Source organism: Crocosphaera watsonii WH 8501 (genome assembly GCF_000167195.1).
Lineage (GTDB): Bacteria > Cyanobacteriota > Cyanobacteriia > Cyanobacteriales > Microcystaceae > Crocosphaera > Crocosphaera watsonii.
In genome coordinates this window covers 57,672-107,500 of record NZ_AADV02000003.1, presented here as the reverse complement: position 1 = coordinate 107,500, position 49,829 = coordinate 57,672, and the positions used below count along the sequence as shown (strand labels likewise).

Sequence of the window (49,829 nt, the reverse complement as noted above, 5' to 3'; positions counted from 1 at the left end):
TGGTCTTTTTCTTGGACTTGATTGACTTATTTTTTCTGCAGTTTTCAAGGTACTGACTGGAATTTACATCCAGCATTCTGTCTCTTTTGATGAGACTCGGTGCTGAAATTATCCTCGCCTGGAATTAAACAGGTGGGCTATTCTGGACTTGAACCAGAGACCTCACCCTTATCAGGGGTGCGCTCTAACCAGCTGAGCTAATAGCCCCTCTTCCCAAACCTATCTCTAGTTTGAAAGCTGACACATTTCCCTTGCCACGACCTCGGGATTAATGAAAGTCGAAGTTATTTTTATTTAGTATTCCGCCAACTTCTGACTTCAAACTTCTGACTTCTGACTTCATTATGGTCTCCCTTTAAGGAGGTGATCCAGCCACACCTTCCGGTACGGCTACCTTGTTACGACTTCACCCCAGTCACTAGCCCTGCCTTAGGAGTCCCCCTCCCGAAAGTTAGGGTAACTACTTCGGGCGTGACCAGCTTCCATGGTGTGACGGGCGGTGTGTACAAGGCCCGGGAACGAATTCACCGCAGTATGCTGACCTGCGATTACTAGCGATTCCTCCTTCATGCTCTCGAGTTGCAGAGAGCAATCTGAACTGAGGCTGGGTTTGATGAGATTCGCTCTCCCTCGCGGGTTCGCTGCCCTTTGTCCCAACCATTGTAGTACGTGTGTAGCCCAGGGCGTAAGGGGCATGCTGACTTGACGTCATCCTCACCTTCCTCCGGTTTGTCACCGGCAGTCTCTCTAGAGTGCCCACCTTAATGCTGGCAACTAAAGACGAGGGTTGCGCTCGTTGCGGGACTTAACCCAACATCTCACGACACGAGCTGACGACAGCCATGCACCACCTGTGTTCCGGTTCCCGAAGGCACCTTCTCCTTTCAGAAAAGTTCCGGACATGTCAAGCCCTGGTAAGGTTCTTCGCGTTGCATCGAATTAAACCACATACTCCACCGCTTGTGCGGGCCCCCGTCAATTCCTTTGAGTTTCACACTTGCGTGCGTACTCCCCAGGCGGGAAACTTAACGCGTTGGCTACGGCACGGCTCGGGTCGATACAAGCCACACCTAGTTTCCATCGTTTACAGCTAGGACTACAGGGGTATCTAATCCCTTTCGCTACCCTAGCTTTCGTCCCTGAGTGTCAGTTTCGGTCCAGTAGCACGCCTTCGCCACCGATGTTCTTCCCAATATCTACGCATTTCACCGCTACACTGGGAATTCCCGCTACCCCTACCGAACTCTAGTCTCTCAGTTTCCACCGCCTGCCCAGAGTTAAGCTCTGGTCTTTGACAGCAGACTTGAAAGACCACCTGCGGACGCTTTACGCCCAATAATTCCGGATAACGCTTGCATCCTCCGTATTACCGCGGCTGCTGGCACGGAGTTAGCCGATGCTTATTCCTCAGGTACCGTCAGATCTTCTTCCCTGAGAAAAGAGGTTTACAACCCAAAGGCCTTCCTCCCTCACGCGGTATTGCTCCGTCAGGCTTTCGCCCATTGCGGAAAATTCCCCACTGCTGCCTCCCGTAGGAGTCTGGGCCGTGTCTCAGTCCCAGTGTGGCTGCTCATCCTCTCAGACCAGCTACTGATCGTTGCCTTGGTACGCTTTTACCCCACCAACTAGCTAATCAGACGCGAGCTCCTCTTGAGGCAAAAAATTTTCACCTTCCGGCACATCGGGTATTAGCAGTCGTTTCCAACTGTTGTCCCCATCCTCAAGGCAGATTCTCACGCGTTACTCACCCGTCCGCCACTAAGTCCGAAGACTTCGTTCGACTTGCATGTGTTAGGCATACCGCCAGCGTTCATCCTGAGCCAGGATCAAACTCTCCATGGTGTTGGTGTTTGATTTGACTCTTTGTCCTGCTTCCAACGAATCAAAAACAGAACGAGTAATTGACTTTTTTCTAAAGTTACCTAGACATCTAGGAACAAATAGAATATAATTGTTTCAACTAACAAGGGCTGTGTTTAATATCAGCTTTCAAACTATAGAATTTTCTTGGTTCGGTTCGCTTGGTGGAGCGTGTCGCTCTCAACCGCGCATCTACAAATATAACCAAACCACAAGGGAATGTCAACCCTTTTTTCAATTTTTTTTTGAACTTTTTCTACATCCCTCTCCCTACAAGGGTTCTAGCGATTAATTTTCTAGAGGATGTGGTCAGACAAAGTATAGTAGGCTTAGTGGTATTTACTCATTAAAGAAGTCCCCCAACCATAACGAGGTTATAGTTGGGGGACTTCTTTAATGAGTGTCGATGGATCTCAGAAAGACTAGCCTAAAATTTGTTGAACTAAGTCAATATACGGACTTTGGCAGAGGAGATAGGCAAAAAATGCCCCACCTGCACCACCAATAAAGAAACCATTGGCAAACTCACCCCAACCCTCAGAAGTTGCTAAAGCCTCGGGGGTATCAGGAGTGGTTAAAGTTTCTGTGGGTTTGGTAACACCCACGGAAGCGTACATAGATAGAGCGACGGTTAAAATAGCAACCAAACCTACCGCAGCTAATAAACCTGCTGTGCTGGCGTATTCTGTGTTACGCAGGGGTCCGAGAAGGGCAAATGGTCCATAGATAAAATAACCGTGAGCCATGCCAATCTCTAAACCTCGACGGTTGGGGGATAATCCTTGGCGGTAAGCAGGAAGATTTCTGATAAAAGCAAGAGAGAACCCTGAAGAGTTAACAGGAGTGGCTAAGTTGCCTACTTGAGGGTCTCCACCATGTTGAATTACGTCGATTGCCATTTTGGATTTCTTTGTAAATTATTAAACTGGGCTGATAAGCAGTATATTGACTTATCAGCCCTTTTTCTTACTTTTCTGAGAGAAATGTTAAGAATCTTTATATTTGTTAAATCTTGTCAAAGTTTCTAGTACGATTCATTATAGTTATTAGTTTAAATTGAAAAACAGGATTATAACAAATGACAGGTACATACGCTGCTGCCTACTTACCAGCCATTTTCGTCGCTTTACTCCCCGTCCTTGCTTTTACAGTGATGGGTCTTTTATTCGTTTACATCGAAACTGAAGCTTAAACCCTTCTTGTTTAATTAAAAAAGTCTCTCCAACTTCTGGGGGGGCTTTTTCAATGTTAAGTTAGTTTAAGTTGTTCAATTGGTGCGTTAGTTATGTCTGTTACTAAGGATACATCGAAGTCAATCAGCCCAACATTGTTAAGCGTTATTATTTTTCTAGCTGTGGTAGTGGTATGGATCGGAGTTCGTCTCATTTTTCCCGATGTTCCTACTTTTTTCGCAGGAACACAACCTGAAAATATTGGGGTCACTAATGAAAAATTACTCTCTTGCCCAAGTACCCCTAATTGTGTTAGTTCTCAAAGTGAAGATGCAGAACATTCTATTGAACCTTTAATTTATCAAGGAGAGGGTGAACAGGTTATCTCTGCTTTGAAAGATATTATTAATCAAGAAGAAAGAACTGAAATCGTTTCTGAAACTTCTGATTATCTTTATGCTCAATTTACCAGTCAATGGATGGGTTTTATCGATGATGTAGAGTTTTTTGTTAATAAAGATAAAGGTGTGATTGATGTTCGTTCCGCTTCCCGTTTGGGAGAATCTGATTTAGGTGTAAATCGTGAACGTATTGAAAGCATAAGACAGGCGTTGGAACAAAGTTAATTATTAATAGTGGACAAGGTGGGCAATGCCCACCCTACATTTTATAGATTTTTTTGTAATAGTATGCTAGAGATTATTATTGATTCTATAGAGACAAGTCCTAATAACTGCATTACTTTTGCTGATTACATGGACTTGGTTTTATACCATCCGCAGAAGGGTTATTATAGTTCTGCTCAGATTGATATCGGTTCTCAAGGTGATTTTTTTACATCATCTTCTTTGGGTTCTGATTTTGGCGAATTGTTGGCAGAACAGTTTAAGGAAATGTCGGCTGTTTTAAATAGTTCTGATTCATTTACTTTGGTTGAAGTTGGTGCAGGAACAGGTAGTTTAGCTGCTGATATTCTTCATTATTTTAAAATTCAATATCCTGATTTTTATCAGAATATTAAGTATATTATTGTTGAAGAATCTCAAGGGTTAATTGCAGAGCAAAAACATAAGTTACAGGAATTTGAGATAGTTACTTGGAAATCTTGGCAAGATATTACTGATAATTCAATTGTTGGTTGTATTTTTAGTAATGAATTAATTGACGCTTTCCCTGTTCATCAAATAGTTGTAGAGGATCAAACAGTCAAGGAAATTTATCTTACTTGGGAAAATAATCAAATCAAAGAGATTATTGATAATACATCAAGTCCTAGATTGTTAGAGTATTTTCAATTGGTTGATATAGATTTAACTAGAGATGATTATCCAGAAAATTATCGTACAGAAGTTAATTTAAAAGCATTGGATTGGTTACAAGTTGTTACTAATAAAATAAAAAAAGGTTATTTATTAACTATAGATTATGGTTATTCTGCCTCAAAATATTATCATCCTCAACGCTATCAAGGGACTTTAAACTGTTATTATCAACATCGTCATCATCATAACCCTTATGTTAATTTAGGAGAACAAGATATCACTACTCATGTCAATTTTACAGCTTTGGAGAAGCAAGGAAATTTGTTAGGATTAGAAACGGTGGGATTAACTCAACAAGGCTTATTTTTAATGGCTTTGGGACTTGGAGATCGCTTATCGGAGTTATCTAATGGTAATTATACTTTACCAGAAATTCTCAAGCGTAGGGATGCACTTCATCAATTAATTAATCCTACAGGTTTGGGGGGATTTAAAGTTTTAATTCAAGGTAAAGAAATAGATAAAAATAAACCCCTAAAAGGTTTAAGAGAAAATATTTAGTAACACAGTAACTCGGACTGTTACAAGCTAGAAGTTTGTGGTAGAATGTAATCAAGTATATTAATCAAAAGTAAATTTTTGCTAGCAAGAATTATGACTTATTCTGATGAAATAAAGACCTTGAAGTTTAGCAATGGTACAGAGATAAAAGTTGAAGCGATTGACTTGGTGGAGAAACTAGGGTGGGTGTTGATGATATTTTAGACTTTGATGATGTTACCAATGCTATAGAGGCGATCGCTACTTCAATAACAACTACTTTGGATAAGGTAAAACCTAAAAAAGCAAGTGTTGAATTTGGTGTTAAGGTAGGGGTAGAATCGGGTAAGTTAACAACATTATTAGTTAAAGGTTCAGGAGAAGCTAATTTAAAGATTACATTGGAATGGTAAGGTAGAAGCTACATATTTGCGTAGGGGTCAACGGCCGTTGACCCCTACAATATAAAATTATATAGTAAACAATTGTAGTGAAAAAATCAGTGAATCAAGCAATAAACCTGTTGAAAATCTGTACTGTACTTTTAAGTCATGAAGGGGGAAAGAATCATGATGGGACAGGTTTTTTTGTTGCTCATGGTTTAATTATAACTTGCTCTCATGTTTGTCAAAAATTCCAATCTTATAAAGCTTATGCTACCTGGAATAATAGAGATTACTGTGTTAAAGTTAGAAAATGTTCTGATGATTTAGAAAAGTATGATTTAGCATTATTAGAGTTAACAGATAAGGAAATAAAACATCCCTATTTACCTTTAGAAGAAAGGGTAAATGTTGGTGATGAGTTATATACCTTTGGTTATCCTGGGAATCAGATTAATGGAGATGTTGGCACTTATGAAGTTATTGGTTTTGATGGTAATAATTTATTAAAGTTTAAGGAAGGATTGGTAAAAAATGGTCAGAGTGGATCTGCTTTATTAAACTTAAGAACTAATAAAGTTTGTGGGTTAATTATTATTAGTTTAGATACAAGACAAGATATAGGAGGGAGAGGAGTACCTGTATCAGTAATATATGAGTATTTTCCTGAATTAAGGAAATTACAAGCTGTTAAAGAAAATCCTTTTATTCCTCTCACGGAACCCATAAAAATTTACCAGGATTTATTTGGTAGAGATGAAATTATAGAGGGAATATTTGATATATTGAATGCAGGAGGAAGTGTGGCTTTAGTGGGAGAGATAAAAACAGGAAAAACCTCTACTTTAAAAGCAGTTCAGGAATTAGCAATAGATAAATTAAGTAAGAAAAGAAAAGTGGTTTATTTAGACTTAGTTAATATATTTGAAGATAATAATTTTTACTTTGCCTTGTGCGATGAAGTGGAAATTAATGTAGAAAATGTTCAACCACCTACAGGCTATTTATTCTTTCGTGAAATTAGAAAATATCGAATTTTACTATTATTAGATGGCATTGAACAAATGACTTGGGTAGGGTTTACTGCCCCTTTAAGGAGTCAAATTAGAAGTTTAGCAAATGATAGTGATCCTCCTTTCCGTTTGGTTGTAGCAGCCAATAAACCATTAACACAACTTTTTGCAGATAGTGGACAAGATTCTCCCTTTGAAGGTATTTGTCAAGAACTTTTTTTAAACCCTTGGAATGCAACTATAATTGAAGATTTTATTACACTTCGCTTGTCTCAAACTAATATACAATTTAGCGAAGAAGAAGTTAAAATAATTATTAATGATAGTCAAGGAAATCCCCAAAAAGTTATGCAGTATTGTTATGAATTATATAAATCAAAATCTTGACAAATTAATTATTATTCTTATTCTTATACAAATTTCAAAAAGTCTGGCTAGACATTACCGTAGGGGTCAACGGCCGTTGACCCCTACAACATAAACTTATATAGTCTCAGTTAATGAAAATGGTATTACTTAGATTGCTTCGGGGTGTGTTCAGGAAAAGTTAAAATTTACTGTTTATACGGCCCCTCGCAATGACCACTTAACTCTCTAATTATGTCATTCTGAGGAACGAAGAATCTCCCTTAACATGAAATATCATAATATAGCAATCATCTATCAGTTGTGAGAATTAATGTTGAAACTTATCCCCCCTAACCCCCCTTATTAAGGGGGGAACTAAAGGGGGGATCTCAAGAATCTCAAGAACCATTACTGATTGCTATAGGTAATGCGACATTAAACTCATACCATTTATGTAAATTATGCCAACTTCTGTCCCCAAACTGGATTTATCCCCTAAATTAAACCGTCCATTATATTTATGGAATCCTTTTGATTATTTATTATTGTTATATTGGGTTTTCTTTTTTCCTCAAGCCTTACGGTGGTATGAAGAAAAATGGAGGTCAGGAAAAAAATTATCTGATTACAAAACCTGGGGAGAAAAATGGCAATTTTTACAACAACATCCCCAACAATTACAGTTATGGATACAAGGGATTTTATTAACCCTTACTGTCCCTTTCGCCATGGCCAAAGCATTAGAACTACTTGGCGTTAATATTTATTGGTTCGGAGTTGCCGTCGGAGTTGCCTACGGAGTTGCCTTCGGAGTTGCCTTCGGAGTTGCCTTCGGAGTTGCCTTCGGAGTTGCCGTCGGAGTTGCCGTCGGAGTTGCCTACGGAGTTGCCTACGGAGTTGCCGTCGGAGTTGACGGAGGAGTTGCCTACGGAGTTGACGGAGGAGTTGCCGTCGGAGTTGACGGAGGAGTTGCCATATTACGTCCCGAAAATTGGCTGATGGGCTGCTACTTATCTTCATGGCTGCTGAAACAAAGAGGACTCTTAACCTCTCGTATTACTGTTGTTCCTCTGCCTGATGTTGCTACTTTATTAGAGAACTGGTTACGGGAAGATTGGCAAGCAGGAATTTATAACCTGAACCAAATATTAGAATATAGTTTACAGTTTATTGCTGTTATCAAAGCTATTAATCAAGCTATCAAAAAAATTCCCGATGAACAGTTAATTTATCGTTTCTCCCAGTTAAGCGAAATAACCAAAGACTGGGATTTAGTCAAATACTGCTCTGCTTCTTTAAGAGATAGTTTAAAATCTAGAGCTTTAGACGGTTTTTTTCTGTTACTTCCTGCTTGGAAAAGGAGTCTAAAATCTCGTTTAAATACTGATTTACGAATAGATACGTTTCCCCATGCCATTGCCGCAGGTTTCTGGTATTTATATCAGGAAAATCCATCAAAAGCAACGGAGGCGTTTCAAGTCACTCGTTCTTTACTATACGGAGAAGAAATGTATGTTTTAGCAACTATTTTAACAACGCTTGAGCAGCCTGAAGATTGGCAGGATATTGTGACAATAAATCTCCCTAGTTTTCCATCACCTCCTTATTTACGTTCTAATACCTGGGAAGTGATGAACAAATTTCAAACAATTATTGCTAATGTTCAAGAAATAGAGCAAGCGACAACTATTGTACGACGTTCCACCGCTTTAAAACGTGCTATTGGAGAACTACGGAATATTATTGAAAGGGGAGGTAAAGAGACAGAAAAAGATAAATTTCTTCCTGAAGCTGAGAGAGACTTAATTATTAAGATTGCCCAAAAATGGAAATCTAGTTTAGAAACTATTGCCACAGAAGTTGGGGATATAACTATTACTGAACCTATTTCTAGTCCTTATGTAATTGGTGATCCGGTTTTTGGTCAATTATTTGTTGGTAGGGAAGATATTTTACGAGAATTAAAAGAACTTTGGATAAATGCGGCACAAGTACAATCGGTTATTTTATATGGTCATAGACGCATGGGTAAAACATCTATTCTCAGGAATATTAATAGTTGTTTGGATGCGGATATTAAACTAGCCTATCTTAATTTACAAATTTTAGGAGAAGTTAGGCAAGGTTCTTCAGAAATTGTTATGGCAATGAGTGATGAAATTAGCGAAGTTTTAGATATTTCTGCTCCCAATGATACAGACTTTTTGCAGTCACAGGAACGAACTTTTAGACGATTTTTAAAGAAGATAGAAAAAGAAATGACCTGTCAAGGGTTAATTATTTCTCTGGATGAATTTGAAACCTTAGAATATTTGATTGAGGAAGAGAAAATTTCTAAGGAATTTATGAAAAGTTTACGATCTTGGGTACAAATGAGTCCTAAAATTGGCTTTATTTTTGCTGTTTTACATACTTTAAAGGAAATGAGTAGTGATTATTTTCATCCTTTTTATGCTAGTTTTAGCCGTAATATTTTGGTTAGCTTTCTCTCTAAACCTGCTACCAATCAACTCTTAGAATCTCCTAATGAAAATTTTACCTTACAATATACAAAAGAAGCATTAGAAGAAATATATTACTTAAGCAATGGACAACCTTATTTAGTTAATTTAATGGGGTTTTATTTGATTCGTCGTTTTAATGACTATCGCTTTAATCAAAAGATAAAGACAGATGATAAACTAACTTTAGAAGATGTAACAGCTATCATTAATAATAACTTTTTCCAACAGGGAAGTTATTATTTTCATGGTATTTGGAACCAAGCGGCAACTTCTCCTGATGGACAGCAAGAGATTATCAAAATGTTAGCCCCATATCAACAAGGTTTAACTATTAATCAATTACTAGAAACAAGTAACTTTACCGAATCAGAAATTGAGCCTATTATAGAGAGTTTGAAACGTCATGATGTAATTGAAGAAAAAGATAATAAATATGTTATTACTGTTGAACTTTTTAGACAATGGGTAACTAATGAGTATTATGTGGCTCAAGAAAAAAATTAATATAGTTAATTTCAATAAAAGTGATCCACAATTTACCTACTTTATTGTTATCCCAATTTCGTAAAATTAAGCTACATATTCTAGTAGGGGTCAACGGCCCTTGACCCCTACAACCTTTAAAGTTGGTACTATATGTTATTTCTAAATGCTACCCAATAATTGTATAGCAATCATTTATCAGTTATGAGAATTAATGTTGAAATTGATCCCCCCACTACCCCCCTTATTAAGGGGGGAACTAAAGGGGGGATCTTGAAAATCTCATAAACCATTACTGATTGCTATATAATAGAAAAAGACAAGATTGAGGATATAAGATGAGTCAATCCAAACCAATGGTTGAAAGTATCGTTCATTCTGTAATGGGAGTTAAAGAGACAGCACCATCTATAAAATCTCTAAACAATAGTCAAGAAATTGATGGCAAAGCAATCCTTACTTATCTATTAGGAACCTTAACACAAATTGCCTTGATGGTTTTTGCACTTTGGGCAACATCACAAGCTTATAACCGTCTTCTAATATATAATATTCCTGATTGGTCCTATACAGCGATCGCCAGTTTATTCTTAATTTTCTTAACTATTCGTTCTCGCTTATTTTCTCCCTTAGATAATACGAGAAATGCAGGAACTTATAAAGAAGTTATTCTACCTAACTGGGCCCCACCCCCGTTAGCATTTCCTATTATTTGGATGACTATTGGTGTCTTAAGAATGGTTTCTTCTCTGTTAGTTTGGCAGGCCATGGGTGAAAATTTCTTAGCTTTTCCTTTAATTATCTATGTTACCCATTTAGCTTTAGGGGATACTTGGAACACGATTTTTACCGTACAAAGAAGATTTGGTGCAGCAGTTCCTGTGGTAATTTTTGGTCCTTGGTTATCAGCAATTATTGTTACTGTAATTTATGGTCAGACAACTACTTTAGCCGGATTTTTATTGCTTCCTTCCGTTATTTGGATAACCGTTGCTTGTGTTCTTGTTTATAGTATTTGGCAATTAAATGGCCGTGAACCTTTCTATCCTACAAAACGAGAAGCCATTGAATCATGAGCCGTTATTTTTTATCAGTTATCTTAGTTACAATTTTTAGCTTTTTTTCTCTCCATTCAATTGCCTCTGGAACGGAATTAAGGGAAAGCGATCGCATTATAGAAGGTCATTTATTACCCTGTCCTTCTGAAGTTGCTTGTGTGGTAAGTTTGCAGGAAGAAAGTTCCTATTATATTGATCCTATTTCCTACCACATTGAGAGAAATAAAGCCAAAGAAATCTTGTTAAAAGTTTTAACCGTTGTTCCCAGAACTAAGGTTATTGAAACAAAAGATAACTATATTCTGGCACAATCGAAAGGTAAATTTTGGGGTAGAATGGATGACTTAGAGTTTTACTTTACCCCAAATTCATCTACAATAGAACTACGTTCAGCATCTCGTAGTAATAAATTTGATTTAGGTTTGAATCGTAGACGGTTAGAACAAATCAGATTAGCATTAAAAGAACTGAATGTTTAGAGGTTTTTTGTAAAAGAGATGATCTCCAATTATCCCCCTTACAAAGGGGGACTTTTCAGAGGATTAAAGAATCTTTTCTAACCCATAAACCAAACTTTTCAACTCAGTTACTTTACGAATAGAAAGCAAAACTCCTGCCATATAACAAGAGCGATCGCTGGTATCGTGGCGTAAGGTATAAATCTCCCCTTGTGCGCCGAAAATCACCTCTTGATGGGCGATTAACCCGGGTAAACGTACACTATGAACCCGAATATTATCACCCACCAAACTGCCTTTAGCACCAGGTATACTTTCTGTTTCTTGGACAGAAGGAGGGTTATAGGTTTTTCCTAAATCAGACAACATTTGCGCCGTTTTAATAGCGGTTCCGCTTGGTGCATCTGCTTTTTGATTATGATGGAGTTCAATAATTTCTACGTGTTCAAAATATTGAGATGCTTGGATAGCAGCTTGTTGCAGTAAGACCATTCCAATAGAAAAATTGGGGATAATTAAACATCCTGTACTTGCTTTATCAGCAAACTCAGCTAAGTCTTGTAACTGCTTATTAGATAATCCAGTGGTTCCCACCACCGGACGTACTCCATAGGCGATGGCACTTCTCACGTTATCATAAACGCCGTCAGGGTGGGTAAAATCAACCATCACACCTTGAACTTGTTCCTGAGTTGCCACCACTAAAATGCTTTCTAGATCATCGACTATAGGTACTTCCAACTCACCGCATCCGGCAACTTCTCCCACGTCTTGGCCACGATAGTCAGGGTTTTTATCTACGGCTCCCACTAACATCATATCTTCTGCTTGGGCAACCGCTTTAATCACTTCACGACCCATTTTACCAGCAGCACCATTAACAACGACGGGGATGGGGGTTTCAACTGTCATTTCTCTGTTTAATCCTTAAATATACCGAGATTTAGTCTCATTTTACCTGAAACTGTTAATTCAAGTTTAAGAAAATAATTAAGAATCAATATTATCAGGGTTTTCACTGAGTATAGGTAGCAGAAACTTACGAGAAATTAACTATTGTCAAATTCTTAAAGACCATAAATAATTGACGAAAGATGCACCCTTGAATTTTTTGACTCTTAATCCTATCGATAATCTTCTCTCTAAGCAAGCAATGATGACTAACATAAATGATACTCAAACTGAAATTGTAACGGAACTTAATCCAAAGTTATACAAAAGAAAACATAAAAGACTCACAATAAACCAGGGCAAATTAGTACAGATAATTTTTAATCAAAAAGAAGTTTATAGTCCTTGTCAGGGAATGATTCTCAATGACTCTTTCGATGGATGTGCTTTACTGCTAACAAGCGACCATAAGATAGATAAAGGGCAAAGATTGTTGATATTGATGAACAATATTGAACCCATAAAAGCTGAAGTGATATGGAGTCGAAATATAAATAATACTGAGTTGGAAGTTGGTATAAAGTATATAGGCTCTAAGACATTAAAAATGAAATTATTCTTTCAAAAAACTAATCCCGATAACTGTTGAATTCCTTCTCTGGTTTCACCCAGTTAGGGGAAGATAATAAGGCCATATTTCTGAGATAGTAAAAGTATAACTAGGTAAGGACTTAAATCATGATTATTCTGATGAGATTTATGGTTGCTGCTACGATTGTTTTTATTATTGCCGATATTATACCTTTCCCTAACTATCCTTCAGGATATATTGCTACAACCATTAATGAACACAATCAAAATCAGAAGACAAAATGATTTTGTTCAAATTAAGCTAATCATTGCACAAGGATTTTTACTAATGGTTCCTCATTTTTTGATAAGTTAATTAAATAATTGAGCGGGTTTTATTCACCCCTCAACCCCTCATACACTCCCCAATAGTGGGACTTTAGCTCATTTAAATCCCAAAACCCTAAAGCCCCTAAGCCCTTCCTATTAGGTAATCAATTTAACAAAAAAAGCCTAAACTAAGTTAAACTAAGGTTTTAGTGAGTGATTTTAACGAAGGACAGAATTTCCTATGGTTGCAACCCCAACGAAACCTAAATACGATATTAAGGACATAAATCTCGCTGCTCAAGGAAAACAACGCATTGACTGGGCAGCCCGTGAAATGCCTGTTTTGCGCCAAATTCAAGAACGTTTTGCTAAAGAAAAGCCTTTTGCTGGTATTCGTTTGACTGCTTGCTGTCACGTCACCACCGAAACTGCTGGTTTAGCTATTGCCCTCAAAGCAGGTGGCGCAGACGCATTACTCATTGCTAGTAACCCTTTATCTACTCAAGACGATGTAGCTGCTTGCTTAGTAGCTGATTATGGTATCCCCGTCTATGCTAAGAAAGGGGAAGACGACGCAACTTATCATAGTCATGTTCAAATAGCTTTAGACCATCGCCCCAACATTATCATTGATGATGGTAGTGATGTAGTTGCGACTCTGATTAAAGAGCGTCAACATCAGATGGAAGACATCATCGGCACCACAGAAGAAACCACCACCGGGATCGTTCGTCTCTTAGCGATGCTGAAAGATGGGGTTCTAACCTTCCCTGCCATGAATGTTAACGATGCTGATACTAAGCATTTCTTTGATAACCGCTACGGAACCGGCCAATCTACCCTTGATGGTATCATCCGTGCCACCAACGTTCTCTTAGCTGGTAAAGTGGCTGTAGTCGCTGGCTACGGTTGGTGTGGTAAAGGGGTAGCAATGCGCGCCCGTGGACTCGGTGCTAATGTTATTGTTACAGAAATTGACCCTGTAAGAGCCATTGAAGCTGCTATGGATGGCTTCCGTGTAATGCCTATGGCTGAAGCTGCTCAACAAGGAGATGTGTTCATCACTGTAACCGGTAATAAGCACGTTATTCGTCCCGAACATTTTGAAGTGATGAAAGATGGAGCGATGGTTTGTAACTCCGGTCACTTCGATATTGAAATTGACTTAGAATCTTTAGGGGCAAAAGCTTCTGAAGTTAAGGAAGTCCGTAACTTTACCCAAAAATACACTCTACCCAGTGGTAAAGCCATTGTCGTCCTTGGAGAAGGTCGTTTGATCAACTTAGCTGCTGCTGAAGGACACCCCAGCGCAGTAATGGACATGAGTTTTGCTAACCAGGCTCTCGCTTGCGAATACTTAGTACAGAATAAAGGTAAGTTAGAACCCGGTCTCTACAATATTCCTAAAGAATTGGATCAAGACATTGCTCGTTTAAAACTGAAAGCAATGGGCATCGCAATTGATAGTTTAACCCCTGAGCAAGAAGAATACATCAATTCTTGGACTGTTGGAACTTAATTGCAGTTATGTAGAAGAGAGATAAAACCAGATCTCAAGTGTATTGTCTGTAACGGTTAATTTTCAAATATTTTTGGGCAGGTTATTCCTGCCCTTTTTTGTGTGGTATATTGATTGTCAATCTTTTTAAATTTTCCAATAAAATCATTATGGCAAGATTATCAGTTGAATTAAATCGTTATTTTTTTGAGGAAGATCGCTCCTCAGATATAAAATTAATTGATATCCTAGAGTTGGCTGGAGAACGGGTTTTTGGCTTTTTATTCGTCATTTTAGCTTTACCTTCTGCATTACCAGTTCCCGCACCTGGTTATTCTATTCCCTTTGGAATTTTGATGTTTTTGTTGGCTATTCAACTGATCGCAGGGGCAAAAATTCCTTGGCTTCCTCAAAAAATGATGAGGGGATCAATGAAGTTGACAACGATCCAAGCTTTTCTCAAAAAAGGTAACCCCTGGTTACAAAAAATTGAAGCTTTAACTCGTCCCAGAATGAGCTATATTTGTACCAGTTTTCCTGGCAGAATTATTATTGGGGTTGCCATCGCTTTGATGTCAATTTCTATGATGATCCCCATCCCTGGAACCAATACTTTACCTGCGATCGGTATTTTTGTAACCGCTTTTGGACTACAAGAAGACGATGGTTTTATTAGTTTGGGAGGCTTAGTTATTTGTTGTCTGGCTGCTGTTCTTTCTACTTCTATTATTATGGTGGCTATTTGGGGAGGAACTAGCTTAGTTGATGTTATTAAAGAATCTTTAGGCCGCTAATAATAACCTTCATTAATAGATTGTAGGGGTTTAGCATTGCTAAACCCCTCTCCACATATAGCAATCAGTTGTCAGTTGTGAGAATTAATATTAAGTAAAAGGGAAAGCAGATCCCCCCTAACCCCTCTTAATAAGGGGGGATCTGCAAGCTCGTCATAAATCATTACTGATTGCTATATTTAGGGTTTGCTGAAAAAGTTTCTCCAAAATTTATGCCACTTTTGACCAAGAATTTTCTGACAAATCAATAAGTTTTAGTACATAAAAATTGTTTAAAGTATAATCAAAATTAATGAAAGGCGGTTTGATGAGTTCCCTTGTTCTATTATTAGTAAATAAGGACAAAAAAAGCGACAAAAACTGCCTCAGAAGTTTAGAAAGATTGACAACAAAAAATGTAATAGCAATAGATGTAATGGAGGTTTCAGGGAGTTTTGTCATCACGAGATTTAGGCTAAATCTTCGTTTAGCTTGTCCAAACTTTCCCTCAATAGCATTACGGAAGCATTCATCGGAGTGGGCTTGTTTCTTTTCTTCTTCACTGACATTTTTCGGAGGTCTTCCTAACTTCGGACCACTGATTCTTATCCCTCTTTCCTTACACCAATTTCTGTTTTCCCTAGTTCGATAAATTTTATCTACATGGACGGATTCGGGATAATAGCCAAACGTTTTTTTATACTTTTCTACTTGTTCTTTTAAATGACAAGATTCATTGAAGTTTTCCCAACTTATTTTGTCTAGAAACACATAGTTATCTACACAGCTTACTGAGAGTTTAGCTCCAAACTCTATTGGTTTTCCTGCTTTTCCCCTCACTATTGGACGAATATGCGGTTGAGTTAAACTTACAATTCTTTGAGGAACATCTTGTTGATAACAATTTAAACCTATAAAGTATTGTAGATAGGGATTTTCTCTAATCTGTTCTATAGTTTCTCTATCACTTGTTCCTAATTTTTCCTTAATAATTAATGTCCCTAATGCCATTCTAAATAGTTTGGCTGGCGCACCTTTTTCTGCTGAAAAAAGTTTAGCATATTCTTCCTCAAAATCATCCCAAGGTATCAACTCTGCCATGATTACCCAACGATTATTGGGGGACAATTTGCCCTCGAAAGGTAATTCAAATTTTTCTGGGGGCGGTAAAGGTTGCTCCTCTTTTCGATACATTTGTTCTTGACCAACAACTGGGAAGTGTTTCTACCAATTATAGCGGTTTGTAGCCGACAAAGCTGATCTTTTTTGCGATCGCGAATATGGGTGTAACCTTTTAAAGAATAGGGTTTTGCTTTTATTCAGCAAACCCTATTTAGTTAATACCGATTTGAGCTATGCTAACTTAAGCGGAGCAAGACTCAGTAATATTAATATGGAAGGAGTTGATTTCCGTTATGCAACTCTACCACAAACTGATTTTCATCTTTCCTACTTAGTGGGTGCTAATTTCAGTAATGCTAATTTAGCCGATGCTAAGTTAACAGAGATTAATATGAAAAACGCTAATTTCAGTGGTGCTAATTTAACCGGAACTGTTTTTAATTCTTCCTATTTAGTTGGTGTTAATTTGAATGACGCTACACTTGACTCAGCCCAACTAAGAGATATTAACATGAGTCGGGCTAATTTAGCTGGGGCTAATCTTCATAATGCTAACTTAGCTGATTCTAATCTAGACAATGCTAACTTATGCGGTGCTATTATGCCCAATGATGACATTTCTCAAATTGGGTGTGCTGCCATAAGTGTTCGGTAATAAATTGTACTCTGATGGGTAAATCGATTATAGAGTGGGCAACTTGTCCAGTACCAAAGATTAAGAATTAAGAATTAACTCAAAATTCTTAATTCTTTGTTTGTAGTAAGTCCTTTAGGACTTTCAAAGCTAGTATTAATCAAGGCTAAAGCCTTGACTACAGACTTTTCTATTTTATATTTAATTACATCTACCTAATGAGAAGATTGAGGACTAAAACTAGAAATTAATAAAAACAAGATCCCAACATTAATAAAAACATCTGCTAAATTAAACACGGGAAAATTAATCAAACGAAAATCAAAAAAATCCACTACATAACCAAATAAAAAGCGATCTAATCCATTTCCTAATGCACCAGCTAAAATAAAACCATAGCCTAATTGTTCTGTAACTTTCATTTTTTCTCCCCACCAAGCCAAAGCCATTAACCCTAAACTTACGGCTAAAGAAAGCCAGCGTAACCATTTAGCCCCACCTTCAAAAAAACTAAAGGCCGCCCCCGTATTAATAACATAAGTAAAGTGGAAAACCCCTAACCATAATGGTATGGTATCACCAATATTAGGAAAGGTTTGCACTACCCAATATTTGGTCAGTTGATCCAAGGCAAACCCGACTAAACCCACTATCCAAAACCAAAGATTTTTTTTCACGAATAATTAAATAAAGAGAATATGACGCAAAATAAAAGCAATAACAGCCACAGTACAAACAACAACTAATTGTCCAGGAATCGGGTCTACAGAATAACTCATAATCAGGTCAAGAAGGTTATTAGAAGGTAACTCAGAAGGTATTAAAAACCAGAGTCCCACTAAATAAATTAAGCCAGAAACATGAATAATTAGTAAACCAGCCATAGCACTAAGGGCTAATAATTCTAATTTTGTTCTCCTGCGAAACGCTAACCAACCACACAACCAGGCCCCAGGCATAAACCCTAAAAGATAACCAAAACTCGGTTGTTGCCAATATTGTAAGCCACCCCCTTGAGCAAAAATAGGGTACCAAAATAAACCCAAGAAAATGTAGGCTACTTGAGCCAGGAAACCGGCATTTTTGCCCCCCATACAGCCAGTTAAGAGGACAGCACCCACTTGAAAGGTGATGCCAAGGGGTAAGGAGTTGACCCCTTCTTGGGTCCAACTCCAGGGAGTATTGATGACGAAAGCTTCAACAAAGGTGCTGAATATGGTTAGTAATAAGCCGATGATGGCCCAAAGTAGTTCATTGGCAAAAGACACCGTTGATGAGGATTTTTTTTTATTAGTGAGCTTGTTTGTGCGTTTGCGTTTGATATTCACCAGGAATTGGAGCTTCACCCCCTTGCAGTCCTAAAGATTCTAGCATAGCGTGATCTTTTTCTGGGGGTTGTCCCAAAGTGGTCAGATAATGTCCGATCAGCATAGCATTAATTCCTGATTTTAACCCTAGACTTTGTAATTGTCCCATTACTGCTTCTCTTCCCCCGGCATATCTTAAAATTTGTTCGGGGAGAATAAAGCGGAAAATGGCGATCGCTTTTAGGGCTTCAAAAACATCTAATTTCTGTAAATCTCCTAACGGGGTTCCTTCTCTGGGGTTGAGTAGGTTAAGGGGAACGGATTCAACTTCTAATTCTCGTAAGGAGATGGCGAGATCCACCCTATCTTCCCAAGTCTCTCCCATGCCCATAATTCCCCCCGCACAGGCTTGTATTCCTGCTTTTTTGACGTTTTTAACGGTTTCGACGCGATCGCTCCATTCATGGGTAGAAACGATGGATTGATAATAGTTTTCGGAGGCTTCTAAGTTATGGTTATAACGAGTGACACCTGCTTCTTTTAATTGCTGTGCTTGTTCTAGGGTAACTTCTCCTAGAGCGCAACAGGGCTTAATATTGGTTTCGGTAGTAATCTGTCTTACTGTTTCTAGAATTTTCTCAAATTCCCCCGATTTCGGGCTATTATATTTAGGTCCTCGGCCTTGACTCACTAAACAGAAGCGTTTAGCCCCGGCGGCTTCGGCTGCTTTTGCTTGAGCAAGAATTTCTTCGGAAGGTTTTAACCCATAGATGGGGCTATTTTCCCCTTGATGGTGGACAGACTGGGAGCAAAACTGACAATTTTCCGAACAGTTGCCAGATTTCACATTGACAATGCTACAGAGATCCACTACGTTACCACAACAAGCTTGACGAATGCGATCGGCTGCTTCACATAGTAATACAATGTTATCTAGGCCGTCTATTTTGGTGAGGTTTAAGGCTTCGGTTTTGTTGAGGCGATCGCCGTTGATAATGCGTTGGGATAGGGTATCTAACCAGTGTTTTAGAGGGGTTGTTTCTGGGGGTAGGGACTGAGTTTGAGGAGGTGAGGGGGATAATTGAACCACGATAGTCTTACCTGATAAAGTATTATGAATTGTATCATTGCAGGGTTTTTCCCTAAGCTTAATGGTAAGAAATCTTTAAATTAGGATTTTTAGTATAGTGAGCAAGATGCTCACACTCCTCAACAGTACAAAAATAAGCGACGGACATTTTTTATCCTGATGTCGCCAGAATACCCTAATCTTTTTATCCTTTATTATTTGATGATACCCTTATCATTATGATACCATCAGTTTTTTTGCGATCGCTTTAAAGTTGAAAAACTCTTTTGAGACAATCATTAAGTTTATTCAATAAACTTATATCTAGTTTTCCTAATCTTCTTGTAATTAAATTACGCTCAATTGTCACCATCCGAGAAACTCTAACTTTAGAGGTAACTTTTAATCCTGTCTTAGAAAATTCAGAATTAGTGGTTTCAATAACAAATTCTTCTGGAGTAACATGATTGACGTTTTGAGAAGAAATAAAACAAACAGTGACATCTATTCCTGATAAATCAACCCATAAAACAACAGCAGGACGGAGTTTCGTTGTACTTAAATCAGTGAAAGGAAAAGGTACTAAAACAATATCTCCTTTTTTCAGAGACATTAAACTGATTCTCCATCTTCTAAAGTATATATATCTGGTTCATCAGCAAGAAAATCAAAAGAATTACCTTTTTGAGCTAAGTTAATTAGTTCTTGTGTCCTAATTTGATTATTATCAAAGAAGAGTTTTTCTTCAAAATTTTTCCTTTCTTCTTCCGAAAGGGAGCCAATGATTGTAATCAAAGAATCAACTAATTTGTGATTCATATTTCTTTTTTGAGCGAATAAACATTTACATTATAGCAGTTACTACTTCAACTAACAAACTGTTTCAAAACGTCTAAAGTTTGCTCTCCTGTATTTTGCCAACTAAATTTTTTTGCTTGTTGTAAACCTAATCTTTTTAAGTGCGATCGCATCTCATCATCTGTGGCAATTTTTTCCATTGCTGCTGTTATCTCTTCTAGGTTATAAGGGTTAATTAATAAAGCTGCATCTCCTGCTACTTCGGGTAAGGAAGATATATTTGAGGTAATAACAGGAGTACCGCATCCCATTGCTTCTAAAACAGGAAACCCGAAACCTTCCCACAAAGAAGGAAATACTAATGCTAATGCTTGATTTAATAATATAGGTAACTGTTCATACTCAACATAATCAAGGATTTTTAGTTGTTTGTCAATGCCTAATTCTTCTGCTTGTTCTATTAATTTAGGAGTATAACGTTTATCCGTTGGACCAGCTAACCAAAGTTGATAATTTTTGTTCTTTTTTAAGTTAGCAAAAGCTTCTACAATACGATCAACATTTTTATGGGGATCATGACGACCTAAATAGAGAAAATAAGGAAGATTTAAAGCATCTTCTTTGACTTCTAAAGGTTTAAAATGTTCTTGATCATAAGCGAGTAAAATAGGGGTTATTTTTTGAGCAGGAATGTTAAATATATCAACAATATCTTTAGCAGTTGCTTGAGAGTTACAGATAATATGTTCTGCTTGTTTAAGCACTTGAGGAATATAATATTTAAAGTAAGGAGTTAAAGGGGATGTTTTTTTAGGAAAGCGTAAAGGAATTAAATCATGTACCATCACCACCGAACGACATTTACTATATAAAGGTGCTTCAGGAACAGGAGAAAATAATAAATTTGCTTGTAATTTATGATAAATTTTTGGGAGTTTAAACTGTGTCCAAATCAGACGGTTTAAATGTCCTCTTGTTCCTTGTTCTGGGGTTAAATTATTAGGTACTAAATAGGTATTAAAATCTTGATATTGTTGGGATGCTAGTAAAGTGGGTTCTAAGGATTTTAAATAAGGAAAAACATTGTTAGCATAAACCGTTATTCCTGTTGGTTTTGATAACAGTAAGGATAAATTTATCAGTAATTGTGATTGATGATTCATGAGGTAATATCATTTAATTAACTATTAAGTATATCCTAAATTAGGTATCCATTAAAAATAACTGACGATACTCAACTTAATCATGGTATCTGCGTATCATAACATTACTTCATCTTAAAGATCAAGCAGTTAAAGATCGATAAATATCTAAAGTTACTTTTGCGGTTCGTTCCCAGGAAAATTTATTAGCTTGTGTTTTCCCCTTATTAATCATCTCTTTTCTTAAAGTAGAATTATCTACTACTTTTAACATCATTTCTGCTAATTCATAATAGTTATTGGGGTCAATATATAATGCTGCATCTCCGGCCACTTCGGGTAAAGAAGAAGTATTGGAAGTAATAACTGGTGAACCTAATGTCATTGCTTCGAGTACAGGTAAACCAAACCCTTCATAAAAAGATGGATAGATAAATGCTTCTGCTTGACTATAAAAAATAGCAACTAATTCATCAGAAACATAGTCTAAGTGTTTGATATCTCCTTTGCATTGAGATGATTCTATTTGATCTAAAATATCTTGATAATCCCAGCCTTTTTTACCAATTAATATTAATTGATGAGGTATTTTATAATTATGTTTTAAATATTCATAAGCTTTTATTAACGTTAAAATATTTTTTCTAGGTTCTAAGGTACTGACAAATAAGAAATAAGGTTTCTCTAAATCATCATTAATAACTTGGCGATGATTATCTAATAATTGAGGGTTTAAATAATTACTAGGATAACGACTTGCTTGGGGTGTTACATAAATAATATTGGGATCAATATTGAGTAATTCTGCAATATCTTGTTTAGTATTTTCTGAAAAGGTTATGATAGCATCTGTCCAACTTAAACAGCGTTTGATTCTTTCTAGATAACCTTTAACAATGTTTGTCGAATATTCAGGGAACTTGATAAATGTTAGATCATGAATAGTCATTATTTTTTTTGCTTTCTGATAAGGAAAAATATAATGATCCGTTCCTTGAATAATATCAGGTTGTTCTAACTTTTTTTCAAAATAGGGTAATATAAAAGGAGAATATTTTGCTAATCTATCGGCTAAACTAACGGGAATAGGTAAACAGGAAACATGAGGATATTGACACAATAACTCTGGACTAGATAAATTACGTTTCAACCAATTTTTTACCGAAGGATGAAAATAAATATCTAAGGTAAAATTTTCTATTTCTTGTAGTTGAGATAATGCGTTAATTAGATTTAATGTATAAACACCAATACCAGTTAATTTTCCTCTGACGGGGGTTGCATCAATACCAACTTTAAACATCATTTTTCACTATCATTTCTGAATAAATTTTCTTCATAAGACTAGCATAATTATCAACACTATGAAACTCTTGATAATTGTACTGCATTTTGCTTATTTTTTCTTGAATAATATCACTGTTAATAACTTGTCTTATCATATCAAAAACTTGTTTTTCATCTTCCCAGTTAATTACTAATTCTCCTAAATTATGTTTCAATAATTCCGAGGCCATCCAAGTATTTTCAGTGACTAATGGGGTTTTTCCTGCCATAATAGACTCAGTGAATATTCCTGATGTTCTTCCTTCATACGCAGGATAGTTGTAAGGTAATAAAATTACCTGAGTTCTTCCCAACCAATGATAATATTTTTCTCTGTTTAAATAGTTATCAACTAACGTTAATTCTACTCCATTATTAACTGCTGTTACTTGAGATGTTTCTGCACAAACTAGGCGAATATTTCTAGTATTATCTCCCGAATAATGAGCTATTTTTTTAATAATTGTCCATCCTTTTTCTTCTCTAGGGGAACCAGGCCACCAACAAATAATTTTCGATTTATCTTGAGATTTTATGCTACAATGACTAATATCGGTATGAGGGATAGGCATCACGGTAACGGATGTTTCAAAGTAGTTTGATAAAGATTCACTTAGGCGATCGCTATCCGTTAAAAGTTTAAATCTTCCTGATTTTATCCTCTTCTTAATTAAAAAATTAAGTAACTTATAAATCCCACGAGTATTATCTTTATGAGTATCTAACCGATATAATAACCAAACCGATAAATTATCAGTGGGAACCCATAACAGAGCAAGATATAAAGCAAATAATTGTAGATGAATAAATCTCTCTAACAAAATAATAGAGTCATCTGAGTTATTAATTACTTTATGTTTTAAATAGTTAGCGATAGTTTTAGCTAAGTTTACACTTTCATTTATCCTAAAAAGTTTAATAACTAAATTTCCTTCTTTTTCTAAATTGTTATTACTTAAACCTTCATCCCAACCTGTAGGTAAGTTATCAACTTTATTATTAACTGGAACAATAACTTTATGTTGCCATCCTAACTTTTTAATTGCTTTATTAACCTCTTTATGATAAGGAATAATATGTCCCTCACCTTCCATTAAATTAGGGATTAATGATATAAATATAGGTGATAACTGTTTTCCCTCATCTTGACTCATGAGTAATTATTTATTAGGGTTTAATAATATTGTAAGGGTTTAACCATGTTAAACCCCTACGGTGATGGAATCAATTTAACTGTATCTTGTAAACTGTCAAAAATTTCTACTTTACGGGAATATTGAGCAATATTTTGTAGGGTTTCTTTTCCTCTCCCAGTTAACACCAACACTGGTTGACACTCAGCATTAATGGCACATTGTACATCACTAGGAGCGTCTCCTACACACAAAGATTGAGATAGAGAAACACCGTGTTTTTTAGAAGCATCAATTATCATTTTAGGAGCAGGTTTACGACACAAACAGTTATCTTGAGGATGATGGGGACAGATAAAAATGTCAGTAAATGTCACCCCAAACTTGCCATATTCCTCAATAATATGATTGTGTACTTTTTCCACATCTTCTAAAGTATAGTAACCCCTTCCTACCCCTGCTTGGTTAGTAATTATAATTAATAAATAACCAGCATCTTGCCATCGTTTTAATGCTTCCCCTGCACCCAGAGGAAGCTCAACTTGTTCAACTTTACTAAGATAAGGAACATACTTAATAACAACCCCATCTCTATCCAAAAATAGAGCCTTTTGAAGTTGCGTATAAGGGGTAAGAGTAGTTGTCATAGTTATTATTAGACAGCGATCTGTGCTTCTAAACCAGCTTTAGCAAATAACTGTGCTTCCACCTCTTCACAAATACGATGATAAGATATTAGATGGATTTCTTGAATATAAGGGGTATGATATTCAGGGACAAATAAAGGATAATCTGTGAGATCCTTGAGCATTCCTCCATTGTTACCCGACATCCCGATGGTGAGCAACCCTAAATCTTTGGCCATTTCCATCGCACGAACAACATTAGCAGACTTCCCAGAGGTAGAAATACCCCAGAGAATGTCCCCTGGTTGGGCAAATGCTTCTACCTGACGGGCAAAAACTGTCTCAAACTCGTAATCATTCGACCATGCTGTTAATGTAGCCGGATTTGTTCCTAAAGCGATCGCAGGTAAACCCTTACGATGCAGTTGAAACCTTCCCACAAACTCAGCAGCGATGTGTTGAGCATCCGCAGCAGATCCACCATTACCACAGATTAACAGTTTATTGCCAGCTTTGAACTGTCTGGCAACAATACCAATGGTATCCTCCAAAGATCGACAGTATTTGGCGTTAAACGCTTCTTCTAGGCATTTTAGCCTGTGTTGAATCCAATAGTTCACCGTTCCATCCTCACATATTCGTTAATTAGCAGGTACAAGTTTTTCTTGCTCCTGCCAAAACCACTCAATTGTTTTGGTTAATCCTAATTCTAATGGAGTTAAGCCAAAATTGGGTAAAGATCGCTTAAGTTTGTCAACAGTTAAGCATTTAGACTTAGCTCCCACATAACGGGAGGTGTCAAACTGGATCTTATTGAAGTCGTATCCCACTCCTTCACAAATTAGTTTAGCAAAGTTACGAATGGTAAACTCTTCCCCCGCACCGATGTTAATGAGGTCATTATCAACGGTTTGGGCTAATTCCATAGCAATTTTAGCAAAATCTTCCACAAAGACAAGCTCCCGTGACTGGTAGCCATCTCCCCATAGGATAACTGGTTCATCATACAGTTTACCGCGAATAATCTTACGGATGAGATCGAAGATAAAGTGCATCTGTCGTCCATCGGTATGATATCCTGTGCCGTAAAGGGTCGAAGGGACCAAGCAAAGATACTTGAGACCATATTGCTTATTCAAAGCCAAAAGTCCTGCATAGAGCATTCTTTTGGTCATGGCATAAGTAAATAGACTAGTAATAGGCATCCCTGTTAGATAATTCTCTTCTACTAAAGCTAAGTCGGGATCATAGGCACAACTTGTTCCCATACAAATAAATTTAGCCTGGGGTTGATACTTTTGCCACCAAGTCAAAACATGAGTATTCATCTGTTGATTGATGATCCACTGTTCCCCTGGATGATACAAACAAAAGTCCCCTGCTTGGGTCCAGGCCGCTAAATGATAGATTTGATCGTAGCTAAGATTATTAAAGTTTAATAGCGAGTCTGGTTGAGTCAGATCGCAGTTTTTAGAGTTTAATTTGATGATATCGTGGCCTTGGGTTTCCAGTTGCGAACATAAGTTAGTCCCCAGAAACCCAGATGCACCAGTAATTAAGATTTTCATAGTATTTTCCTATGAACAGCACTGACTCTCACAAAAAAGAGGTCAAGTAGAGACACTGTACCCGTGACGTAAAATTTTGTAAAGAGTTGCTAACGTGAGTTAGGAGTTCGGAGTTAGGAGTTATGATTTTCTTAAGGATAGAATGACGGTTTGAGACTTCTCATTTGAGTTAGTTTTCTAGAAACTTCCTTATATCGAACTCAGTTTGCTAGGGTTAAAGATTTTTATCTTTAATCAATTCTAGAGAATATCTACATAATTGAACTGCATAAAATATCGTTTTCATTTTCTCCTTATAAGGAAGATTAGAGAATTGAGTTAGATAAAACAACAGACAGAAAAGTGTCATTAATTTCTTGATAATAGTTAGAGTTTTGGACAAGAAACGACGAGAAGTATTCTTGTTGTTAGTAGCAAGTTTTGACATTATATGTTTATCGAACTCAGCTACTAACTAGAGGCATTTAATTCTATTTTTGGGACATCTCAACCACAATTAAAATAATGATCGATACATAGATGTTAGTACAGGATCTGTCCTGATACTTTTAAGACTTCTTTGACAACGTTTTCGTACAGCATCATAGAAAAGAGAGGAATTATTGTTTTTGACCAATTCAAAAGGAATCTCTTTCAATGTATAACCTTCTTCTAAGTATAAGTGTATAATTTGACTGTCAAGATCATTTAATGATTGATATGTACGGTCAATTAACTCTTTATTGTCTATATATTTATAAAAATTATAGTCTTGATTATGTAATAAGGTTTCTCCTAGTCCGTCATTATATTCTATAGGTTCTTTACCCCGATATTTTCTGCCAATATCTTTGATTATCCAAATAACAGCTTTTTTAACCCATCCATAGGGATTATCTATAGGGTATTTTTCAATTGTTTTAAGACCTTTTTCATACGCTATAGCTAGAATTTCTAATGGTTCTACATGATTAACCTTGTAAGACTTAAGATAAGAATAGATATGATTGATTAGAGCTTGTCTTTTTTTGTGTTGTAACGGAGATAGAAATTCAGGATTTTTAAACAAAAAGCTTAATTCGTTATCAAGATAATTTTTACGATAGTTAGTATGATCATTATTCCTGATTTTTATTAATAATTCTTGAAACGGCTTAATAGATGAATTTATTGCAGCTAGAGCAGTTTGAACTCGACGCTGAATATCATCAAAGTCATAACCAAATAAGTTTTTGATGAATTTTTGAACTGATTGGGTCAGGAAATCAAGTTCAGCTTGAGCTTCTTGTCGAGCTCGGAGAATTATATTTACATTTTTTTTAGCTTCTTCGGAACACATGGTTTGATTTTGATTTTGTTCGTTAAGAATATTATCCATAGTGATTTTTTCCTTTCTAAGATGTCCATCTACTTACTAAGAGGCAAAACAGCACCGAAATGGGACAAGATACACAAAAAATTTTTGGAACCAAGCTAAACCAGAGTTTTAAAGGGCTAAACATTATTCCCTAACCTGATAATAGATGATTGTTTTATGTTGCGATCGCTCATTAAAAACCGTAGTGCTACAGTTTCAGGCCAGGTTAACTTGTCTACTGTCTCAATTAATACAAATGTTCACCAACGAACCATAAGATACAGTCCCCGAAGTAGCTAACTATTACAGTAGCGATCGCCTCATAAAAACCCTAGTGCTATAGTTTAAATCCCTTAATACAAACGTTCACTAGCGAACCATAAAATACAGTCCCATATGTAGCTAACTATTACAGTAGCGATCGCCTCACAAAAACCCTAGTGCTATAGTTTAAATCCTAATCTATATAACAGGTTATAACAAGTTAGCTGACTCCTCTTGCTAAGTAATACAAAAGTTCACCAACGAACCATAAGATATAGTCCCCGAAGTAGCTAACTATTACAGTAGCAATCGCTCACTAAAAACCCTAGTGCTATAGTTTAAACACAAAGTTATTTCAATAATTTTAAAAATGCAAACAGTCTTAATTACAGGAAGCAGTCGTGGTTTAGGTTATGAGTTTACTCGGCAATATCTTGCTCAAAATGCTCAGGTAATAGCCACTTGTAGAAACATATCTTCAGCCAACAAACTTCATCTTCTTAAGCAAAAATATGACAAAAAGCTAACTATTATTTCCCTTGATGTTGCTCAGGAAGACTCAATCAAAGAAGCTTATAATTTAGTTAACAAGAGTTTCTCTCATGTCGATATACTGATCAATAATGCAGGGATGGGTTACAGAAAATCTTTTCAAGAATTAACCATTGATGATTTAACTAATGTGTATTTAACAAATGCTATTGCCCCACTTATTGTTACTAGAACTTTTTTACCGCTTCTGGTAAAATCAAAACGACCTTTGATAGCTAATATTACTTCACAACTAGGATCAATTACTTTACAAAAAGGAGAGTTTTCTGGTATTGGTTCAGTTGACTATAATGCAAGTAAAGCTGCTCTAAATATGATTAGTACCATATTAGCATCTCAATTGAAAGCCCAAGGTGTTATTATAATTATACAAAGTCCTGGTTGGGCTAGTACCGATATGGGTGGAAATGAAGGTGCGATTCGTTTAGCTAGAAAGCCTGTACTAAATACAGGGGTGTAGCTAGTCTAGAACCTAGAAAACTAGATAACTGTTGGTTTGTTGGCTAAAGGAGCCACACTCGGAATCAAGGGAGCAATCCTAAGAGTGACAACTTAACCCTCCGTTTTGGACTTAGTAAACTCAGGATGGAAGCAGGGTTAAAAGGGGAACCCGTCATGAAACAGCATGGCAAGTCGTTCCTCCAGTCAATTGGTCACGCTTAAGCATTACGCTGAATCATCGTCCTGAACCCTCAAGACCTCCAAGTAGCCAAATCTGTTTGACAGGCTGCGTTCAAAAGAACAAGGTGAAAAGTGGAGTTTTCTTCGTAACATCCACAACGATTCCTAAAAGTAACCTGGGGGAGAGATGAAACCTAAAACCAATACACCCAAACCAACGGAACGAATTAAGTCCATGACTGCTCTTACCATCAGGTCGATGATGTAAGTAGTGACAAACTTAAGCGCAAGGGTCATGGATGTGAGAAGCAATTAAGAAGCAAATGCCTATTTGTAATGAATATGGATAAGCTGACGTATTGCTGGTTAATTAGAAGAAATAGTCTCTATTAGAGGTAGTTAAATGTCGAATGCGAGTATAACCAAGACTACGCCAGAATGGAACACCATAAACTGGGCAAAAGTCCAGAGGAAAGTGTTTAAGCTTCAAAAAAGAATATTTCAAGCTGTTAAATCAGGTAATAAAGTCAAAGCTAAAAAGCTTCAGAAGTTACTGTTAAAGTCACATTACGCAAAGCTCTTAGCCATTCGCAAAGTGACCCAAGACAACCAAGGTAAGAAAACTGCTGGAGTTGATGGGAAAAAGTCATTACGACCTAACCAAAGATTAAAGTTAGTTAACGAACTAAGGTTAAAAGGTTACAAAGCCAAGGCACTCAGACGGGTTTGGATACCTAAACCTGGAAGAGATGAAAAACGTGGACTGGGGATACCCACCATGAAAGATAGAGCAATGCAAGCCTTAGTTAAATCAGCCTTAGAACCATACTGGGAAGCCCAATTTGAGGGTACATCTTATGGCTTCCGTCCAGGCAGAAGCGCACAAGACGCTATCAGTAGAATATTTTTAGCAATAAAAACGAATGCAAAATATGTTCTAGATGCAGATATCGCCAAATGCTTCGACAAGATTAACCATGATTACCTACTGTCCAAAGTAGATTGTCCACACAACATCAAAAGAATCATTAAACAATGGTTGGAATGCGGTGTAATGGACAAGGGCATTTTTGAGGAAACAGATTCAGGTACACCTCAAGGTGGTGTAATAAGTCCGTTATTGGCTAACATTGCACTACACGGAATGATAATAGACATAGAAAATCACTTCCCCCGTACAAAACGGAGAGAAGATGGCAGTCTTAAACAGGGATATAAACCCAAAATCATCCGCTACGCCGATGATTTTGTAATTCTTCATACAGATTACGATGTTATTCTACAATGTAAAAATCTAGTTGCACAATGGTTAGAAAAAGTCGGATTGGAACTAAAACCAGAGAAGACTTCCATAAGACACACTCTAAAAAGTATTGTCCATAATGGTAAAACCATTGAACCAGGCTTCGATTTCCTTGGATTCAATATTAGGTCATACCCCAAGGGTAAACACCACTCTAGTAAAACAGGTGGAAAAAATGCACAACTAACTGGATCCAAAACACTAATCAAGCCAAGCAAGAAAAAAATACTAGCTCACCATGAGGCAATCAAAGAGGCCATCAAGGCCAACAAGAAAGCCCCACAAAAAGCATTAATCACAAGATTAAATCCCATAATCCGAGGATGGTGTAATTACTACCGAAATGTTTGCAGTAAGAAAACATTCAAATCCGAAGACAACATATTATGGAATATGCTTAGAGCTTGGACAGTAAGCAGGAAAAAGAAAGAGACACCATTGATTAAAGCTCTTAAAAAATATTTCTCATACGGAAAACACGGATTCTGGACATTCCAAATAAAAGGAGCAGTCCTCTATCACCACGCCGAAACAGGAATATTGAGACACACATGGGTTAAACCTGAAGCTTCACTCTATGACGGAAACTGGACTTACTGGAGCAAAAGACGAGGTACATATTCTGGGACACCAACAAGAGTCGCAAAACTCTTAAAGAAACAAAAAGGTATATGTCCTCAATGTAAGCAATACTTTACACCTGAAGACTTGATAGAAGTTGACCACATTATCCCCAAATCGAAAGGTGGAAAGGATACCTACAACAATCTTCAAGCTCTACATCGTGACTGTCATGATGTCAAAAGCAAAAATGACTACCTCTACGATTGGTTAGAAAATGGCTATGAATGGAAAGACGATGTGTTAACAGTACCTATGACAAAGGACTAATTGCCGAGAGCCGTGTGAGGTGAAAGTCTCATGCACGGTTCGGAATGGGAGTCGTGGTAGGTGACTACCACTTCGACCCCTAATCCCCTAATACTCCCCAAGAGCTGGTATCTGGAATGATCAAGATATTTACCAATGCTACACTAAAAGATACCGGTAAATATTATGAATGGACTGGCAACGAGTTACCTTGGTAGGGCAAATCAAAATTAAAGATAGATTATTTGTAAATAGTAGAAATAGAGTTTAGGATAAAAATTATGACACAAAGTATCACAAAATCTACCGTTAAAATTCCCCCGTTAGAAAATGGCGATCGCTTAACTCGTTTAGAGTTTGAAACCCGTTATCAAAAGATGACTCATGTTAAAAAAGCAGAATTAATTGAAGGTATTGTTTATATGGGATCTCCTTTAAGAATTAATAAACACGGTGAACCTCATGCTGATATTATGGGATGGCTAACTGTTTATAAAGCTTTCACTCCCAATGTACAAACGGGGGATAATGCAACAGTTAGATTAGATCCAGAAAATGAACCACAACCCGATGCTTTATTAAGGATAGAAAAGGGTGGACAATCAATAATTAGTGAAGATGGATATGTAGAAGGTGCGCCAGAATTAATAGTAGAAATTGCAGCAAGTACAGTCTCTATCGATTTACATGGTAAACTTAAAGCTTATCGTCGTAACCAAGTTCAAGAATATGTAGTTTGGCGAGTAGATGATAATGAAATTGATTGGTTTAGACTAAAAGACGAAAAATATATTAAATTACAAGCAGATGAAAATGGTATTATTAAAAGCGAAATATCCCCCGGTTTATGGTTAGATGTAACCGCTTTATTAAAGGGAGACTTAGTTAAAGTTTTAGATGTATTAAAACAAGGAATAGATACACCTGCTCATACAAACTTTTGTCAAAAAATATCTATTAATGATTAGTTGAAAAGCTAATTAACACTTAAAGATATATCTGTAAATATTCTTGCTTTTTTCTAATCATTATTCATTATCCATTATCCGTTATCCGTTATCCGTTATCCATTGTCTATTATTGAACAATAGACTATCCTCTAGGCCAGTAATTTGATAAACTAATACAGTGCTATTACGGTGTCTATATTCCTTGTCATTCTCAGAAAATGACAAATTTATGATCACCGATAGCTTGATACTGTCAAAAAAATCCAAAAATATCAACATCAAAAAAAGATCAAAATAAGGAATAAAACTATGTTTAATTTTTCAGGAACTAGACCAAATAACTTAGGAGTTAAAAATGGTAAATTAGCCCCTTCTCCAGGAACTCCCAACTGTGTCAATAGTCAAAGTTCCGATGCACAATCAAAAATTGCCCCCCTTCCCATGATTTCTATAGCTGATTTAAAAAAAGTTGTTCAAAGCATGGAAAGAACAACCATCATAGAAGAAACCAATGACTACCTTTATGCTGAGTTTAAAACCCCTTTAATGGGATATGTTGATGATGTAGAATTTTACCTCGATAATAGTGAGAATGTAGTTCATGTTCGCTCTGCATCTCGTCTCGGAAAATCTGACTTAGGATTAAATCGTAAAAGGGTAGAAGAAATTAGGTCTAAAATAGAATCTAAAAACTAAAATTGTAGTATATCAAAGAGGAGAAAAGACAAAACTTAAAGTTAAAGATATAATGGCTGAAACCTTCACAATAGGTGGACAAAATGGTTGGTATCATGATGAGGGACATTGGGCAGGTTACTTTCATACTTATGATGATTTTAAAGTAGATAATACAGATAGTAGGCCAAGAACTATCCATGTATTCTTGCCAAGAGATTATGATTATAGCCATGAATCATATCCCGTCATTTATATGAATGATGGGGATACCGCCTTTTTTTATGGGGGAAACTATTATAAAACTTGGAATATGGGTAAGATTTTAAGTAGGTTATATGTTACCAATCAAATCCGCAGAGTGATTGTGGTAGCTATTTGCCCTCTTGACCGTAACTATGAGTACACTCACGCACCAATTAAAGAGGGAAAATGGGGAGGATTAGAAGCCTATTCTGATTACATTGCTAGAGTAGTAAAAAGTTTTATTGATGAGAATTATCGTACTCTTGTTAATCCTGATAGTTCAATGGTTTTAGGGTCATCTCATGGGGGTTTAGCAGCATTTTATACCGCCATTAAACACCCTGAGCAATTTAGGTGTGTAGCGGCACTGTCCCCTTCTTTTTGGGTAGGATTAGATTCAATGATTGATCCTGAATTTTTCGATTTACCAGGAGATTTCTTGGGATCGCTGGAATATTCAGCCCTGATTATTGCTGGATTAAAGACATTAGAAAATACTCAATTACGGCCGAAAATATATTTAGATTGGGGATTAATTAGAGAAGGAGGTGAACATAATTCTTTTATCGAAGCGAGAGCAACCGTAAGAGGTAGAGAAATGCAAGATTTATTAATTAATAAATTTGGCTATCGCTATGGTGAGAATTTATTTGTGGTTGAAGATCCCATCGGTCAACACAACGAAGAATCTTGGTCAGGACGCATGGAAACCGTCTTACAGAACTTTTTTGGTTGGCCAGCATTGATGAAACAGTTATTAGAACAAGAGCAACAAGTCGTAAAAAGTTCAAGTTGCTAATTGGTTTCCATTGTGTTACTGTAATGGGGATGGAAAAAATACCAAAGTTCGCGGGTGTAGTTTAGTGGTAAAACCTTAGCCTTCCAAGCTAATGATGGGGGTTCGATTCCCCCCACCCGCTTTGCTAAAGTAAAAAGTATGTTCAGATGCCATAAAAGTAATGGCGATCGCTTATGCTGTTAGGGTTTCAATTTCAGTCTCCAGGCCCAATACTATTTGAAGCAGGGCCCTTTATCGTTCGTTGGTATGGTTTATTAATCGCCAGTGCGGTGTTAATTGGGGTAACTTTATCTCAATGGTTAGCTAAACGTCGTAAAATCAATCCTGATCTCATTGGGGATTTAGCTATCTGGTTAATTATTGGGGCCATACCCTGTGCCAGACTCTACTACGTACTATTTCAATGGCAAGAATACACTCAACGTCCCGAAGATATTATTGCGATCTGGAAAGGAGGAATAGCTATTCATGGGGCGATTATAGGAGGAACCTTAGCAGCCCTAATTTTTGGTCGTTTAAACAAAATTTCCGTGTGGCAATTAGCCGATCTGGTAGTTCCTTCCTTGGCGTTAGGACAAGCGATCGGTAGATGGGGTAATTTCTTCAACTCTGAAGCCTTTGGCGCACCCACTAACTTACCTTGGAAGCTTTATATCCCAGCGAATAACCGCCCTATAGCCTATCTAACCTCGGAATACTTCCATCCCACCTTTCTTTACGAGTCTGCTTGGAATGTGATGGTATTTATACTTCTGCTGTCCTTGTTCTTTTGGGGACTAAAATATCCTAATCGGTTTTATGTAGGAACCCTCTCGTTAGTCTATTTGATCGCCTACAGTAGTGGCAGAATTTGGATAGAAGCATTAAGAACCGATAGTTTAATGTTAGGACCATTGAGGGTGGCACAGGTCATTAGTTTAGTTATGATTAGTGTAGGGGTTTTGGGGCTAGTGTGGTTATATCGTTTAAGAAAACCTTTGCCAGACGTGGTTTCCCCCCAGTAATTGCTTCAGACGGCGTTGCCGACTCTTATGAGATCATGGTCTATCGTCGAAAAAAGAAGCAAGACGATCCTAGAAATCTCGTTTGATGTTTTTACATTGACCTCACATAATATGAAAAGGCTGCAACTGTTAAAACAAAATATAGATCAATTACGACAAAAGTATTTCAACGGTCGTCACTTCCATTGGCAAAAAGAAAAAACTTCAGCCAGAAAAAACCCTGTCCAACCCCTTCATCAGTACCACTGGTTTACTAAGATACACAAGTCAAAACCTATGCGGACACTTCATCCGCCCTTGATGTTGGGACTAACTGTTATGTCTTTGACCACTGTGATTGGTTATCGCTTCTACAACCAACCTCAACTTTCCGTGGGAACAGTCTCTCCTGTGAAAGTGTTTGCTCCCAACGATGAAGAATTTGTGGATGAGAAAACAACTGAAGAAAAACGCAAAGAAGTTCGTACTGGTATTATTCCTGTCTTACAAAGAGATATCGAACTGACTAGCCAACTCAAAGCAGACTTAAACAAAACAATCACCGAAGTCAAACAATTTCGTCAACAAGTAGGGACATTTCCTTTTGTCAGTGGTTCTTTAATTCCTACGGGGACTCAACAGTATTTGCGTAGGTTGGATGATAAGACTTGGGAAACCATTCGCTCCACCCTCGCTAAAAACGAAGGCGAACCCGATCCGAAGTTTCAACCCCAGACAGTTGAAGCCATTAATTGGTTAAAAAGTTATGAAAAGAAGACATCAGCCACAACCCTTCAAGGTCTGTTAAATACTATTAAACAATCTCGTAAACGTTACTATACTGCCAAAAGAGAAGTATTGACTGCTAAAAAATCCAACCTGACCCCGGAAACCTTAGGAATATTTCTGGATCTCGGTGATAGCAGTTGGCAAACCACAGAAAAAACCATTAAGATTACCTTAAATCGCATTTTATCTCAGGGGCTTCCCCCCGGAATACCGGACTATTTGCTCAGGGAAATTATTAATAATCAACTAGAGTCCGCAACACTATCGGTTCCTAAAAGAGAGATTACCGACTTGTTAATGAGGATTTTGAAAAATAAACATAATTTGGTCGTGGATAAAGAAGCCACTAAAGAAAGAGCAGAAAAAGCAGCCCTAGCAATGAAACCAGTTATTGTAGAAATCAAAGCAGGAGATGTGATTGTCGAAGCTGGAGAAGAAATTACCCAAGAAGCGTTTGTTCTTTTAGATGGCTTTCAACTCAGTCGTCGGGGGATCAATTGGCTTGGTTTAGGGGTTTCTGCTGGAATTGTCATCGGAACCGTTACTGTTTTTTCTCTGGTGAGTTATAGACTTCATCGTCCCATGCGTCGCCGAGATCATATCCTTCTCTGTTTGTTGAGTCTGAGTACCCCCCTCTTAGGTATTTTTAATCTCGGTTACACCAATTTACCGGCCGTAGGTCTCCTAACCAGCAGTTTCTATGGCCCCACTTTAGCTATTACCCAAGTTATATTATTGAGTGGATTATCCACCTTTGCTGCCCCAACCATCAACTGGAGTTATGTCTTAGCCGGAACCATTGGGGGACTAATCGCTGCTTCTGTGGCTGGAAAATTGCGATCGCGGGATGAATTGGCTTGTTTAGGGGGAGTGGTGGGGTTAGTACAGGGAAGTCTCTATTTTGTCGGTTATCTCATTGCTGCCCCAGTAGCTGGTACCATCTGGTCTATTATTTTACCGGAAGCGATCATTTATGGATTATCGGGAATCGCTTGGAGTGTGATGGCGTTAGGGGTTTCACCTTATTTAGAACGGTTATTTGATTTGGTGACCCCCATTCGTTTAGTAGAGTTGGCTAACCCTAATTGCGCTTTACTCAAACGCTTAGCCACGGAAACCCCCGGCACTTTTCAACATACTCTATTTGTCGCTTGCTTAGCTGAGGCTGCGGCTCGTGAGTTACACTGCAATGTAGAGTTGATTCGTGCTGGTACTTTGTATCATGATATTGGCAAAATGCACGACCCCATGGGCTTTATTGAAAACCAAATGGGCAACCCCAATAAACACGATGTGATTAATGATCCTTGGGTGAGTGTGGAAATTATTAAAAAGCACGTTTCTGAAGGAATGGTGATGGCTAGTAAATATGGTCTTCCCAGAGTAATTCGTGATTTTATTCCTGAACATCAAGGAACTTTATTAATTTCCTATTTTTATTATCAAGCTAAGCAAGACGCTGAACGCAATGGCACAGAAATGATTGCTGAAGAAAACTTCCGCTATGCAGGCCCAGTTCCTCAGTCACGAGAAACAGGAATTGTTATGTTAGCGGATGGTTGTGAGGCTGCTTTACGTTCTTTAAAAGAAGCGACTCCAGAAACAGCTTTAGCTATGATTCAAAAGATTTTTAAAGCCCGTTGGCGAGATCATCAGTTAAAAGACAGTGGCATTAAATATGAGGAGTTACCCATTATTGCTGAGGTTTTTGTTAAGGTTTGGCAACAATTTCACCATCAAAGAATTGTTTATCCAAAAGCTGCTCTAGAACCTCAAAATAATAAACAAAATTAATTGTTAAATTTCATTTTATTTTAAAAAAAAACTACTATGTATCGTTATTTTATCCTTTGTTTACTATTACCTGTGGTTACTGCTTGCAGTAATGTTGACGACTTAGGAAACCGTTTGGCTCCTAGTCCAGAATTAACTGAAAAAAAAGAAGATATCACCCCATCTGCTTTAAAAATACCGCAAGATTTTCCTGAAATAATTCCTCAATATGCTAACTCAGAATTACAAGAAATTTCTGATAACTTAACCAATAAGCAAGGTTTAATTCGGTGGTCATCTTCTGATTCTCTTGAGCAAGTAAGTAACTTTTATCAAGGAAAATTTAAGGGTGATGATTGGGAAATTACTCAACCTTTTAATGCTGATGATAATACATTAATAGCTCAAAAAGAGGGATTAGAAGTGAAAATATCTTTTCTTTCTGCTAACAATGGTAACACAGATTATACGATTAATTATCAAAGTTTAAATGCGTCAAGTCCGTCCTCAACGGAAGAAACTTCAACCTCTTCATCTTCCCAGACAAAAGATAATAGTAAGAATCTCAATAATATCCCTCAATCATTAACAACCTCTGTCGAAGAAGTTAAGAAGTTAGGGACAATAAACTTTAATAATAGTGAAAATAAAACTATTGATGGTAACACTATTATTAACCGTCGAACCTATGCACGATGGTTAGTAGAAACTTACAATAAATTTCATGAAAATAACCCCGCCAAACAACTGAGGTTAGGGGTTAATACCTCTCAACCTGCTTTTTCTGATGTTGGCAGCAATGATCCTGATTTTGCTATCATTCAAGGGTTAGCTGAAGCCGGGATCATTCCTTCTCGTTTAACAGGAAATAGTAGTGCGTCTTTATTTCGTCCCGACACCCCTTTAAACCGAGAAGATTTGCTTACCTGGAAAGTTCCTTTAGACACGGGAAAAGGTTTACCAAAAGCTTCCCTTGATAATATAAAAGAGACGTGGGGGTTTCAAGATACGACGAAAATTGATACAAAAGCTATACAAGCATTATATGCGGACTTTCAAAATGGGGAACAATCTAATGTTAGGCGTGTTTTTGGTTATACCACACTATTTCAACCCAAAAAAGGGGTTACTTTAGCTGAAGCTGCTGCTAGTTTATGGTACTTTGGTTATCAGGGAGATGGACTTTCTGCTCAAGATGTATTATCTATCAACTAATTTTATTGTCAATATTTTATGTCCAATATTCGAGAATCATTTATCCCTTTTCGTCGTACAGATATCATTAATCTTTGTCTTGAAGATGGTAAACTTCAAGGGAAAGATGTCCAGTTATTCCAAGAGTTTTGTGATATTTTAACGGCTTTTTTCCACTTTCGCTTTCATCATACCTTAGAAAGTATCAAGGATAATTAGGGTTTGCTGAATAAAAGCAAAACCCTATTCTTTAAAAGGTTACACCCATATTCGCGATCGCAAAAAAGATCAGCTTTGTCGGCTACAAACCGCTATAATTGGTAGAAACACCTCCCAGTTGTTGGTCAAGAACAAATGTATCGAAAAGAGGAGCAACCTTTACCGCCCCCAGAAAAATTTGAATTACCTTTCGAGGGCAAATTGTCCCCCAATAATCGTTGGGTAATCATGGCAGAGTTGATACCTTGGGATGATTTTGAGGAAGAATATGCTAAACTTTTTTCAGCAGAAAAAGGTGCGCCAGCCAAACTATTTAGAATGGCATTAGGGACATTAATTATTAAGGAAAAATTAGGAACAAGTGATAGAGAAACTATAGAACAGATTAGAGAAAATCCCTATCTACAATACTTTATAGGTTTAAATTGTTATCAACAAGAGCCACCACTGGAATCTTCAATGCTAGTTCATTTTAGGAAAAGAATTGATGGAGAATTGATAAACAAAATCAATAAAAAAATAGTAAAAAGAGAAATAGACAAGAGTGATAAAGAAGTAAAAAAAAAGGATTGTCTCCAAGAAAAAGGAGAAAAAATAAAAAATAAAGGTAAACTAATTTTAGATGCGACTTGTGCGCCAGCAGACATCAAATACCCAACGGATTTAGGCATATTAAATCAAGCCAGAATTGAGACAGAAAGAATAATAGATAATCTTTATAAACCATTAAGAGTGAAATTGAGAAAAAAGCCGAGAACTTCTAAAAAAATTGCTAGAAAGGAATACTTAAAAGTAGCTAAAAAACGAAAAGTATCTTATCAAGAAAGAAGAAAAGCTATCGGGAAACAGTTAAAATACCTTAAGAAAAATTTAGGAAATATAGAAGACTTAATTCAAGCTGGGGCTTCCCTGGAAAATCTGAGTAAAAGACAGAAAAATTGTCTAGAGACTATCAAAAAAGTTTATGAACAACAACAGTCAATGTGGGAGAATAAGACCCAGAGTGTTCCTCAAAGAATTGTAACCCAGATTCCGCACTTCAAAAAGTAGCATTAAATACTACAAGCCTGGGGTTAGTAATTAAGTATAATTGCTTAAGCTCTTGAAGACAAAAAAGTGGGATAATTGTTTAAGTTGTTTCCTCTGTAAAAAAAGAGAGAAAAATGTCTTATTTAGAAGAAATACAAGTTAAAAATTTAGACCATTTAGGGATAGTAGCTGGTTTAATTGATGAAATAGGAATAGTCAAAATAATTAATAATAAATTAGGAATAGATGTTAGAGAAAAAATCTCAGCAGGTACAGTAGTTAAGTCTATTTTAATCAATGGACTAGGATTTGTTTCAAGACCTCTATATTTATTCAGTCAGTTTTTTCAAGATAAAGCCATTGAGAAATTGTTAGGAGAAAGAATCAAACCTGATTACCTTAATGATGATAAAATTGGGAGAGTAATGGATGAATTATATAAATATGGACTAAATGATATTTTTATTGAAGTAGTTTTAGAAGTAATTAAAAAAATTAAAATAGACCTTAAATACTCCCATTTAGATTCCACATCATTTCATTTAGATGGAGAATATAAAAGGGAAGAAGATAAAGAGAAACAGGAAGAAGAAAAAATTATTAAAGAAAGACCAATTTTTATTAAGAAAGGATATTCTCGGGATCATAGACCAGACTTAAAACAATGTGTCTTGGATTTAATAACAAGCCAAGATGGAGATATTCCATTATTTGTGAGAGTAGGAGATGGAAATGAATCTGATAAAGCTGTATTTGGAAAGTTTTAGTAGAATTCAAAAAGCAAATAAAGTTTGATAGTATCATGGTTTGTGATAGTGCTTTATATGGTCAAGAAAATCTCCAACTAATCCAACATTTAAAATGGATAACGAGAGTTCCAATGACCATAAAAAAAGCAAAAGAATTAGTGCAAAATATAGAGGTGGAAGAAGTAAAAGATGAAGATAAAGAAAAAAGAAGTGACCTAAATTTAGAAAGTTATACCTGGAAAGAAGAAATTGTTACTTATGGTGGAATCAAGCAAACTTGGTTAATAGTCTTGAGTGAAAAAAGACAGAAAAGTGATTTGGAAAAACTAGAAAAACAACTTTCCCAAGAAGAGAAGAAATCCCAAAAATTTCTTAAAGAAATACAATCTGAAGAATTTGAACATCCTCAAGCTGCTCGATATAAATTAAAAGCTATTAATAAAAAATTGAGATTGTTGGAAATAAAAGAAGTTGAACTGATTGAAACTTACTCGAAAAAAAAGGAAAAGATTTATAAAATGATTAGTCTGATCATCAAAAAAGATGAAGAGATAAGTAGAAAGACTAAAGAAGCAGGAAAATTTATTTTAGCAACTAACTTAGTAGAGGAAAATAAATTAGAAGCTAGTGAAATTCTGATAACTTATAAAAACCAGCAATCTACGGAAAGAGGATTTCGATTTTTGAAAGATCCCTTATTTTTTACTGATAGTTTCTTCGTTGAAAAACCAGAAAGAATAGAAACAATGTTATTTTTAATGTCTTTGTGTTTGTTGATTTATAACTTGGGGCAAAGAGAATTAAGAAATTGTTTAAAAAGAGTCAAAAAAGGAATAAATAATCAAGTAGGGAAAGTAACATTGCGTCCGACTTTGAGGTGGATATTTCAATGTTTTCAAGGTATTCATTATGTGACTTTAAACGGAGTTAAACAAATTGTCAATTTGACAGAAGAAAGGCGTTTTATATTGAGTTTATTACCTGCATCTTGTCAAAGATATTATCTATAAATTGAATTGGATAAAGCAAAAATAATAAAAGAATAAGAGTCTAATGATATCAAACGAGAAGAGGAAACTCTCCTTCGTTTGTGCTGAGTCTTGCTAAGTTTTCAATGAGTATAAATCTTCTTAATTTGATTATTTTTCCTAAAAATTTAATGAAAAGAGAAATATTCTTGCCCAGGTATGATTTTCGGACTTTTTAAAACTATTTATTTTTTTATACTACATTTTGAAGTGCGGAATCTGGGTTTAAGGAAGAAATTATTAGGGGATGAACACCCTGATGTCGCTACCAGTTTCAATAATTTAGCAGGACTTTATTACTCCCAAGGAAGATACACAGAAGCAGAAACCTTATACAAGGATGCTTTAGCTTTAATCAAGAAATTGTTAGGGGATGAACACCCTGATGTCGCTACCAGTTTCAATAATTTAGCAGGACTTTATCGTTCCCAAGGAAGATACACAGAAGCAGAACCCTTATACAAAGATGCTTTAGCTTTAAGGAAGAAATTGTTAGGAGATGAACACCCTGATGTAGCAACGAGTTTCAATAATTTAGCTTTACTTTATTACTCCCAAGGAAAAGTAGAAACCGCTTTAACTTATTTCCTCCATTCCTTAGCAGTAGAAGAGAAAATTATCCAACGGGTTTTCACCTCTAGTTCCGAACGTCAACGCATCCAACATATTAACCAAAATCGTTTCACCTTAGATACTTATTTATCCTTAGTAACCACCTATTTTAATGATCCCCCCCAACCCCCCTTAGAAAGGGGGGAGAATGGAGAGAAGACCCCCCAACCCCCCTTAGAAAAGGGGGAGAATATAGAAGAAAATGATCAAGCTTACCTCTTATTAGGGGGAACTAAAGAAGGATATAATCATCAAGCTTCTTCCTTAGAAACGGGGGAGAATGTAGAAGAAAATGATCAAGCTTCCCCCTTATTAAGGGGGACGGGAGGGGGATCTTCTCCCATTGAAACCGCATTAACCACCGTCTTAAACCGTAAATGTTTAACCCTTGCTGCACAAGCAACCCAAAACTTCGCCGTTTATCGCGGTAACTATAGCCATCTTCTCCCCACTTTCCAAGAACTCCAACAAGTCAGTAAAGAGATTATTGATGCGTCCTATTCTCCCTATTCACCCGAATATAAACCCCGTTTAACCAAACTACAAAACCGCTATGACGACATAGAAAGAAAACTTGCTAAACAAATTCCTGAAATGGCTTTAAAAGAACAAAAAGTCACCTGTGAAAAACTCGCCAACGCCTTACCTGATAACAGTTTTTTGGTAGAATTTATTTACATTGACTACCGAGACTTTGACCAAAATAAATGGACAGAACCCCGTTATCTCGCTTTCGTATTACCTGCTGGCCAACCCGACAAAGTAACGATGATAGACTTCGGAAATGCTAATGAGATTAACACCTTATTGATAGACTTTTATATTCAGATTTCCCATTGTCCCATTGAAGTTTATACCCCTGAAAAAACTCCCCATCAAACAGTTACTACTTATGGAATAGGGTTTGATGAAGACCCTACCCCAACCCATCAAGATATAGGGTTATTGTTAAGCGAAAAGTTATGGAAACCTATTCACCACTGCGTGGAAGTCAAAAGTCAAAAATCAAAAGTCAAAAATTCCCCTGAAACAGATACCAAACCCCGTTTATTCATCGCAGCAGACCACGCATTAAACCTTATACCTTTTGAAGTCTTACCCCTAGATAAAACCCAAAAACTAAGAGACCTTTATTCTATTTCCTACCTAACCACTGGACGAGATATTTTACGCAAACAAATTAAAACCAACCGAACCCCATCTGAACCCTTAATTATTGCAGACCCAGACTATAATTTAGAAGTCGGAAGTATGAAGTCAGAAATATATAGTTCTTTCATGACAAATTCAGGTGAACTTAACACTTTCTTATCCACCTTAGATGATAGTGAAAAAGGACTTAAACGTGCTGAAGGAACAGACATTTTAGCTAAAGAAGTAGCCACCTATTACAACGTAACTCCCTACTTAGATGAAAACGCCTTAACCAGTCACTTAACCCCCAAAACCTGTCCCCGTGTTTTACTGATTGGAACACATGGAGTCTTCTTTTCTCCTCCTAAAGAACCCCCTTCCAATCTCCAACTTCATACTTCCGACTTTACCCAAGATCGCTTTCAACAAAACATTAACCCTGACCCCATGTTAACCTCAGTTTTAGCCTTTGCAGGTGCAAATACATGGCGCAAAGGGGGACAAATTCCCAACGAAGCAGGAACTGGTCATCTATTAGCAAAAGATGTCGCTGGACTAGACTTATGGGAGAATGATTTAACCGTTCTTTGTGCTTGTCAAACAGGAATAGGAAACGTCAACGCAGGAGAAGGAATCTTCGGTTTAAGACGTGCTTTTGTTGTTGCTGGAACAAAAACCCTTTTAATGAGTTTATGGAGTGTTCCAGCACACGCTACCGTGCTATTATTAACCTTATTCTTCGACAACCGTAAGGCTAGAATTAGTCCCCATCTTGCCTTATAAAAAGCACAAAACACCATTCAAAACCTCTCCTTTGCAGACCTTAAACAAAGTAAAATAGGCAATCAAATCATTCAAGAATTGATTGATATTGAGGTTCTTAACATAGATGATACTATTAGTCAAGACACAATTTATCCCCTCTCCCATCCTTACTTTTGGAGTGGATGGATCTGCCAAAACCTGTTAGATTGAATCCACTTAATAATTAAACTCATTCCTTATAGATGATAAAATGATATAACCCTCAAATTGTTGTTCACTCATTGAAGAGCTTTTTCTAGAAGATAAAAACCTAGACATTCCTCGACAAAACTAGAAATTTATGTCTAGGAATTCTCTTTCAATCTTAACCAGTTAAGCATTGACTTACTTTAACATCAAGTGTTAGGATACAAAGCATTGGTGGGATTCGTAAAGGAGACTTCGTAGGTTCATCTTTTCTCACATAAGCGAAAACAAAGCTAGAGAAAGTATCACAGAAGAATCTATAAATAAGTTCTAGACACCCTTTATATACCTCCAAAAACAACAAAATTTTGTTTAATAATACCGATGGCTTATCGGTGAACGCCTGTGGACAAGAAGGAGCCGACTCCCTTGGTTGAAGCAGGAATTGAACATCAAGCCTGTCTAGGTTTGTATAGGTTTCATGAAGCAGTATAGGAGGTAGTCAATGATTAGCCCCGGTGAATTGCGCCAAAAGCTCATCAACCCTAGAGTTCCGGATTCCGAACTGCGGGACCTAGTTTTGCTTGATGAAGAATCTCGTGATAACTTTGAACCATTATTTCGTGCAAACCCGGACACTGTCGACATTCGTTCGATGGCTTTAGACGGGCTACTTGCTGGGGTCAATCGTGTAGCAAGAGAACGCCGTCAACTCCAATATAAACTCAGAGTTAATAACCCTTTTTTTCGTGGCCAGAAAATTGTTTCTGAAGGGGACTCCTGGTTTCAGTTTCCACTAATCCTACAAGATGTCATAGATCAGCTATTCCGATTCAATCCATTGGACCCATTGGATGGTCTTGATGGATATGCAGTATTCAGCCTGGGTGCAGCTGGTGACTTGCTGAGAGACATAGTAAACGAAGATGAAATAACTCAGGCAATCGAAGCTGAAAAGCCTGAAGTCTTTTTGATAAGTGGAGGTGGCAATGATCTTGTTGCTGATGGGAACCTTGCAAACTTTCTAAACCAGTTTGATTCTGAGAAGGAAAGAACACCTGAAGATTATATCAATGAAGAGTTTGACGTTTTTTTGAGAGAAATAATCCAACTTTATCGAGATATTTTCATTCGCCTTCTATCACGTTTCCCCAACTTAAAAATTATTTTTCACGGGTACGATTATGCAATCCCAAACAATGGAAACTCTCTCGGTAAGCCCATGGAAACGAGAGATATTACAGACCCTGATTTGCAAAAAGATATTATCAGAGTAATAATTGATAGATTAAACGAAGCACAAATTAGCTTAATTGAAGATGTACAGTTTGCCGGACTTGTACATCATGTTGACTACCGAGGCGTTGTAGGAGATAACAACTGGTTTGATGAGTTACATCCAAATGATAAGGGCTTTAAGGCCGTTGGTAATATCTTTGATAAGAAGATCAAAGATATCACTCGTCGTTAGTTTTTCATTACCTTTAACGAACTCGATGACCAATATCACGACGATAGTATTGACCCGAAAAATCAATAGCTTCTAGACATCCATAAACTGTCTCGATCGCCTTGTTAAAATCTTTACCCCTAGAAGTAACCCCTAATACTCTTCCCCCGTCGGTTAAGAGGGTATCTCCTTCCAATTTTGTTCCTGCCTGAAACACCGTTGATCCTAAAGCTTCAGCTTTAGTGATCCCTTGAATAACTTTCCCCTTCTCATAACTGCCAGGATAGCCCTCAGAAGCAGCCACCACACACACAGCACTACCGTCGTACCATTGTAACGGGGGAAACTCCTCTAAACGGCCTTCAACACAGGCCATCAATAATTCATCTAAGGGTGTTTCTAGAAGAGGTAACACCGCTTGAGTTTCAGGATCACCAAACCGACAGTTATATTCTAATACCTTGGGATCTCCTTCTGGTGTCACCATCAACCCTGCATATAATACCCCACAATAGTTAATACCCCGTTGACGCAAGGCAGTAACAGTAGGTTCTAAAATCTCTGTTTGCACCCTTGCCAATAGCTCAGGGGTTGCGATGGGTGCTGGTGCATAAGCTCCCATTCCCCCGGTATTAAGTCCAGTATCTCCTTCCCCAATGCGTTTATGATCCTGTGCTGGTAATAAAGGCCGTACCGTTTTCCCATCGGTTAGAGCTAAAATAGATACCTCTTCCCCCTGTAAAAATTCTTCGACCACAATAGAAGAAAAACCCGTTCCTATCAACTCATCCACCGCAGTTTGTGCTTCTTCTATGGTTTGAGCCACAATAACACCTTTCCCAGCGGCCAACTTATCGGCTTTCACCACTATAGGGGCCCCTTGTTTAGCAATATAAGCTTTGGCCGCGTCTGCGTCTTTAAAGGTTTCTCCCTGGGCGATGGCAATACCTGCATCGGCCATCAATTTTTTTGCCCAGGACTTACTCGACTCGATTTGTGCGCCAGCTTGAGTCGGTCCAAATACCTTAATATTATAGCCTTGTAAATAATCAGTTATCCCTTGGGCCAAGGGAACTTCTGGCCCCACCACTACTAGATCAACTTTATCTTGTTGCACAAACCTAGCAATATTAGCGAAGTCATCCACAGTATAAGAGAGATTTTCGCATCCCTCTAATAAAGCAGTTCCTCCATTGCCAGGAGTACAAAAACACTGCTGTACTTGAGGAGATTGAAGTAGTTTCCAAGCTAGGGCGTGTTCCCGCCCTCCATTTCCAACAACTAAGACTTTCACGGTTTTACAATGGATAATTGATAATGGATAATTGATAATGGATAATTTATCCATTTTTCAATTGCACAAGCCATAAACATCATAAATCTGTGAGTGCTATTATTGCAATCCTAATTAAGAATAAGAAAGTGTCAACAACTGAAAACTGATCACTGGTTACTGATAACTGATAACTGAAAAAACTGATGTTTCGTATATATACCTCTCAATCATTAGGACAAAAATGGGTTGATACTTATGAAGATTATTCCCCTATTTTTGCTTGTATTTTAGGCTTTACTGACACGGGTTTAATTCCTGGTATTTCGGCAGCAGGGGCGACTCCAGAAGCGAGAAAATATACTGCGATCGCCGATGCAGAATTTTTGATGAATGGGGTAAAATCTTCTTATGACTATCCTTTACCCCCTTTACATCAAGGGGTTTCTCCTGTGTTTATTACTCGTGCTATTGTAGAAGCTTGTAATATCCCCATTCATTTATTCAATGCTGGTTTACCCATCCCTCCTTCTGTTTCTTTCATTGATTTAAAAGGACAACCAGCTAACTGTTTAACCACGGGAAAAGCCTTACCCTTATCCTTAGTTTATGATTTATTTCAACAAGGATTAAACTGGGGTAAAAAGTTGTCAAAAAATGCAACAAAAAACTTTTTAATTCTCAGTGAATGTGTTGTAGGAGGGACAACAACAGCCTTAGCAATTTTAACAGGATTAGGAATTGATGCTACAGGAAAAGTTAATAGTAGTCATCCTAATTGTAATCATCAACAAAAAGAAATAATCGTCAAAAAAGGCTTGACAAATGCTGGACACTATGATTATTTACAACCGCTTAATCCTTTTCAATTAGTCGCTGCTGTGGGTGATCCAATGCAAATTGTAGTAGCAGGAATGGCCATTAGTGCGAGTATAAAAACAGGAGTGATGTTAGCAGGAGGAACCCAAATGTTAGCGGTTTATGCTTTAATTAAAAGCATTATTAATACTTCTGAATATGATATTAATTTAGATAATATTATTGTCGGTACAACACGCTGGGTAGCAGAAGATTTGACAGGGGATACTGTTGGGTTAGCTAAGTCTATTGGGACAGTTCCTTTGTTAGCAACTAAACTTAATTTTTCTAATTCTTCTTATGAACAATTAAAAATGTATGAACAGGGTTATGTTAAAGAAGGTGTGGGTGCTGGAGGATGTGCGGTCGCTGCTTCTTTATCGTTTAATTGGACTCAAGAAAAGTTATTAAATAGTATTAAAAATCTAGTTAATAATTATTATCAAATAAGAAACTAGGTATATTTCGACTAGCTAATTTAACACTATTATTATCAATATCCGCTATAATCGTAGAAAAAGGGTATCATATCTTTAGAAAATATGAAATATACAATTGTTATTCAATGGTCAAATGAAGATAACTGTTTTGTTGTCTTTTTACCCGAATTTGAGGACGTAATGGAGCCAGTTACTCATGGTGAAACGTATCAAGAAGCCTTTGAAAATGCCCAGGAAGTGCTAGAATTATTAATTGAATCCTTAATTGAAGAAAATAAACCTTTACCCACCATTAAACCGCTTTTTCAAGTTGCTTAGTGGTTAACTTTAGGTAAGAAATATTATGCACCCTACAAGAGCAGCGCACTAAAATTTTAGGAGATTCAAACTATCGATGTTTAAATTATTTTTCAATTCCTTGGTATTATTATCTTTTAATATTAATCATCAATTATCAGCTAATCCATCAATAAGTCATATTGAAGTTATTGAAAACAGTCAAATAATTGCTCAAAATAGCGAAAAAACTGAACAATTTAATCAATTAAAACAAGAATTATAAAAATCAGGATTCGAGGTTATTTTAGAATTACCACCCAGAAGAGGTGCTTATGGACTCTTACAAGTTAGTACAAAAAAAATATGGATTAATCCCGTAACTTTCGATCTCCATATTGCCCTAGCAACTCTTATTCATGAATCCGTTCATGCCTCACAAGTTTGTGCAGGAAACGGAGAAATTAAAGTATTAGGATTAACCCTAGAACCCATCAACCAAGCCCGCCCTTTTTTCCAAGGCTATACTGAAACCCATCGAAGGGACTTAGAAAGAGAAGCATATACCGTGCAAACACAACCCAATAGTTTTGAGTTGGCATTATCTTTACTCAGAGAAAATTGTCAACTAAATAATTAATTGTTAATTGTTAATTGTTAATTGTTAATTGATTTAATTTTCCCCCAATACTTCCTGAAAATTAAACTCAGGTGCAGCCAAAACAAAAACAGTAGTGGGTAAATCTTTAGTCCATTGTTGTAGTCTTTCGTAGTTAGTAACAAACAACTTATCATCACTGGGAGAAGGCATCCCCAAAAATATAAAATCCGCACCCTTAGATGACTGTTTAAGAATAGTGGCAAAAGTACGGCCATTGGCCAAAATAATCTCAGATACAGCATCAATACGTAAATCTTCCAGTAATTTATTTAAATTATTTTTTGCCTCATTAACAGCACCCTCCTCCATTACCACTAACTTAAGATGAATCTGTCCCTTTTGCAATTTAGGATTAGAATGGAGCAGATAAGCTAAAATCAGCATTAAACTACCATTTCCTTCTATTCCGCCACCCCACCAAACGTCGATGCGAGAACGACGACTTTTGGAGTCTTCCCAGGGATCGTTAGCTAAATCCTGGTTTTCTCGCAAAACGATAATGTTGCGTTGTGCCTTATGAAGATTACCGATCATTTGACAATAGCGATCGCGGTGGGTCATTTGTTGAGAATCACCTAATAAGATAGTATTAGGCACAATAGAACCTAACCCGTAGGTTTCCACCAATCTTTCCGCCCCATCAAAAGGGTTCGGTGCCGTAATTAATCTTACTAAAGCTTGTACCCCATGACGTTTTAAATAGTCCCGAATACGCCTTTCTGACACAGCTTGACTGGCAACATCCCGTGATCCTTGGGGTAAAACAGTCGATACAGTAATCAACCCTCGATTATGGGTTAGAGCTTGTGCTAACTGGATCAAAGGCCAGCGTTTGGTTGGGGCCCCAGACAACACCAAAAATTGAGGCCGCCAATTTTTAGTATCATCAGTTTGACGATCCATCTGTAGAATGGCCGTCCGTAATA

The 49,829-nt window shown here is 37.0% G+C and carries 42 protein-coding genes, 2 tRNA genes, 1 rRNA gene and 2 pseudogenes (1 of these 47 only partly in view); 28 read left to right on the top strand and 19 right to left on the bottom strand.

Annotated elements, in window-relative coordinates; genetic code table 11:
- Nucleotides 1-133: 133 nt before the first annotated feature.
- From CWATDRAFT_RS07545 to CWATDRAFT_RS07535, 3 genes are all read right to left on the bottom strand, one after another.
- Nucleotides 134-207, bottom strand: a tRNA-Ile gene (locus CWATDRAFT_RS07545).
- A 149-nt stretch (nucleotides 208-356) separates the two neighbouring features.
- A 16S ribosomal RNA gene (locus CWATDRAFT_RS07540) occupies nucleotides 357-1,842 on the bottom strand.
- 440 nt (nucleotides 1,843-2,282) lie between these two features.
- A complete protein-coding gene (locus CWATDRAFT_RS07535; protein ID WP_007304441.1) occupies nucleotides 2,283-2,759 on the bottom strand; it encodes a photosystem I reaction center subunit XI in 477 nt (158 codons plus the stop codon).
- Nucleotides 2,760-2,938: 179 nt separating this feature from the next.
- Between CWATDRAFT_RS07535 and CWATDRAFT_RS33120 the strand changes: the two genes are divergently transcribed.
- From CWATDRAFT_RS33120 to CWATDRAFT_RS07500, 8 genes are all read left to right on the top strand, one after another.
- The gene (locus tag CWATDRAFT_RS33120; RefSeq protein ID WP_007313465.1) at nucleotides 2,939-3,052 is read left to right on the top strand and encodes a hypothetical protein; all 114 of its coding nucleotides are present in this window, start codon (nucleotides 2,939-2,941) and stop codon (nucleotides 3,050-3,052) included.
- Nucleotides 3,053-3,145: 93 nt separating this feature from the next.
- Nucleotides 3,146-3,658: a DUF1499 domain-containing protein gene (locus tag CWATDRAFT_RS07530; RefSeq protein WP_007304440.1), complete on the top strand. Its 513-nt coding sequence runs from the start codon at nucleotides 3,146-3,148 to the stop codon at nucleotides 3,656-3,658.
- Between the two features lie 63 nt (nucleotides 3,659-3,721).
- A complete protein-coding gene (locus CWATDRAFT_RS07525; protein ID WP_007304439.1) occupies nucleotides 3,722-4,855 on the top strand; it encodes a class I SAM-dependent methyltransferase in 1,134 nt (377 codons plus the stop codon).
- 182 nt (nucleotides 4,856-5,037) lie between these two features.
- Nucleotides 5,038-5,247, top strand: a complete 210-nt coding sequence (locus CWATDRAFT_RS07520) for a CU044_2847 family protein (protein WP_232287034.1) — start codon at nucleotides 5,038-5,040, stop codon at nucleotides 5,245-5,247.
- An 89-nt stretch (nucleotides 5,248-5,336) separates the two neighbouring features.
- Nucleotides 5,337-6,617 carry a trypsin-like peptidase domain-containing protein gene (locus CWATDRAFT_RS07515; RefSeq protein WP_007304438.1) on the top strand — a complete coding sequence of 427 codons (1,281 nt, stop codon included), beginning with the start codon at nucleotides 5,337-5,339 and terminating at the stop codon, nucleotides 6,615-6,617.
- Nucleotides 6,618-7,039: 422 nt separating this feature from the next.
- A complete protein-coding gene (locus CWATDRAFT_RS07510; protein WP_007304437.1) occupies nucleotides 7,040-9,586 on the top strand; it encodes an AAA-like domain-containing protein in 2,547 nt (848 codons plus the stop codon).
- A gap of 317 nt (nucleotides 9,587-9,903) precedes the next feature.
- The gene (locus CWATDRAFT_RS07505) at nucleotides 9,904-10,641 is read left to right on the top strand and encodes a TspO/MBR family protein (RefSeq protein WP_007304436.1); all 738 of its coding nucleotides are present in this window, start codon (nucleotides 9,904-9,906) and stop codon (nucleotides 10,639-10,641) included.
- Nucleotides 10,638-11,102, top strand: coding sequence for a DUF1499 domain-containing protein (locus CWATDRAFT_RS07500; RefSeq protein WP_007304435.1), 465 nt, complete (start codon nucleotides 10,638-10,640; stop codon nucleotides 11,100-11,102). Before CWATDRAFT_RS07505 ends, CWATDRAFT_RS07500 begins: the two co-directional genes overlap by 4 nt.
- Nucleotides 11,103-11,165: 63 nt before the next feature.
- Here the strand turns inward: CWATDRAFT_RS07500 and dapB are convergent, their stop codons facing one another.
- A complete protein-coding gene (gene dapB / locus CWATDRAFT_RS07495) occupies nucleotides 11,166-11,993 on the bottom strand; it encodes a 4-hydroxy-tetrahydrodipicolinate reductase (protein WP_007304434.1) in 828 nt (275 codons plus the stop codon).
- Between the two features lie 172 nt (nucleotides 11,994-12,165).
- Between dapB and CWATDRAFT_RS07490 the strand changes: the two genes are divergently transcribed.
- The 3 genes from CWATDRAFT_RS07490 (at nucleotide 12,166) to CWATDRAFT_RS07480 (ending at nucleotide 15,164) form a co-directional block, all read left to right on the top strand.
- A complete protein-coding gene (locus CWATDRAFT_RS07490; RefSeq protein ID WP_042711313.1) occupies nucleotides 12,166-12,621 on the top strand; it encodes a hypothetical protein in 456 nt (151 codons plus the stop codon).
- Between the two features lie 492 nt (nucleotides 12,622-13,113).
- Nucleotides 13,114-14,391: an adenosylhomocysteinase gene (ahcY, locus tag CWATDRAFT_RS07485; RefSeq protein WP_007304433.1), complete on the top strand. Its 1,278-nt coding sequence runs from the start codon at nucleotides 13,114-13,116 to the stop codon at nucleotides 14,389-14,391.
- A gap of 149 nt (nucleotides 14,392-14,540) precedes the next feature.
- Nucleotides 14,541-15,164 (top strand): exopolysaccharide biosynthesis protein, encoded by a 624-nt coding sequence (locus tag CWATDRAFT_RS07480; RefSeq protein ID WP_007304432.1) that lies wholly within the window; start codon nucleotides 14,541-14,543, stop codon nucleotides 15,162-15,164.
- Nucleotides 15,165-15,374: 210 nt separating this feature from the next.
- On the opposite strand, the gene CWATDRAFT_RS07475 is transcribed toward CWATDRAFT_RS07480, so the two are convergent.
- Nucleotides 15,375-16,337: a transposase gene (locus tag CWATDRAFT_RS07475; RefSeq protein WP_007304431.1), complete on the bottom strand. Its 963-nt coding sequence runs from the start codon at nucleotides 16,335-16,337 to the stop codon at nucleotides 15,375-15,377.
- A gap of 154 nt (nucleotides 16,338-16,491) precedes the next feature.
- On the opposite strand from CWATDRAFT_RS07475, the gene CWATDRAFT_RS07470 reads away from it, so the two are divergent.
- The gene (locus tag CWATDRAFT_RS07470; protein WP_042711343.1) at nucleotides 16,492-16,920 is read left to right on the top strand and encodes a pentapeptide repeat-containing protein; all 429 of its coding nucleotides are present in this window, start codon (nucleotides 16,492-16,494) and stop codon (nucleotides 16,918-16,920) included.
- 194 nt (nucleotides 16,921-17,114) lie between these two features.
- On the opposite strand, the gene lspA is transcribed toward CWATDRAFT_RS07470, so the two are convergent.
- From lspA to CWATDRAFT_RS07410, 12 genes are all read right to left on the bottom strand, one after another.
- Entirely contained in the window at nucleotides 17,115-17,576 is a 462-nt protein-coding gene (gene lspA, locus CWATDRAFT_RS07465; RefSeq protein WP_007304429.1) for a signal peptidase II, read from the bottom strand.
- 6 nt (nucleotides 17,577-17,582) lie between these two features.
- Nucleotides 17,583-18,227, bottom strand: a complete 645-nt coding sequence (locus CWATDRAFT_RS07460) for a biotin transporter BioY (RefSeq protein ID WP_007309844.1) — start codon at nucleotides 18,225-18,227, stop codon at nucleotides 17,583-17,585.
- Nucleotides 18,190-19,296: a biotin synthase BioB gene (gene bioB, locus CWATDRAFT_RS07455; RefSeq protein WP_007304427.1), complete on the bottom strand. Its 1,107-nt coding sequence runs from the start codon at nucleotides 19,294-19,296 to the stop codon at nucleotides 18,190-18,192. Before bioB ends, CWATDRAFT_RS07460 begins: the two co-directional genes overlap by 38 nt.
- A 247-nt stretch (nucleotides 19,297-19,543) precedes the next feature.
- Entirely contained in the window at nucleotides 19,544-19,888 is a 345-nt protein-coding gene (locus tag CWATDRAFT_RS07450) for a type II toxin-antitoxin system PemK/MazF family toxin (RefSeq protein ID WP_007304426.1), read from the bottom strand.
- Nucleotides 19,888-20,094: a hypothetical protein gene (locus CWATDRAFT_RS07445; RefSeq protein ID WP_007309843.1), complete on the bottom strand. Its 207-nt coding sequence runs from the start codon at nucleotides 20,092-20,094 to the stop codon at nucleotides 19,888-19,890. Before CWATDRAFT_RS07445 ends, CWATDRAFT_RS07450 begins: the two co-directional genes overlap by 1 nt.
- A gap of 47 nt (nucleotides 20,095-20,141) precedes the next feature.
- Nucleotides 20,142-21,236: a glycosyltransferase family 4 protein gene (locus tag CWATDRAFT_RS07440; protein WP_007304425.1), complete on the bottom strand. Its 1,095-nt coding sequence runs from the start codon at nucleotides 21,234-21,236 to the stop codon at nucleotides 20,142-20,144.
- A gap of 121 nt (nucleotides 21,237-21,357) precedes the next feature.
- Nucleotides 21,358-22,518 (bottom strand): glycosyltransferase family 4 protein, encoded by a 1,161-nt coding sequence (locus tag CWATDRAFT_RS07435; protein ID WP_007304424.1) that lies wholly within the window; start codon nucleotides 22,516-22,518, stop codon nucleotides 21,358-21,360.
- The gene (locus CWATDRAFT_RS07430) at nucleotides 22,511-23,695 is read right to left on the bottom strand and encodes a glycosyltransferase (RefSeq protein ID WP_007304423.1); all 1,185 of its coding nucleotides are present in this window, start codon (nucleotides 23,693-23,695) and stop codon (nucleotides 22,511-22,513) included. The genes CWATDRAFT_RS07435 and CWATDRAFT_RS07430 overlap by 8 nt, the downstream gene beginning before the upstream one ends.
- A gap of 56 nt (nucleotides 23,696-23,751) precedes the next feature.
- Nucleotides 23,752-24,321, bottom strand: coding sequence for a D-glycero-alpha-D-manno-heptose-1,7-bisphosphate 7-phosphatase (locus CWATDRAFT_RS07425; RefSeq protein WP_007304422.1), 570 nt, complete (start codon nucleotides 24,319-24,321; stop codon nucleotides 23,752-23,754).
- A gap of 8 nt (nucleotides 24,322-24,329) precedes the next feature.
- Complete coding sequence (gmhA, locus tag CWATDRAFT_RS07420; protein ID WP_007304421.1) at nucleotides 24,330-24,920, bottom strand: D-sedoheptulose 7-phosphate isomerase; 591 nt, start codon at nucleotides 24,918-24,920, stop codon at nucleotides 24,330-24,332.
- Nucleotides 24,921-24,941: 21 nt separating this feature from the next.
- Nucleotides 24,942-25,868: an NAD-dependent epimerase/dehydratase family protein gene (locus CWATDRAFT_RS07415; protein WP_007304420.1), complete on the bottom strand. Its 927-nt coding sequence runs from the start codon at nucleotides 25,866-25,868 to the stop codon at nucleotides 24,942-24,944.
- Between the two features lie 496 nt (nucleotides 25,869-26,364).
- Nucleotides 26,365-27,225 (bottom strand): sigma-70 RNA polymerase sigma factor region 4 domain-containing protein, encoded by an 861-nt coding sequence (locus tag CWATDRAFT_RS07410; protein WP_007304419.1) that lies wholly within the window; start codon nucleotides 27,223-27,225, stop codon nucleotides 26,365-26,367.
- 613 nt (nucleotides 27,226-27,838) lie between these two features.
- Between CWATDRAFT_RS07410 and CWATDRAFT_RS07405 the strand changes: the two genes are divergently transcribed.
- The 14 genes and pseudogenes from CWATDRAFT_RS07405 to CWATDRAFT_RS07335 all read left to right on the top strand — a co-directional run bounded on the left by CWATDRAFT_RS07405 (nucleotide 27,839) and on the right by CWATDRAFT_RS07335 (nucleotide 45,416).
- Nucleotides 27,839-28,480, top strand: a complete 642-nt coding sequence (locus CWATDRAFT_RS07405; protein WP_007304418.1) for an SDR family NAD(P)-dependent oxidoreductase — start codon at nucleotides 27,839-27,841, stop codon at nucleotides 28,478-28,480.
- Nucleotides 28,481-29,044: 564 nt separating this feature from the next.
- The gene (ltrA, locus tag CWATDRAFT_RS07400) at nucleotides 29,045-30,835 is read left to right on the top strand and encodes a group II intron reverse transcriptase/maturase (RefSeq protein WP_007304417.1); all 1,791 of its coding nucleotides are present in this window, start codon (nucleotides 29,045-29,047) and stop codon (nucleotides 30,833-30,835) included.
- Between the two features lie 260 nt (nucleotides 30,836-31,095).
- Nucleotides 31,096-31,782 (top strand): Uma2 family endonuclease, encoded by a 687-nt coding sequence (locus CWATDRAFT_RS07395; RefSeq protein WP_007304416.1) that lies wholly within the window; start codon nucleotides 31,096-31,098, stop codon nucleotides 31,780-31,782.
- 291 nt (nucleotides 31,783-32,073) lie between these two features.
- Nucleotides 32,074-32,460 (top strand): DUF1499 domain-containing protein, encoded by a 387-nt coding sequence (locus CWATDRAFT_RS07390; RefSeq protein ID WP_007304415.1) that lies wholly within the window; start codon nucleotides 32,074-32,076, stop codon nucleotides 32,458-32,460.
- Nucleotides 32,461-32,512: 52 nt separating this feature from the next.
- Complete coding sequence (locus CWATDRAFT_RS07385) at nucleotides 32,513-33,484, top strand: alpha/beta hydrolase (RefSeq protein WP_007304414.1); 972 nt, start codon at nucleotides 32,513-32,515, stop codon at nucleotides 33,482-33,484.
- A gap of 50 nt (nucleotides 33,485-33,534) precedes the next feature.
- Nucleotides 33,535-33,605, top strand: a tRNA-Gly gene (locus CWATDRAFT_RS07380).
- A gap of 52 nt (nucleotides 33,606-33,657) precedes the next feature.
- Nucleotides 33,658-34,488, top strand: a complete 831-nt coding sequence (lgt, locus tag CWATDRAFT_RS07375) for a prolipoprotein diacylglyceryl transferase (protein ID WP_007304413.1) — start codon at nucleotides 33,658-33,660, stop codon at nucleotides 34,486-34,488.
- A gap of 111 nt (nucleotides 34,489-34,599) precedes the next feature.
- Entirely contained in the window at nucleotides 34,600-37,050 is a 2,451-nt protein-coding gene (locus tag CWATDRAFT_RS07370; RefSeq protein ID WP_042711310.1) for an HD family phosphohydrolase, read from the top strand.
- Nucleotides 37,051-37,086: 36 nt separating this feature from the next.
- Nucleotides 37,087-38,244 (top strand): S-layer homology domain-containing protein, encoded by a 1,158-nt coding sequence (locus CWATDRAFT_RS07365; protein WP_007304411.1) that lies wholly within the window; start codon nucleotides 37,087-37,089, stop codon nucleotides 38,242-38,244.
- Nucleotides 38,245-38,262: 18 nt separating this feature from the next.
- Complete coding sequence (locus tag CWATDRAFT_RS07360; RefSeq protein WP_042711309.1) at nucleotides 38,263-38,442, top strand: hypothetical protein; 180 nt, start codon at nucleotides 38,263-38,265, stop codon at nucleotides 38,440-38,442.
- 135 nt (nucleotides 38,443-38,577) lie between these two features.
- Nucleotides 38,578-39,486, top strand: a pseudogene (locus tag CWATDRAFT_RS07355) (IS5 family transposase); the annotation flags it as partial.
- 119 nt (nucleotides 39,487-39,605) lie between these two features.
- Nucleotides 39,606-41,230, top strand: a pseudogene (locus CWATDRAFT_RS35575) (IS1634-like element ISCwa1 family transposase).
- A 177-nt stretch (nucleotides 41,231-41,407) separates the two neighbouring features.
- Nucleotides 41,408-43,777, top strand: a complete 2,370-nt coding sequence (locus CWATDRAFT_RS07340) for a CHAT domain-containing protein (RefSeq protein WP_007304407.1) — start codon at nucleotides 41,408-41,410, stop codon at nucleotides 43,775-43,777.
- 673 nt (nucleotides 43,778-44,450) lie between these two features.
- Nucleotides 44,451-45,416 carry an SGNH/GDSL hydrolase family protein gene (locus CWATDRAFT_RS07335; protein ID WP_007304406.1) on the top strand — a complete coding sequence of 322 codons (966 nt, stop codon included), beginning with the start codon at nucleotides 44,451-44,453 and terminating at the stop codon, nucleotides 45,414-45,416.
- A gap of 13 nt (nucleotides 45,417-45,429) precedes the next feature.
- On the opposite strand, the gene purD is transcribed toward CWATDRAFT_RS07335, so the two are convergent.
- Entirely contained in the window at nucleotides 45,430-46,689 is a 1,260-nt protein-coding gene (gene purD, locus CWATDRAFT_RS07330; protein ID WP_035825330.1) for a phosphoribosylamine--glycine ligase, read from the bottom strand.
- 185 nt (nucleotides 46,690-46,874) lie between these two features.
- Between purD and cobT the strand changes: the two genes are divergently transcribed.
- Together cobT and CWATDRAFT_RS07320 are read left to right on the top strand one after the other, a co-directional pair.
- A complete protein-coding gene (cobT, locus tag CWATDRAFT_RS07325; RefSeq protein ID WP_007304404.1) occupies nucleotides 46,875-47,984 on the top strand; it encodes a nicotinate mononucleotide-dependent phosphoribosyltransferase CobT in 1,110 nt (369 codons plus the stop codon).
- 84 nt (nucleotides 47,985-48,068) lie between these two features.
- Nucleotides 48,069-48,284, top strand: coding sequence for a type II toxin-antitoxin system HicB family antitoxin (locus CWATDRAFT_RS07320; RefSeq protein WP_007304403.1), 216 nt, complete (start codon nucleotides 48,069-48,071; stop codon nucleotides 48,282-48,284).
- Nucleotides 48,285-48,915: 631 nt separating this feature from the next.
- Here CWATDRAFT_RS07320 and CWATDRAFT_RS07310 read toward each other — a convergent pair.
- Nucleotides 48,916-49,829, bottom strand: the final stretch of a protein-coding gene (locus tag CWATDRAFT_RS07310; RefSeq protein ID WP_007304402.1) for an APC family permease. It continues 1,321 nt past the right edge of the window; only the last 914 of its 2,235 coding nucleotides appear in the window; its start codon lies off the right edge, out of view; its stop codon occupies nucleotides 48,916-48,918.

Bases quoted from the DNA above. Each gene is read 5' to 3' on its own strand.
- CWATDRAFT_RS07535 (WP_007304441.1), bottom strand. From the start codon at position 2,759: ATGGCAATCGACGTAATTCAACATGGTGGAGACCCTCAAGTAGGCAAC.
- CWATDRAFT_RS33120 (WP_007313465.1), top strand. From the start codon at position 2,939: ATGACAGGTACATACGCTGCTGCCTACTTACCAGCCATTTTCGTCGCT.
- CWATDRAFT_RS07530 (WP_007304440.1), top strand. From the start codon at position 3,146: ATGTCTGTTACTAAGGATACATCGAAGTCAATCAGCCCAACATTGTTA.
- CWATDRAFT_RS07525 (WP_007304439.1), top strand. From the start codon at position 3,722: ATGCTAGAGATTATTATTGATTCTATAGAGACAAGTCCTAATAACTGC.
- CWATDRAFT_RS07510 (WP_007304437.1), top strand. From the start codon at position 7,040: ATGCCAACTTCTGTCCCCAAACTGGATTTATCCCCTAAATTAAACCGT.
- CWATDRAFT_RS07505 (WP_007304436.1), top strand. From the start codon at position 9,904: ATGAGTCAATCCAAACCAATGGTTGAAAGTATCGTTCATTCTGTAATG.
- CWATDRAFT_RS07500 (WP_007304435.1), top strand. From the start codon at position 10,638: ATGAGCCGTTATTTTTTATCAGTTATCTTAGTTACAATTTTTAGCTTT.
- dapB (WP_007304434.1), bottom strand. From the start codon at position 11,993: ATGACAGTTGAAACCCCCATCCCCGTCGTTGTTAATGGTGCTGCTGGT.
- ahcY (WP_007304433.1), top strand. From the start codon at position 13,114: ATGGTTGCAACCCCAACGAAACCTAAATACGATATTAAGGACATAAAT.
- CWATDRAFT_RS07480 (WP_007304432.1), top strand. From the start codon at position 14,541: ATGGCAAGATTATCAGTTGAATTAAATCGTTATTTTTTTGAGGAAGAT.
- CWATDRAFT_RS07475 (WP_007304431.1), bottom strand. From the start codon at position 16,337: ATGTATCGAAAAGAGGAGCAACCTTTACCGCCCCCAGAAAAATTTGAA.
- CWATDRAFT_RS07450 (WP_007304426.1), bottom strand. From the start codon at position 19,888: ATGTCTCTGAAAAAAGGAGATATTGTTTTAGTACCTTTTCCTTTCACT.
- CWATDRAFT_RS07445 (WP_007309843.1), bottom strand. From the start codon at position 20,094: ATGAATCACAAATTAGTTGATTCTTTGATTACAATCATTGGCTCCCTT.
- CWATDRAFT_RS07440 (WP_007304425.1), bottom strand. From the start codon at position 21,236: ATGAATCATCAATCACAATTACTGATAAATTTATCCTTACTGTTATCA.
- CWATDRAFT_RS07435 (WP_007304424.1), bottom strand. From the start codon at position 22,518: ATGTTTAAAGTTGGTATTGATGCAACCCCCGTCAGAGGAAAATTAACT.
- CWATDRAFT_RS07430 (WP_007304423.1), bottom strand. From the start codon at position 23,695: ATGAGTCAAGATGAGGGAAAACAGTTATCACCTATATTTATATCATTA.
- CWATDRAFT_RS07425 (WP_007304422.1), bottom strand. From the start codon at position 24,321: ATGACAACTACTCTTACCCCTTATACGCAACTTCAAAAGGCTCTATTT.
- CWATDRAFT_RS07415 (WP_007304420.1), bottom strand. From the start codon at position 25,868: ATGAAAATCTTAATTACTGGTGCATCTGGGTTTCTGGGGACTAACTTA.
- CWATDRAFT_RS07410 (WP_007304419.1), bottom strand. From the start codon at position 27,225: ATGGATAATATTCTTAACGAACAAAATCAAAATCAAACCATGTGTTCC.
- CWATDRAFT_RS07405 (WP_007304418.1), top strand. From the start codon at position 27,839: ATGCAAACAGTCTTAATTACAGGAAGCAGTCGTGGTTTAGGTTATGAG.
- ltrA (WP_007304417.1), top strand. From the start codon at position 29,045: ATGTCGAATGCGAGTATAACCAAGACTACGCCAGAATGGAACACCATA.
- CWATDRAFT_RS07395 (WP_007304416.1), top strand. From the start codon at position 31,096: ATGACACAAAGTATCACAAAATCTACCGTTAAAATTCCCCCGTTAGAA.
- CWATDRAFT_RS07390 (WP_007304415.1), top strand. From the start codon at position 32,074: ATGTTTAATTTTTCAGGAACTAGACCAAATAACTTAGGAGTTAAAAAT.
- CWATDRAFT_RS07385 (WP_007304414.1), top strand. From the start codon at position 32,513: ATGGCTGAAACCTTCACAATAGGTGGACAAAATGGTTGGTATCATGAT.
- lgt (WP_007304413.1), top strand. From the start codon at position 33,658: ATGCTGTTAGGGTTTCAATTTCAGTCTCCAGGCCCAATACTATTTGAA.
- CWATDRAFT_RS07370 (WP_042711310.1), top strand. From the start codon at position 34,600: ATGAAAAGGCTGCAACTGTTAAAACAAAATATAGATCAATTACGACAA.
- CWATDRAFT_RS07365 (WP_007304411.1), top strand. From the start codon at position 37,087: ATGTATCGTTATTTTATCCTTTGTTTACTATTACCTGTGGTTACTGCT.
- CWATDRAFT_RS07360 (WP_042711309.1), top strand. From the start codon at position 38,263: ATGTCCAATATTCGAGAATCATTTATCCCTTTTCGTCGTACAGATATC.
- CWATDRAFT_RS07340 (WP_007304407.1), top strand. From the start codon at position 41,408: ATGATTTTCGGACTTTTTAAAACTATTTATTTTTTTATACTACATTTT.
- CWATDRAFT_RS07335 (WP_007304406.1), top strand. From the start codon at position 44,451: ATGATTAGCCCCGGTGAATTGCGCCAAAAGCTCATCAACCCTAGAGTT.
- cobT (WP_007304404.1), top strand. From the start codon at position 46,875: ATGTTTCGTATATATACCTCTCAATCATTAGGACAAAAATGGGTTGAT.
- CWATDRAFT_RS07320 (WP_007304403.1), top strand. From the start codon at position 48,069: ATGAAATATACAATTGTTATTCAATGGTCAAATGAAGATAACTGTTTT.